This is a genomic window from Burkholderia sp. BCC1208, assembly GCF_902833095.1.
Classification (GTDB): Bacteria; Pseudomonadota; Gammaproteobacteria; order Burkholderiales; family Burkholderiaceae; genus Burkholderia.
In genome coordinates this window covers 1-55,509 of sequence record NZ_CADFDY010000014.1, presented here as the reverse complement: position 1 = coordinate 55,509, position 55,509 = coordinate 1, and the positions used below count along the sequence as shown (strand labels likewise).

The following is a 55,509-nucleotide window of genomic DNA, read 5'->3' as shown; positions in this document are numbered from 1 at the left end:
AGCATCACGAGCCCGAACAGCGCGACGAACGAATGCTCGTCGCGCATCGTCGCGGTCATGTGACGGAACAGGTAATTGCACGAACGCGCGACAAGATACGCGACGATGAAGGAACCGGCGAGCAGGTAGAGCGGTTGCAGGATCGTCGCGAAAACGTTGCCGTACGCTTCCTGATGCAGCCAGCTCGTCACGAGCTTGGTCAGCACGATCGCGTACACGCTGTTGAGCGCGGTGAGCGTGATGAGACGCTGCGACACCTGCCCTTCCGCGCGCAGTTCGGTCTTGAGCTGGATCACCATCGACGGCGACGTCGCGATCGCAATCGCCGACAGCACCAGCGCGACCATCCCCGATACGCCGAGCGCGAGCATCACGAACAGCACGAGCACGAACGTGAGCGTGGCTTCCGCGAGACTCGACGCGACGAGCCACGGATTGCGCCGGATCCAGCGCAGGTCGAGGCGGCTGCCGAGCTCGAACAGCAGCAGGCCGAGCGCGACGTCCATCAGCAGTCGCGAGGTTTCGTCGGTGCTCGCGTCGATCACGCCGAATCCGAATGAACCGGCGATCAGGCCGATCACGGCATAGCCGGTGATGCGCGGCAGGCGCCACGCGCGATAGCACAGCTCGCCGCACAGGCCGGCTGCGAAGAGCGCGAGCCCGGCCCAGAACACGGCATCCGGCGCAAGCGGCCAGTTGGGCAGGAATGAGAACGCCGACTTCATCGTGGTGACTTCTCCTTTGGAAGCAACCGCCAGCGACGCGGGGTCAAGCGTCAGGAATGGATGCGCGCCGGCTGGGTATCGCCCCGAATGTGATTGTTGTGCTCGACGATGGCGGTACATGGGGTCCGCCTGTTCCGCCACAAGGCGGAACGTCGTTCAGGTTGCCGATCTGGATTGTCGGCCTGGTGTGTGAACGGACAGCGCTGTCTCGAAGATTCAGATTCGAAATCGTGCCGACCGTTCCATTGAAGCATGTCCGGCGCCTGGCCGAACGAACGCGAAGGAAACCGATTGTGCCACAGCTTTTTCGCTCTGGAACCGATTGAATCGACTCGCGGCGCTGTGCGGCACCACAGGTCTTTGGTTTCAAAGGTTTACTTGTATATATACATAGTAGAAGTTAACAAAGGGCGCACAGTTCTGTGGATAACTCCGGTTTACGCTGCCATATCAAGGCGTTGGCGAAACCATAACCGATTGCACAGGCTGTTCGTGCACAGACGTTTGAGTTGAGCAACTTTCGGGCCGCTTCACAGCTGTGCCGAGTTACCCAGTTTACGTCCACTGTGATTACACATGAAGTGCGTGCGGATTTCGCGCGGTTATCCACAGCATGGCGTGGATAACCTTGCACGGGAAAATCGGAAAACTGTGAGAAAGGCGCGGCCGATCAGCCCGTCCAACCGACGCGGCGTGCGCGCAGCGCGCGGATCAGGAAGCGGGCGGGGTCGACCGCGTCGGCGAGTTCGCGCTCGAGCGGCCACGGCTCGCCTTCGAGTTGCGACGCGATCAGCTCGGCGCCGAGCGCAGCCCACACGAGGCCGCGCGAACCGAAGCCGAATGCGCCGTAGAGGCCGGGCATGCGCGGCAGGTCGCGCGCCTGCGCACCGCCCAGCGCGCGTGCGTTCGCGGTGGCCTGCGCTTCGTCGGCGAGCGGGCCGACGAGCGGCAGGCGGTCGCCGACGACCCAGCGGAACGCCACGCGCCCGCGCAGCGCGGCGGGGTCCGGCAGGTCGCCGATCAGGCCCGGCAGCAGATGCCGCACGCGCTCGAGGTTTTCGACGTGGCCGGCCGTCCGCATCGCGGGATCGGTATCGTCGGGTTCGAACGTGGCGCCGATCAGCAGCGTGCCGTCGTCGAGCGGGACCGCGTAACCGTCGCCGATCGCCGGGCACGGCAGCGGCGCCGTGGTGCCCGGCGGCAACAGCGTGAGCTGGCCGCGCACCGGTTGCAGCGCGATATGCCGCAGCCCGGCAAGACGCGCGGCGTCGCCCGCGTTCGCGAGCACGACGACGGGCGCATCGGCCAGCGTGGCGCCGGTATCGTCGAGCGCATGCCAGGTGTCGCCCCGCCGTTCGAGCCGCGCGACGCAGGTGGACGCAAGCAGGCGCACGCGCTCGCCGGCCGCCGCAAATTGCGCGGCGCACAGCCCGGCCGGCCAGACGGCGCCGCCGTGCGGAAACAGCAGGCCGCCATGCGCGACCGGCAGATTCAGGTGCGCACGCGCGGCCTCGGCATCGAGCAGGGTGACGTAGTCGGACGGTGCGCCGAACGCATCGAACGCGTCGCGCATCCGCGCAAAGTCGTCGGCCGATTCGGCGAGATGGATCATCCCGTGCGTGCTGCGTGCGAACGCATGCCCCGCGCGTTCGAGGGCGTGCCAGCGTGCGATCGCGTGCAGGAAGCCGCCGCGCGTGAGCCGGCTCGCGACGTTGTCGTCGCGCGTCATCAACGGATGGAAAACCCCGGCCGGGTTGCCCGACGCTTCGCTCGCGATCCGTTCATGCCGCTCGATCAGCGTGACGTCCCAGCCGCGCGCAGCCAGGCGTTCGACCACCGCGCAGCCGGCGAGGCCCGCGCCGATCACGATCGCGCGGCGCGCTGCAACGGGCAGTGCACGCGGCGGCTCGTGCCGGCGCGCGCGCCAGCGCGGCGCATATTCGCCGACGAGACGATCGTCGACTTCGCGGAACGTGAAACCTGTTTCGCCGAGCGCGTGTTTTACGTCGTCGGACTTTGCATGCGTCGCAAACGTCGCGTGTTCGCCGGCGATTTTCGCGAATGCGCGGATCCCGTCGTTCGATGCCGCGGCGCCATCGAGAAAAAACGCATCGGCGCGCGCGACGAGCTTCTTAGACAGATCGATCGCATTGCCGAACGCGAGCGTGAGCACCACGCGTCCTTCGTCGAATTCGAGCCGATGCAGGCCCGGCACGAGGATCGGCCATGCATCGATCAATGCGCCGACGTCTGCCGATATGGTTGTGCCTGCAACCATATGGGAAACCGCGCGGCGCAGGTCGTCGCGCGAGAACGGGTGCGGCTCGAGCGCGACGACATGCAGCCGTTCGCAGCGCGCAGGATCGTCGCGCCACGCGGCCCAGGCCGCGAGGAAGCCGGCGCCCGCGCCGAACTCGGTCGTGACGATCGTGAACGTTCTGCGCCGCTGCCAGCGGGCGGGCAGCCCGTTGCCCGCGACGAACGCGCGATGCGCGTGCGCGAGCGTGCCGGATGCGCCGCGATGAAGCTCGCCGAACTCGGGCGAGACGAGCGTGCCGTCGTCGCGAAGCGCGAGCGTGGCGTAAACAAGTCGGTCGGGCATGCGAAACAAAAAACGTGGCGGCCAAGCCTGGCAAGGGATTGCGGGAGGCCGTCCGACCGGCCGTTGGAAAAGGGCAACGGGGTGACGTACGGGCGGACCACGCTGCGTATCCTGTCCGGTTGGCGCAGGTCAAAAAACGGTCAATCGACGATTCATTCGGCGAAATACCGATGAAAATCTTTGAAACCCTTGTCGTTATTGGGTTTGCGCTGCGCTATCATAGCAACGCCGTACCGCGGGGTGGCCGCCGGCAAGCCGGAGGGCGCGTCGCGCGGGCCAGGATTCGGCGCTGTGTCGTCGGAGTCTGACTCTCGACGGCACGGTTCGCGCACGTATAATCGGCGCGTTCGCGCTGTTCGTGTCAACCTAACCTGATAAAGGAACCTTAATGAACAAACAGGAACTGATCGACGCCGTCGCCGCCCAAACGGGCGCCAGCAAGGCTCAAACCGGCGAAACGCTGGACACGCTGCTCGAAGTCATCAAGAAGGCCGTGTCGAAGGGTGATGCGGTTCAGCTGATCGGCTTCGGCAGCTTCGGTTCGGGCAAGCGCGCAGCACGTACGGGCCGCAACCCGAAGACGGGCGAAACCATCAAGATCCCGGCAGCCAAGACGGTCAAGTTCACGGCTGGCAAGGCGTTCAAGGACGCCGTCAACAAGCGTTAAACCCGCGCCTGTTCCAGAAAAAAACCCGCCTCTCGGCGGGTTTTTTGTTGGGCGCGCGCGGCATTTTCGCCACAGTCCGCACCGCTCTTGCAAAAGTTAACGGTTACTTTTACGAGCCGTTACACGCGATCACGCATGCACGATCTGCGTGTCGCCGTGATCGTCGTCGTCGTGCGAATCGACGTCCCACGCCGGGAACGGATCGTCGAACGCCGCCCATCCCGTCGCGCCGAGTGCGAACTCCGCATCGGTCAGCAGGCACGCGTCGAGTTTCGTGCGCCACGCATCGGCGTCGAGTGCGATGCCGATGAGCACGAGTTCCTGCCGGCGATCGCCGACCGTGCGATCGTCGAGATCGCCCAGCCATTCGGCGCGGATTTCAGCGAGCAGCTCGTCGTCGTCCGGCCATTCCGCGCGATCCTGCGCCGCCCACCACGAACCCGCCGGCCCGTGCCGGCATACGCCGCCCGCCTGCGACAGCGAACCCGCGATGTCGTTGCGCGTCGCGAGCCAGAAGAAACCCTTGCTGCGCAGCACGCCCGGCCACTCCTGATGCAGCAGCGCCCAGAGCCGTGCCGGGTGAAACGGCCGGCGCGCGCGGTAAACAAAATTGCCGATCCCGAATTCGTCTGCTTCGCCGTGCACGTGCGCATGATGGTCGTCATGGCAGTCGGGGTCGTCGCAATGCGTGTGATCGTGGTCGAGCGACGCGAGCCAGCCCGGCGCATTCGCGGCTTCGTCGAAATCGAAGCGGCCGGTGTTCAGTACTTCGTCGAGCGGCACGTTGCCGAACGTCGACACGACCTGGTGCGCGCGCGGATTGAGGCGTGCGAGGATATGCTGCAGGCGCGCGAGATCGTCCGCGGCGACCAGGTCGGCCTTGTTGATCACCAGCACGTCGCAGAATTCGATCTGCTCGATCAGCAGCTCGACGAGCGTGCGGTCGTCGTCTTCCGACGCGGCGATGCCGCGCGTCGCGAGCGCGTCGTCGGAGCCGTAGTCGCGCAGGAAGTTGTACGCGTCGACCACGGTCACGAGCGTGTCGAGCCGCGCGACGGCCGACAGCGACGCGCCGTCGTCGTCGACGAACGTGAACGTTTCGGCGATCGGCATCGGCTCCGCGATACCGGTCGATTCGATCATGATCGCATCGAAGCGGCCCTCGGACGCGAGCTTGCGGATCTCGATGAGCAGATCGTCGCGCAGCGTGCAGCAGATGCAGCCGTTCGACATTTCGACGAGGCGTTCCTCGACGTGCGACAGCGCCTGCGCGTCGCGCACGAGCGAGGCGTCGATGTTGACCGCCGCGAGATCGTTGACGATCACCGCGACTTTCAGGCCCGCGCGGTTCGCGAGGACGTGGTTGAGCAGCGTGGTCTTGCCGGCGCCGAGGAAGCCGGACAGCACGGTGACGGGCAACGGCTGTTTCATTGCCGGATTCATGATGATATGCACCAACGGAAAAGATGAAAAAGCGGCCGCGGCGCCCTGCCGGGGCGCGTTCGGCCCGCACGCGGGCGAAACGGCGGCGTCAGCCCGCATTGTGCATCAAACGCGCGCCGGCCGACCCGGCGTCAGCCGGCGATGCGGCGCGGCATCACTGCGCGGCCTGAGAGGCCGGAGTGGTTTGAGCAGTTTGAGCAGTCTGCGTGGGCAGCAACTTCCATTGCGTCAGGATGCCGGCGATCTGCCGCGCGTACTTGTCGCGCAGCGACGGCGTTTCCGAATGATAGGCGCCGACCGCCTGCCACGTGTTGCCGTAGCGGTTCATCTTCTGTCGGAGATGCCACGCGGCGATGTACACGTTCTTGCACGGTTCCATCAGCGTGTCGCGGCCGATCCCGTAGCGCGACAGCGTCGGCAGGTGGATCGAATTGATCTGCATCAGGCCGTAGTCGACCGAGCCGTTCGTATTCTTGTTCAGCGCACCGGGCCGGTTGCGCGACTCCTGCCACGCGATCGCGCGCAGGATCAGCGGATTGACCTGCTGGTATTTGGCCGCTTCGTCGAAACAGTCCGCGCGCGCGTTGCCGCTGGCGAACCACGCGCCGGCGGCGATCAACGCGATCGAAGCGAACCGTCTGTTCATCGTGCGGAAACGAAAAGGAATTGCGCGAAGCTCCGGGAAAACCCGTGCCTGTTTATTAGTGCGACGAGAAACGCGCCGCCCGTATCATACCGGCAGACCGCCGGATTGCGACAGGCAGGAATACGACAGCCCGGTTATACCGCATTTCCGTGTCGGTTCATCGCGAAATTGGGACGGCGGCGGGAGGCGACGGCCGGCATGCGGAGTATGACATCGATCCTTACATATTGCATACGGCTCGCCGGATACATGTCGTATGTGAGACAGTCTTCGGATCAATGTGATATTTCGGACATGAAAAACTGCTAATGTCGCCTCTTTCGGACCTGGATCCCAGCACTACCGCCGGAAGTGGCCTGAGCCGGCATCGACCCATTCATCCATGACAAGAAATCGCTTCGTTATGCGGCGTATCGCCACGACCCTGCTCGTGGCCGGCATCATCGTCTCGCAGGCCGCCTACGCTCAGGTCACGCTCAACTTCGTGAATGCGGATATCGACCAGGTCGCGAAGGCGATCGGCGCCGCGACCGGCAAGACCATCATCGTCGACCCCCGCGTGAAGGGGCAGCTCAATCTCGTGGCCGAACGGCCGGTGCCGGAAGACCAGGCGTTGAAGACGCTGCAGTCCGCGCTGCGCATGCAGGGCTTCGCGCTCGTGCAGGATCACGGCGTGCTGAAGGTCGTGCCGGAAGCCGACGCGAAGCTGCAGGGCGTGCCGACCTATGTCGGCAATGCGCCGCAGGCGCGCGGCGACCAGGTGATCACGCAGGTGTTCGAACTGCACAGCGAATCGGCGAACAACCTGCTGCCCGTGCTGCGGCCGCTGATCTCGCCGAACAACACGGTGACGGCCTACCCGGCGAACAACACGATCGTCGTGACCGACTATGCGGACAACGTGCGCCGCATCGCGCAGATCATCTCGGGCATCGACAGCGCCGCGGGCTCGCAGGTGCAGGTCGTGACGCTGCGCAACGCGAACGCGATCGACCTCGCCGCGCAGATGCAGAAGATGCTCGACCCGGGCGCGATCGGCAACAGCGACGCGACGCTGAAGGTATCGGTCACGGCCGACCCGCGCACCAACTCGCTGCTGCTGCGTGCGTCGAACGCGTCGCGCCTCGCGGCCGCGAAACGCCTCGCGCAGCAGCTCGATGCGCCGAGCGCGGTGCCCGGCAACATGCACGTCGTGCCGCTGCGCAACGCCGATGCGGTGAAGCTCGCGAAGACGCTGCGCGGGATGCTCGGCAAGGGCGGCAACGACAGCGGCTCGTCGGCGTCGTCCAACGATGCGAACAGCTTCAACCAGAGCGGCGGCTCGTCGTCGAGCGGCAACTTCTCGACCGGCACGTCGGGCACCCCGCCGCTGCCATCGGGCGGCCTTGGCGGTTCGTCGTCTTCGTCGGCGTACGGCAGCGGCTCGTCCAACGGTGGCGGCCTCGGCAGCGGCGGCCTGCTCGGCGGCGACAAGGAGAAGAACGACGACAACCAGCCGGGCGGGATGATCCAAGCCGACTCGGCGACCAACTCGCTGATCATCACCGCGTCCGATCCGGTTTACCGGAACCTGCGCTCGGTGATCGACCAGCTCGACGCGCGGCGCGCGCAGGTCTACATCGAAGCGCTGATCGTCGAGCTGAATTCGAATACGTCCGGCAACCTTGGCATCCAGTGGCAGGTGGCGAGTGGCCAGTTCCTCGGCGGCACGAACCTGAATCCGTCGGGCGGCCTGGGCAACAGCATCGTCAACCTGACGGCGGGCGGCTTGACCAACGCAGCCGGCGGGGTCACCGGTGGCGGGCTGGCCTCCAATCTCGGCCAGTTGGCCCAAGGGCTCAACATCGGCTGGCTGCACAACATGTTCGGCGTGCAAGGGCTCGGCGCGCTGCTGCAGTACTTTGCGGGCGTGAACGACGCGAACGTGCTGTCGACGCCGAACCTGATCACGCTCGACAACGAGGAAGCGAAGATCGTCGTCGGCCAGAACGTGCCGATCGCGACCGGCTCGTATTCGAACCTGACGAGCGGCACCACGAGCAATGCATTCAATACCTACGATCGTCGCGACGTCGGCCTGACGCTGCACGTGAAGCCGCAGATCACCGACGGCGGGATCCTGAAGCTGCAGCTCTATACCGAGGATTCCGCGGTCGTCGCCGGCACGACCAGCTCGCAGACCGGCCCGACCTTCACGAAGCGCTCGATCCAGTCGACGATCCTGGCCGACAACGGCGAGATCATCGTGCTCGGCGGCTTGATGCAGGACAACTACCAGGTATCGAACAGCAAGGTGCCGCTGCTCGGCGACATCCCGTGGATCGGCCAGCTGTTCCGTTCGGAATCGAAGGTGCGCGCGAAAACCAACCTGATGGTATTCCTGCGCCCGGTGATCATCTCCGATCGCAGTACCGCGCAGGAAGTGACGGCCAACCGCTACGACTACATCCAGGGCGTGACGGGCGCATACAAGTCGGACAACAACGTGATGCGCGACAAGGACGACCCGATCGTCCCGCCGATGCCGATCGGTCCGAGCCAGGGCGGCACGCCGGCCGGCAACCTGTTCGATCTCGACAAGATGCGTCGCCAGCAGTTGCAGCGCCAGGTGGCGCCGGTGCCGGCCCAGCCGTTGCCGGAGGCGACGCCCGCGCAGCCGCAGGGCGTGCCACAGCAGGCGGTGCCGCAACAGCCGCTGACCACCGCGCCGGGAGCCTCGCAGTGAGCGATGTGCTCGCGTCTTCCACTCACGACGGCGCGCCGGGCGAACGCCAGCCGCCGTCGCCGCTCGCCGCTCGCCTGCTGCCGTACGGCTTCGCGAAGAACGGCCAGGTGCTGATCGCGCATCAGCTCGACGACACGCTCGAGGTGTGGATCAGCGAACGCACGAGCGACGCCGCGCTCGCGGAAATCGCGCGCAACTTCGGCTCGATCGCCGTGCATCGCGTGCCGGCCGACGAGCTCGCGCAGGCGATCAACCAGGCCTACGCGCGCCAGGACGGCAGCGCCGCGCAGGTGGTCGGCGAGGTCGAAGGCGAAGTCGACCTGTCGCGGCTGATGCAGGACATCCCCGAGGTCGAGGATCTGCTCGAATCGGAAGACGACGCGCCGATCATCCGGATGATCAACGCGCTGCTCACGCAAGCGGCGCGCGAACAGGCGTCGGACATTCACATCGAGCCGTTCGAGAATGCGTCGGTCGTGCGCTTTCGCGTCGACGGCACGCTGCGCGACGTCGTGCGCCCGAAGAAGGCGCTGCATGGCGCGCTGATCTCGCGGATCAAGATCATGGCGCAGCTCGACATCGCGGAGAAGCGCCTGCCGCAGGACGGCCGTATCACGCTGCGCGTCGGCGGCCGGCCGGTCGACGTGCGCGTGTCGACGCTGCCGACCGGGCACGGCGAACGCGCGGTGCTGCGTCTGCTGGAAAAGGATGCGGCGCGCCTGAACCTCGAGGCGCTCGGGATGGGTCGCGACACGCTCGTCCAGTTCGACAAGCTGATCGCGCGCCCGCACGGCATCGTGCTCGTCACGGGCCCGACCGGTTCGGGCAAGACGACCACGCTGTACGCGTCGATGTCGCGGCTCGAAACCGCGACGACCAACATCATGACCGTCGAGGACCCGATCGAATACGACCTGTCCGGCATCGGCCAGACGCAGGTGAACGAGCGGATCGGGATGACCTTCGCCCGCGCGCTGCGCTCGATCCTGCGCCAGGACCCGGACGTGATCATGATCGGCGAAATCCGCGACCTCGAAACCGCGCAGATCGCGGTGCAGGCATCGCTGACGGGCCACCTCGTGCTCGCGACGCTGCACACGAACGATGCGGCGTCCGCCGTCACGCGTCTGACCGACATGGGCGTCGAGCCGTACCTGCTCGCGTCGTCGCTGCTCGGCGTGCTCGCGCAGCGCCTCGTGCGCCAGCTCTGCCCGGTCTGCAAGGAAGAGCGGCACGAGGAAGGCCGCACCGTGTGGCATCCGGTCGGCTGCGACAAGTGCGGGCATTCGGGCTACTCGGGCCGGCGCGGCGTCTACGAATTGCTGCTGGTCGACGATTCGATCCGCGCGCTGATTCACCGCAATGCGGCCGATGCCGAGATTCTGGCCGCCGGCCGCGCGGAAGGGATGCGCACGCTGCGCGACGACGCCGAGCGCTGGCTCGCGTCGGGGGCGACGTCGCTCGAGGAAGTGCTGCGCGTGACGGGAGGCGCATAGCGCGATGCCGGCATTCCGTTTCGAAGCCATCGATTCGGCGGGACGCGCGCAGAAAGGCGTGATCGATGCCGACAGCGCGCGCGCCGCGCGCGGCCAGCTGCGCACGCAGGGGCTCACCCCGCTCGCCGTCGAGCCGGCCGCGAGCGCGAAGCGCGGCGCGCGTTCGCAGCGGCTCGCGTTCGGCCGCAAGCTGTCGCAGCGCGAACAGGCGATCCTCACGCGCCAGCTCGCGAGCCTGCTGATCGCGGGGCTGCCGCTCGACGAGGCGCTCGGCGTGCTGACCGAGCAGGCCGAGCGCGACTACATCCGCGAACTGATGGCCGCGATCCGCGCGGAAGTGCTCGGCGGCCATTCGCTCGCGAATGCGCTGGGTCAGCATCCGCGCGATTTTCCGGAAATCTATCGCGCGCTGGTCGCGGCCGGCGAGCATACCGGCAAGCTCGGCATCGTGCTGTCGCGCCTCGCCGACTACATCGAGCAGAGCAATGCGCTGAAGCAGAAGATCCTGCTGGCGTTCACGTATCCGGGCATCGTCACGCTGATCGCGTTCGGCATCGTCACGTTCCTGCTGAGCTATGTCGTGCCGCAGGTCGTCAACGTGTTCGCGAGCACGAAGCAGCAGTTGCCGATCCTCACGGTCGTGATGATGGCGCTGTCGGAATTCGTGCGGCACTGGTGGTGGGCGATCCTGATCGCGGTCGCGCTCGTCGTGTGGTTCGTGAAGGCGACGCTGTCGCGCGCCGGGCCGCGGCTCGCATTCGATCGCTGGGTGCTGACCGCGCCGCTCGCGGGCAAGCTCGTGCGCGGCTACAACACGGTGCGCTTCGCGAGCACGCTCGGCATTCTCACCGCGGCCGGCGTGCCGATCCTGCGCGCGTTGCAGGCGGCCGGCGAGACGCTGTCGAACCGCGCGATGCGCGCGAACATCGACGACGCGATCGTGCGCGTGCGCGAGGGCTCCGCGCTGTCGCGCGCGCTGAACAACGTGAAGACGTTTCCGCCGGTGCTCGTGCACCTGATTCGTTCGGGCGAAGCGACGGGCGACGTGACGACGATGCTGGATCGCGCGGCTGAAGGCGAAGCGCGCGAGCTCGAACGCCGCACGATGTTCCTGACGAGCCTGCTGGAGCCGCTGTTGATCCTCGCGATGGGCGGCATCGTGCTCGTGATCGTGCTGGCCGTGATGCTGCCGATCATCGAGCTGAACAACATGGTGCAGTGACGCGACGGCCCGCGTGCCGGGCCGCCGCCGTTCAGCGCATGTAGATCGCGGGGGACGGCGTGTTGGCCGGGAGCTGGACTTCGGCGCGGGCGCCGTTGCGGTCGACGATGATCGAGCGCGGGCGTACTTCGGCGAGCTTCGCGCCGGGCGTGACGTCCGCGCCGAGCGACACGGCGCGCGGCGGTTCGCCGCCGACGCCGACGATCGCCGCGCCGCCGTGATCGAGCGCGAGAATGCCGAACAGGTGGATGTCCTGGACGGGACTCTTGTCGAGCTGACCGCCGAAGAGCGCGGCGGCGTCCTCGGTGCGGATCGGCAGCCGCGCGGCGGCGGCGGGCAGCGGCGCTTCGCGGGCCGACAGCGTGACGACCCAGTAGGTGGCCGTCGCGCACAAACCCGCGAAGAGGGCGAGGGAAAGGATCCGGATCGAGAGCGCGTTCATGCGCGCTATTGTACGGATGTATATGAAATTTGCGTTGGGTGAAAGCCCTCGGCGATGCGCGCCTTACAATGCGTGCTCCGCGCCCGCCGGTCCGGAAGGTTGCTGTCAGGCAATCGTCCGGTGCGCCGGGTGCGTCACTCAATCGACGACATTTTTTGGAAAGAGGTAGTCAGTCATGCAAACGTGGATCACTCGCCGCAACGCGGCCGTGCGTCGTCAGCGCGGTTTCACGCTGATCGAGATCATGGTGGTGGTCGCAATCCTCGGGATCCTGGCGGCGCTGATCGTGCCGAAGATCATGAGCCGCCCGGACGAGGCGCGCCGCATCGCCGCGAAGCAGGACATCGGCACGATCATGCAGGCGCTCAAGCTGTACCGTCTGGACAACGGCCGCTATCCGACCCAGGAGCAGGGCCTGAATGCGCTGATCCAGAAGCCGACCACCGACCCGATCCCGAACAACTGGAAGGATGGCGGCTATCTCGAGCGCCTGCCGAACGACCCGTGGGGCAACGGGTACAAGTACCTGAACCCGGGCGTGCACGGCGAGATCGACGTGTTCAGCTACGGCGCCGACGGCAAGGAAGGCGGAGAGAGCAACGACTCCGACATCGGCTCGTGGCAATAAGCCGACGCTGATCGCCCCGACGTTTCATTGCCGCTCTTCATGCTCGCCATGCGCACGACTTTCCGCTGCGGCCGCGACTGCCGTGTGCGTCGCGGTGCGGTGCCGTCCGTACCGGCCGGTGCCGATGGCGGCTTGACGAAGCGCGGCGCGGCGCGGCGTCGCGCGCGCGGCTTCACGCTGCTCGAAATGCTGGTCGTGCTCGTGATCGCGGGGCTGCTCGTGTCGCTCGCGTCGCTGTCGCTGACGCGCAATCCGCGCACCGACCTGCGCGAGGAAGCGCAGCGCATCGCGCTGCTGTTCGAGACGGCCGGCGACGAAGCGCAGGTGCGCGCGCGGCCGATCGCGTGGCAGCCGACCGCGCACGGTTTCCGTTTCGACGTGAGTTCGCCCGACGGCTGGCGCACGCTGCGCGACGACCTGCTGCGCCCGCGCGACTGGGACGGCGGCGTCACCGGCGCCGACATCGATTACCCGAGGTCGGACACGCACGCGAACCGCGTCGTGTTCGGCACCGAGAGCATCGACACGCCGGTGCGCGTGACGCTGCATTCGGCCGCCGGCAGCGCGACGATCGTCGGCACCGGCAACGGCCGCTACGAGGTGCAATGACGATGCGTCGTCGCCTGCCCTTCCCCGTTTCTTCATCCCGCGGCTTCACGATGATCGAGGTGCTGGTCGCGCTCGCGATCATCGCGGTTGCGCTCGCCGCGTCGATCCGCGCGGTCGGCACGATGGCGACCAACGCGTCCGACCTGCATCGCCGGCTGCTCGCCGGCTGGAGCGCCGACAACGCGCTCGCGCAGTTGCGCCTCACGCATGCGTGGCCGGAGGTCGGCGAGCAGAGTTTCGACTGCCCGCAAGGCAACGTGCAGCTCGTCTGCACGCAGCGCGTGAGCACGACACCGAACCCGGTGTTCCGGCGCGTGCGGATTTCGGTGAGCATGCCCGGCCACGCCGGCGTGCTCGCGCAGATGGTGACGGTGGTCGCGAATGAAACCAGCCGTCCGCTCTGACGCGCCGATGCGCCGCCCATCCGCCCCCCCGGCCCCCCCGGCCCGCCCGGCCCGCGGCTTCACGCTGATCGAGCTGATGATCGCGATCGCGATTCTCGCGGTGGTCGCGATCCTCGCGTGGCGCGGGCTCGACCAGATCATGCGCGGTCGCGACAAGGTCGCGTCCGCCATGGAAGACGAGCGCGTGTTCGCGCAGATGTTCGACCAGATGCGCATCGACGCGCGGCTCGCCGCGACCGACGACGAGGCCGGCCAGCCGGCGATCGGCGTCGCCGGCAATACGCTGCAGATCGTGCGCGAACTCGACGTGCCGGGCGTCGCGCCGCGGCTGCAGGTGGTCCGCTACCGGATCGCCGGCGGCCGCGTCGTGCGCTATGCATCGCCGCCGATCGACGACACGAACCGGCTGCGCACCCTGCTGAAGGACAGCAGCGTCGAAGGCTGGAGCTGGGTCGCGCTGATGGGCGGTGTCGGCGCGATCGACGCGAAGCTGTACGTGCCGCGCGTGGGCTGGACCACCAACCTGCAGACGGCCGACGAAGCGCTCGCGCAGAACAACGACGCGCTCAAGGTGCCGCAGATCGGCAACGCGCCGCCCGCGCGCGCGGTGACCGGGCTGCAGGTCAGCATCGGCGCGACGTCGCTGCGCGTGCCGGTCACGCGCATCTTCCTCGTCGGGGAATGACGATGCGTGCGCGCCCTGCCCGCCGAATGCCTGCACGCCGCCAGCGCGGCGCCGCGATCATCACCGCGCTGCTCGTGGTCGCGCTGTCGGCGATCCTGGTATCGGGGATGCTGTGGCGCCAGCAGGTGCAGATCCGCCGCATCGAGAACCAGCGCACGATCGCGCAGGCGCAGTGGGTTGCGCGCGGCGCGCTCGACTGGACCCGGATGATCCTGCGCTCCGAAGGCGACACGGCGCCCGGCATCACGTATCTCGGCGGGATCTGGGGCGTACCGATCGCGAAGACGAAACTGTCGGATTTCCTCGGCCGGATCGGCGCGCCCAACGACAGCGGCGGCGAAGACACCTATATCTCCGGCTCGATCGAGGACGCGCAGGCGAAGTTCAACCTGCGCAACCTCGTGTCGTCGCCGGCGCCCGGCGTGCTGCAGTTGAACGTCACGCAGATGCAGGCGTTCCAGCGCCTGCTGACGACGCTCGGCTACGACAGCGCGTTCGCGAAGCGCATCGCGCTGCAGGTGCGGGCGGGCCTGCTGCATTCGGCCACGCGGTTCCAGATGCCGAACCTGCCCGGCGGCGGCGGGACCGCCGCGAACGCCGCGACCGCCCCGGTGACGAGCGGCGACATGCAGGGCAGCGGCTTCACCGACGATCCCGGGATGTCCGGCGGGGACCGCGGGCCCGCGCCGCTGATGATGACGCGCGTCGACAGCCTGCTCGACGTCGACGGCGTGACGCCCGAGATGGTCGCGCGGCTGCGCCCGTTCGTCACCGTGCTGCCGACCACGACGCCCGTGAACATGAACACCGCGCCGGCCGAAGTGATCGCGGCGCTGGTGCCGGGGATGAGCGTGTCGTCCGCGCAGGCGCTCGTGTCGCGCCGCGAGACCGTGTTTTTCCGGAACGTCGGCGACGTGCAGCTCGCGCTGCGCGGCGCCGGCGCGCCGCCGAACGTGACGATCGACTCGAGCCTCGTCGACGTCAATTCGAGCTATTTCATCGTGCATGGCCGGATCCAGCACGAACGCGCGGAGGTCGACCGCACCTCGCTCGTGTATCGTGATCCGACCACGCACTCGACGCGGGTCGTGCGTATCCGCGACCAGCTATAACGACGCCAATCGGGAGAGGAGCTCTTGTGAGCACGTTGATTGTTTCTTTGCCGCCGCGCGAGCCTGCCGTGCCGTTGCAGGAATGGCAGTGGCCCGAGCTGCCGTTCACGCTCGTCGACAAGGCCGGCCAGGTGCAGCGCGCGGGCCGCGCGGCGCTGGCGCTGCTGCCGCGGGCGAGCGCGACGGTGCTGATCGTCGCCGCGCGCGACGTGCTGCTGCTGGCCGCGACCGTGCCGCCGCTGAAGGGGCCGAAGCTGCGCCAGGCGCTGCCCAACATCGTCGAGGATCAGCTGATCCAGGATCCGCTCGGCTGCCACATCGCGCTCGACCCGGCCGCGCTGCCCGACGGGCGCCGCGTGCTGGCCGTCGTCGATCGCGCGTGGTTCCGCACGATCTGCGATGCGTTCGCGGCGGCCGGCCACCGGCACCTGAGCGCGGTGCCCGCGACCCGCTGCCTGCCGGCGCCGCGCGCGCCGGCCGAAGCGGCATCCGCCGTGCTGGCCGACGGCGAGGCCATCGACGCCGCCCCGCTTGCCGCGGTCGCGGCCGTGGCCGCGCCGCCTGCCCGCCCGGCGACGGTCGCCGCGGTGCTCGGGCTTGCGACGGCGGTCGAACCGGTGCTCGTCGAAGCCGGCGCGCTGCCGGCGGCGGCCGGTGCGCCGCGCCTCGAGCTGGCGGTCGCGCGCGGCGCGCTCGGCGAAGGTTTCGCGGCGCCCGCGTCGCGCGCGGCCGGCACGCTGGCCGCGCTCGCCGGCGGCGGCGACATCGAACTGTACGAACTCGGCGAACCGGGCGCGGAGCCGCGGCTCGCGTCGGTCAGCCGCACCGACGGTCCGCTGCTGCCGGGCGCCGCGCCGCTGTCGTTCGACACGTTCGCGCGCCGGGCGCTGACCGAGCCATTCGATCTGTGCCAGTTCGAATTCGAATCGCAGCCGTGGCGCTTCGACCGCGCGACGGTGAAGCGTCTGCGCGTGCCGATCGCGCTTGCCGCGGCGACGCTCGGCGTCGCGGTGATCGGGATGAACCTGCACTGGTGGAAGCTGTCGCGCGAGCGCGATGCGCTGTCCGCGCAGATCACCGAGACGCTGCTGTCCGCGTTCCCGAAGACGACCACCGTGCTCGACCCGCCCGCGCAGATGCAGCGTCAGCTCGACCAGTTGCGCCTCGCGGCCGGCGAGCTGTCGCCGAACGATTTCCTCGCGCTGTCGAGCGGCTTGTCGCGCTCGATGGGCGCGCTGCCGCTGAACGGCATCGCATCGCTCGACTATCACGACCGGCGGCTCGACGTCGGCTTCAAGCCGGAGGTCAAGGTCGATCCCGATTTCACGCAGCGCCTCGCGCGTAACGGACTGTCCGGCGAAGTCGACAGCAACACGGGCAAATGGACGATCCGGAGCCGCTCATGAAAACCGAACAACTGAACCAGACGCTGGCCCAGTTCTGGGGCGAGCGCTCGCCGCGCGAGAAGACGCTGCTCGGCTGGGGCGGCGCCGTGCTGGCGGTCACGATCGCGTATTCGGTGCTGTGGTCGCCCGCTCAGGAAGGCCGCGCGCGGATCCAGCGCGAACTGCCGACGATGCGTCACGAACTCGCGCAGATGACCGCGCAGGCGAACGAGGCGAAGTCGCTGACGGCCGCCGCGCAGGGTGTCGCGCCGACCGGTCTCGCGCTGAAGGACGCGCTCACCGCGTCGCTGTCCGATCACGGGTTGCAGGGCGCGCAGGTGCAGATCGTCGGCAACGGCGTGCAGATCCAGATGAAGAACGTGTCGTTCCCGGCATGGACCCAGTGGCTCGACGATGCGCGCCGGCAGTTCAAGGTGCAGGTCGGCGAAGCGCACGCCACGGCGCTGAAGGACGACGGCCAGGTGGACCTGACGGCCGTGATGCAACCTTCCGTCCAGAAATAGATGACGGCAGTGGATGACGCAAACGAAGGCCGGCCGATGCGGCCGTGGGCAAGGTGGCTCGTCGCCGTGTTGCCGTGGGTGCTGGCGGGCGGCCTGGCGACGGCGGTGACGCTCGTCGCGCTCGCGCCGGCCGCATGGATCGCGCCGCAGTTCGCGCGGGCGACCGGCGGCCACGTGAACCTCGTCGATCCGGACGGGTCGCTGTGGCACGGCTCGGGCACGCTGATGCTCGCGCCCGGCGCCGATCAGAGCGCGGCGACGCTGCTGCCGGGCCGGGTCGAATGGACCACGCGCTTCTGGCCGCTGCTGACCGGACGCGTGCAGATGCGCATGCGGCAGACGGAAGCGATGCCCGATGCGGTCACGCTCGATGCGACGTGGCGCGGCGCGGTGCTGTCGGCGGGCACGATGGCCGTGCCCGCATCGCTGCTCGCGGGGCTCGGCACGCCGTTCAACACGCTCGACCTGCAGGGCGACGTGCGGCTCGGCTGGAGCGACTGGCGGCTGTTCGGCAACAACGCGTTCGGCCAGTTGACGGTGACGATCGATTCGATGAGTTCGCGCGTGTCGCGCGTGAAACCGCTCGGTTCGTACCGGGCGGTATTGCAGGCGAAGGGTGTGGGCGCCGATCTCGATCTATCGACGACGCAGGGCCCGCTGTTCCTCGACGGGCACGGCAGCTTCGGCCCTGGCCAGGGCGCATTCCGCGGGACCGCGCATGCGGCGCCCGAGCAGCAGGCGAACCTCGCCGGGCTGCTGAACCTGCTTGGGCACCCGATCGGCAACAACCAGGTGTCGCTGATCTTCGGCGACGCGCAGCGCTGAACGCGCGCGTCGCCCGCTTCCCTTCCTACTTCTGCGCGAGCTGCGCGGCGGCCGACGGTACGGTGGCCGCGGGCGCGGCCGCACCGGACGCCGGCAAAGGCGCCGGCGCGGCCATGTCGCCGTTCTCGCGCGCCATCTCCGATACGTTCCAGCCGCCGCCGAGTGCCTTCACGAGCCCGACCGACGACACCATCCGCTGGCCGGCGATCGTCGCGAGCTTCTGCTGGGCGGTGAACGCGGTGGTCTGCGCGGTCAGCACGTTCAGGTAGGCGACCGTGCCGGCCTTGTACTGGTTCGTGACGATCGCGAGCGAGTGCTCGGCGCTGTCGACGGCCTGCCGCTGCACGTCGATTTCCTGCGCGAGAATGCGCTGCGACGCGAGGTTGTCCTCGACGTCCTGGAACGCGGTGAGCACCGCGAGGCGATAGGCGGCGACGTCCTGATCGTAGGTCGCGCGCGCGGCGTCGGTCTGCGCGGCGCGCAGACCCGCGTCGAACAGCGTGGCCGCGAGCTGCGGGCCGACCGTCCAGAAGCGCGCCGGCAACGTGAACAGCTGCGACCACACCGAACTCTGGAAGCCGCCGGTGGCCGACAGCGTGAGCGTGGGGAAGAACGCGGCGATCGCGACGCCGATCTGCTCGTTCGCGGCCGCCGCGCGGCGCTCGGCCGCCGCGATGTCGGGCCGGCGCTCGAGGATCGCGGACGGCACGTCGACCGGCGTGATCGGCGGCTCGGCCGCGAGCGGGTTCGGCGGCAGCGAGAAGGTCGACGCCGGTTCGCCGATCAGCGTCGCGATCGCATGCTCGTACTGCGCGCGGGCGACGCCATTGTCGATCTGCGCGGCCTGCGCGCTCTGCAACTGCGTCTGCGCCTGGATCACGTCCGCACGCGCGGCGACGCCCTGCGCGTACTGGTTCTGCGTGAGCTGCAGCGACCGTTCGTACGACTTCACGGTGTCGTCGAGCAGCTTTTGCAGCGCATCGGACGTGCGCAACTGGAAATAGGTTTGCGCGAGCAGCGCCTGCTGCGACAGCCGCGCGTTCGCGAGATCGGCCGCGGCGGCCGCTTCGCCGGCGCGCTGCGCGCTGACGGTGCGGCTCACCTTGCCCCACAGATCGGGTTCCCAACTGGCGTCGAGGCCGACGCTGTAGCTGTTGTTGATCGACCCCGTCGACCCGCTGCCGAAATTCGACGACGAGCCCGACGACAGCGAGGTGCGCGGCGTCCGCGCGCGCGAGCCCGATGCGGTCAGCCCGACGGTCGGGAAATACGCGGCGCGCGCCTCGGTGACGAGCGCGCGCGCCTGCCGGTAGGCGGCCGCCGATTGCGCGATGGTCTGGTTCGACGCGTTGAGTTTGCCGATCAGCGCATCGAGCTGCGGGTCGCCGTAGACCGTCCACCACGCGCCGCGGTCGGCGCGATCGGCGGGCTGCGCGACTTTCCAGCCGGCCGGCGCTTCCTTGAAGGCGGCGGGGATCGACGTGTCGGGCCGGTGATAGTCGGGCCCGACGGCGCAGCCGGCGAGCAGCACGGCCGTCGCAATGGCGACGGCGGCGCTCAGCGGGCGAACGGCGCGCGGGAGTGAGGTGTACGGCATGGTGGTTTTCCTGTCTGGGCGCGGCGACCGGCGGGCGGCGCCGCGCGGTGCGGTCGTCATGCCGCTGGCGGACAAATGGTAACTGACGGCGGGAAAGCTGCGCAGCCCTAAGGGTACGGTGCGCGGCGGGCCGGATGTGTTACCGGCGCGACCGGCCGGTTTACCGGCCATTACGGCTTGCTTGCGGGAAAACGGGCGTGCGAACGGGTGGATGACGCCGGCCGCGCGTGACGCGGCCGGCGATCAGGCCGGATAGTGTGGTGCGCGCAGGCGGTGCGGCGTCAGTGGCAGCGCACGGGCGCCGCGACGGGTTCGGCGGCCCGCCATGTCGACGGCTCCGTCGCGGCCGGCTGGCTCGTGCGGCGGACGCCGCCCTTCGCGTTGCGCTGCCGGCGATGATCGAACCACGCGAACCCGAGCGCCGCGAGCGAGCCGCCAGGCACGACCAGCATCGTCACGTACAGCGCGATTTTCCAGCCGCGGTGCGGCCCGGAAAACATATGATGAGCGGTATCGGTCAGGTTGCGGCGCAGCGCGCCGGCGGCATTTTTCAGGAACAGCATCGCGAACATCCTCGGGTGCCCGGCAGCGCGGGCCAATCGGTCAGAACATAGTCTCCGGCAGTGCAACATGCACGTCGTAACTGGTTGACTCAAATAATATTGACTAAGCAATCATTTTTCAAGATACTGGACGCGTTTTAACCCGAAACGCACTATTGCTGCGCGCGCAATCGTATGACCGGCGGCCTCTACGATCCCGAGAACATCGCGCTGGAAACGAGCCTCGGCTATTACCTGTCGAAGGCGAAGCAGGCGCTCGTCGAGCGGATGGATCGCGCGCTCGAGCCGCTCGACCTCACCGCGCAGCAGATCGGCGTGATCCTGCTGCTGTCGCGCGGCTACGCACGCACGCCGTTCGAACTGTCGCGCAAGATGTCGTACGACAGCGGTTCGATGACGCGCATGCTTGACCGGCTCGAACGCAAGGGGCTGATCGCGCGCACGCGCAGCGAGCAGGATCGCCGGATGATCGAGCTGACGTTGACCGAACGCGGCGTCGACGCCGCCCGCGCGTTGCCGTCGCTGGTCGCGACCGTGCTCAATGCGCAGCTCGAAGGCTTCTCGGCCGACGAACTCGCGACGCTCACCGGCCTGCTGCAACGCTTCATCGCCAACGGACTCGGCTCGACCGGCTGTCCGAAGCCCGACGAACCCGACTGCTGATGCGCGCGGAGCCCTCATGTCCAAGTTAAACGTTCGCTTATTTCTCTGTCTGGGCAGAAAATGACGAGGCACGCGCTCCGCTTTTTCCCTTTTTCATTCCACCCGGCCGGGCCGCGCTGCATCGCGCGTCCGTGCGTTGTGCCGGCGCGTCGCGCGCGCCGCGTCTAGGAGATTCCGATGTCCGCCACCACGGCATCCGCCCCCTCCCCCGCTGCCGAACCCGCGCCGCTGACCGGCGGCGCGCTCGCGCTGCTGACCGTCGGGCTTGCGCTCGGCACCTTCATGGAAGTGCTCGACACGTCGATCGCGAACGTCGCGGTGCCGACCATCTCGGGCAGCCTCGGCGTCGCGACGAGCGAAGGCACGTGGGTGATTTCGTCGTACTCGGTCGCGTCCGCGATCGCGGTGCCGCTGACCGGCTGGCTCGCGCGCCGGGTCGGCGAGGTGCGGCTGTTCACGATGTCGGTGCTCGCGTTCACGATCGCGTCGGCGCTGTGCGGCCTCGCGACCAATTTCGAGACGCTGATCGCGTTCCGGCTGCTGCAGGGCCTCGTGTCGGGGCCGATGGTGCCGCTGTCGCAGACGATCCTGATGCGCAGCTACCCGCCCGCGAAACGCGGGCTCGCGCTCGGGCTATGGGCGATGACGGTGATCGTCGCGCCGATCTTCGGTCCGTTACTGGGCGGCTGGATCAGCGACAACTACACGTGGCCGTGGATCTTCTACATCAACCTGCCGATCGGCGTGTTCTCGGCGACCTGCGCGTACTTCCTGCTGCGCGGTCGCGAAACGAAGACGTCGAAACAGCGGATCGACGCAATCGGCCTCGCGCTGCTCGTGATCGGCGTGTCGTGCCTGCAGATGATGCTCGACCTCGGCAAGGACCGAGACTGGTTCAACTCGTCGTTCATCGTCGCGCTCGCGCTGATCGCGGTCGTGTCGCTCGCATTCATGCTCGTGTGGGAGGCGACCGAGAAGGAGCCGGTGGTCGACCTCACGCTCTTCAAGGACCGCAACTTCGCGCTCGGCGCGCTGATCATCTCGTTCGGCTTCATGGCGTTCTTCGGCTCGGTCGTGATCTTCCCGCTGTGGCTGCAGACCGTGATGGGCTACACGGCCGGCAAGGCCGGCCTCGCGACCGCGCCGGTCGGGCTGCTCGCGCTCGTGCTGTCGCCGCTGATCGGCCGCAACATGCACCGGCTCGACCTGCGGATGGTCGCGAGCTTCGCGTTCATCGTGTTCGCGGGCGTGTCGCTGTGGAACGCGACGTTCACGCTCGACGTGCCGTTCAACCACGTGATCCTGCCGCGGCTCGTGCAGGGCATCGGCGTCGCGTGCTTCTTCGTGCCGATGACGACGATCACGCTGTCGAGCATCTCCGACGAGCGGCTCGCGAGCGCGTCGGGGCTGTCGAATTTCCTGCGCACGCTGTCCGGCGCGATCGGCACCGCGGCCAGCTCGACGTTCTGGGAGAACGACGCGATCTACCATCATGCGCGGCTGTCGGAGTCGGTGAGCGTCTACGCGCAGAACACGACCGACTACCAGGGCGCGCTCGCGCAGCTCGGCATCGTCGGGCAGACGGCCAATGCGCAACTCAATCAGCTCGTCACGCAGCAGGGCTTCATGATGGCGACCAACGACTTCTTCCACCTGTCGGCGGTGATGTTCATCGCGCTCGCGGCGCTCGTGTGGATCACGAAGCCGAAGAAGGGCGCGGGACCGGCGATGGGGCATTGACGGTCGGGCGCGGCCAGGCCTGTCGGCAGGCGACCGCGGTGTTGCGGACATGCACCATATGAACTAAGCTAAGGTTGTACTAAACTTAGTTTATTTGAGGGATGGCCATGCAGACCTACAACATGCATGACGCGAAGACGAACCTGTCGCGTCTGATCGACGAGGCAGTTCACGCGGGTGAACCCTTCGTGATCGCGAAGGCCGGCAAGCCGCTCGTCAAGGTTGTGCCGATCGATGCGCCCGAGGCGACCCGGCCGCCCAGGATCGGCTTCATGAAGGGGCAGATCGTGGTGCCGGCCGACTTCGACACGATGGGTGACGAGGCCATCCGGAAGCTGTTCGAGGGCGACGCGTGAAACTGCTGCTCGACACGCACCTGATTCTTTGGGCGGCGGCGGACGCGGCCGAATTGCCGGATCGTGCCCGTACGCTCATCGAGGATCCCGCCCATGCCCTGTTGTTCAGCGTCGCCAGTCTCTGGGAGATCGTGATCAAGCGCGGGCTCGACCGCGACGATTTTCAGGTCGATCCGCACGCGCTGCGTCGCAATCTGCTCGACGCCGGCTACGTCGAATTGCCGATCACGAGCACGCATGTTCTCGCAGTCGAACAACTGCCGGCAGTGCATCGCGATCCGTTCGATCGACTCCTGATTGCTCAGGCGATTTCGGAAGGCGTCACGTTGCTCACGCACGACCATACGGTGGCCCGGTATCCGGGCCCGATTCAGCACGTCTGATTTACGCCGAGCCAGGGCGCCACCCTTCATTCCCGCGCCCGCAATCCGCCAAACGCGAGATCGTCGCCCGGCGCGAGCGGCAGCGTCGCCCGCGCGACGTCGAGCCATGCCCGCGCCGCGTGCGACAGGTAGCCTTTCTTCAGCCAGCCGAGCGCGATCGCCCACGTGATTTCCGGCTCGACGATCGGCCGGCACGTGAACTGGCCCGCGTCGAGCCGCCGGCAATACGGCTCGGGCAGCAACGCGATGCCGACGCCCGCATGCACGAGCGCGGCCATGAAATCCCAGTGGCCGCTGCGGCTCACGATCGACGGCGTGAAGCCGGCCTGCCGGCACGCATCGAGCACCGCATCGTGCAGCGCGAGGCTTTCCGCATAGAACACGAACGATTCGCGCGCGAGATCCGCGAGCGGTACGGTCGCGTGCTCCTCCCAGCGCGACTCGCGCGGCGCGACAAGCCACAGCGGCGCACGCACCATCGGCAGCCGCTCGAACGTGCCGGGATCGACCGGCTCGAGCAGCCCGCCGAGCTCCAGCTCGCCCGACGTCAGCGCGGCCTCGATCATCCGCGCGCCCTGCTCGAACAGCTTCAGCTCGATGTTCGGATAGCGCTGCTTGTAGGCGGCGATGATCGGCGTGAACAGTGAACCGCCGAGCGGGGGAACGCCGATGGTCAGCTCGCCGCGTCCGAGCGTGCCGAGATCGTTCAGCTCCGATTGCAGCTGCGCCTGCGCGGCGAGCACGTCCTGGCCGCGCTGGAACACGATCCGCCCGGCGTCGGTCAGCACCATCTGCCGGCCGTCGCGCAGCAGGAGCGGCGAACCGATCTCGTCTTCCAGCGCCTTCACCATCTTGCTGATGGTCGGCTGCGTGACGAACAGCTTGTCGGCCGCCGCGGTGAAGCTCTGCTGGCGAACCACCTCGACGAAGTACCGCAGCGCGCGCAATTCCATCGATCACTCCCCAGATTGGTGCGGCAACATCAAAACGAATTCCGAATTGGAATGACAAGGATAGAGACAAGTCATTTTATTTATGGTTAGGGGAAACCCTATACTGACGCCATCGACCGAAACATCTGGATGGAGCCCGTCATGAACAAGCCGACCGCCACTGCCGCCGCCCGCCCTGCCGCATCGGGCAACCTCGCGCACACGGGCCGGATCGTGCTGCAGGCCGCCGCGCTCGGCGTGCTATGGATGGCGGTCGACTGGGCCGTGCGCAAGGTCGGGCTGCCGATTCCGTCCGGCGTGATCGGCCTCGCGGTGCTGCTCGTGCTGCTGTTCTCGGGCCGCGTCGCACCGGCATGGGTGAAGGACGGCGCGAACTGGCTGCTGTCCGACATGCTGCTGTTCTTCGTGCCGGCCGCCGTCGCGGCCGTGCAGTACGGCGGGCTGTTCCGCGAGGACGGCTGGCGCATCGCGCTGGTGATGCTCGCCGGCACCGCGTTCGTGATGGTCGCGGTGGCCGTGGCGGTCGATCTGGCCGCGAAGCTCGAACGTCGGCTCGCCGCGCAGCGCGTCTTCGCCGAGCGCCGCCGTACGCGCCTGAGCGCCGTCGCTCACTGAGCCGGAGCCGCCCATGCTCGCCGCGCTTTCGACCCTGCCCGCCGACCGCGTGAATACCGCGATCTCCGTCGGCTGCTTCGTGCTGACGGTCGTGCTCTATTTCGCGTCGAAGCGGCTCTATGCGTACAAGAAGACGCTGCTGTTCTCGCCGCTCGTGTTCGTGCCGGGCGTGCTGGTGCTGCTCGTGCTGCTGACCGGCATCCCGTATTCGGTCTATTTCCGCGACACGCGCTGGCTGATGTGGCTGCTCGGCCCGGCGACGATCGCGTTCGCGGTGCCGATCTACGAGTATCGCGAGCTGATCCGCCGCCACTGGCTGTCGCTGTCGGTCGGCGTCGCGGTCGGGATCTCCGCGGGCGTATGCGGGTCGCTGCTGCTCGCGAAGCTGCTGCATCTGTCGCCCGAGCTGCAGCGCTCGCTGATGACGCGCTCGGTGTCGACGCCGTTCGCGCTCGCCGTGTCGGACAAGATCCACGCGCCGAAGGATCTCACGGCGCTCTTCGTGATCGCGACCGGCATCTGCGGGATGCTGCTCGGCGAACTGGTGCTGGCGCTCGTGCCGATGCGCACGCGGCTCGCGCGCGGCGCGCTGTTCGGCGCGGCCGCCCACGGCGTGGGCACGGCGAAGGCGCGCGAGATCGGCAGCGAGGAAGGCGTCGTGTCGAGCCTGACGATGATGATCGCGGGCGTCGCGATGGTGCTGATCGCGCCGCTGCTGTCGCTATTGCCGATCTGACGATGCACCGGGCGGCGGCAACCGCCCGCCCAGCCGTTCTGCCCGCTCGCTCCGTCTGACGGCCCGACTCCCGCCCCCGCTCCGCCCCCACCTCTCGTTTTCCTCGCCGTTGCTGCCCGGCATCGAGCCGACACCCGGCCGAGCATCGGGACAATCGGCTGAGATAGCTGCAATTCCCCCCTCTTTTCCGCCCATCGGCCTCGGCCCGGATGCCGAACAATGCATGCTACGAGACATCACGCACGCATTCACATGGCCACGACCGCAACCCCGACCGCCGACAAGCCGGCTTCATCCGGCAAGTTCAAGCGCATCGCGCTCATCGCCGTCATCGCGCTGGGCGCGGCCGCCGCCGCCGCCGGCGGCATGTACGTGTTCCTGGGCAAGGCAGGCGTCGGCCATGCGAGCGCGCCCGCCGAGCCGGCGCCGCTTGCCGCGCCGGCGTTTTTCGCGCTCGACCCGCTGACCGTGAACCTGCAGTCCGACGACGGCGCGCAGCACTACCTGCGCGTCGGCCTGTCGCTGAAGCTCACCGACCCGAAGGCGCAGGAGCAACTGACCGCGCGGATGCCGGAAATCCGCAGCCGGATCCTGCTCGCGCTGTCGAACAAGCATCCCGAGGAACTCGCGACGCCGGACGGCAAACGTTCGCTCGCGAACGAGCTGCGGGACCTGATCGAGCAGCCGACGCAGCCGGGCAATCAGCGCGCGAAGGTCGACGACGTCCTGTTCACCGAGTTCGTCGTCCAGTAACGCGGCCGAGAAAGGAGCGCGTATGGGTCACCAGGAGTTCATGTCCCAGGAGGAGGTCGATGCCCTCCTCAAGGGCGTCACGGGCGAAACCGATGCGGTCGACGAGCAGCGCGACACATCGGGCGTCCGCCCCTACAACATCGCGACGCAGGAGCGAATCGTCCGCGGCCGGATGCCCGGCCTCGAGATCATCAACGACCGCTTCGCGCGCCTGTTGCGGATCGGCATCTTCAACTTCATGCGGCGCACGGCGGAAATCTCCGTGAGCCAGGTGAAGGTGCAGAAGTACAGCGAATTCACCCGCAACCTGCCGATCCCGACGAACCTGAACCTCGTGCACGTGAAGCCGCTGCGCGGCACGTCGCTGTTCGTGTTCGACCCGAACCTCGTGTTCTTCGTCGTCGACAACCTGTTCGGCGGCGACGGACGCTTCCACACGCGCGTCGAGGGCCGCGATTTCACGGCCACCGAGCAGCGGATCATCGGCAAGCTGCTGAACCTCGTGTTCGAGCACTACGCGAGCGCGTGGAAGAGCGTGCGGCCGCTGCAGTTCGAATTCGTGCGCTCGGAAATGCACACGCAGTTCGCGAACGTCGCGACGCCGAACGAGATCGTGATCGTCACGCAGTTCTCGATCGAATTCGGACCGACGGGCGGCACCCTGCACATCTGCATGCCGTACTCGATGATCGAGCCGATCCGCGACGTGCTCAGCTCGCCGATCCAGGGCGAGGCACTCGAAGTCGATCGCCGCTGGGTGCGCGTGCTGTCGCAGCAGGTGCAGGCCGCCGAGGTCGAGCTGACCGCGAATCTGGCCGAGATCTCGTCGACGTTCGAGAAGATCCTGAACCTGCGCGCGGGCGACGTGCTGCCGCTGGAGATCGAGGACACGATCACCGCGAAGGTCGACGGCGTGCCGGTGATGGAATGCGGCTACGGAATTTTCAATGGTCAATATGCGTTGCGCGTGCAGAAGATGATCGGCGCGAGCGATTCGATGAAGGAAGGTGGATATGAGTGAGCTGAACCAGACGCCCGACGACGACATGCAAGCGATGGCCGATGCAGCCCTCGCGGCATCGGCCGCCGACGCGCAGGCGCCGGCCGCGGCAGAGGAAGATCCGGGCATGGACGACTGGGCGGCCGCGCTCGCCGAGCAGAACGAGCAGCCGGTGCAGGTGGGTGCGACGGGCGCCGGCGTGTTCCAGCCGCTGTCGAAGGCCGCAGCGAGCTCGACGCACAACGACATCGAGATGATCCTCGACATCCCGGTCAAGATGACCGTGGAGCTCGGCCGCACGAAGATCGCGATCCGCAACCTGCTGCAGCTCGCGCAGGGGTCGGTCGTCGAACTCGACGGCATGGCCGGCGAGCCGATGGACGTGCTCGTGAACGGCTGCCTGATCGCGCAGGGCGAGGTCGTGGTGGTCAACGACAAGTTCGGGATTCGCCTGACCGACATCATCACGCCGGCCGAACGCATCCGGAAGCTGAATCGTTGAACATCGTGATGCCCGTCCAGCGCGCATGCGGCGCGATCTCCGCGACGGCGCTTGCCGTCGCCGCGGCGATCGCGTGCGCGCCGGCAAGCGCCGCCGACATGAACGCCGTCAACCACGCCGGTTCGATCGCGTCGAGCGTGACGGTCGGTTCGGCCGCACCGTCGCTCGGCATCGGCGCGGTGCTGCAGACGCTCGTCGGGCTCGCGGTCGTGATCGGCCTCGTGTTCGCGTGCGCATGGCTCGCGCGCCGCTTCGGCTTCCAGCCGGCGCGGCGCGGCGGCCCGCTGAAGGTCGTGTCGAGCGTCGGGCTCGGCGCGAAGGAAAGCGCGACGATCGTCGAGATCGGCGACACCTGGCTCGTGCTCGGCGTCGCGCCGGGCAACGTGCGCCTGCTGCATACGCTGCCGGCCGGTTCGGCGGCGGCCGCCGCGACCGCGGGTTCGACCTCGGCCGACGCGTCCGCCGGCGGCAATGCGTCCGACGCCGGCTTGCCCGGCACGTTCGGCTCGCGGTTTCGCGACGCGCTCGCGAGCGAAGCCGCGAAACGCCTCGGTCGCGGCAAGGACCGCTGACATGGCGCCGCGCCCTTTTTCCGACCTCGCATTCCGATGAAACACGCAATCCTGCGGCGCGCGGCGCGCATCGCGCCCGTGCTGATCCTCTGTCTCGCCCCGGCGCTTGTCTACGCGCAGGCGAACGGCCTGCCCGCGTTCAACGCGAGCCCGGGCCCGCACGGCGGCACCACCTATTCGCTGAGCGTGCAGACGATGCTGCTGCTCACGATGCTGTCGTTCCTGCCCGCGATGCTGCTGATGATGACGAGCTTCACGCGCATCATCATCGTGCTGTCGCTGCTGCGCCAGGCGCTCGGCACCGCGACGACGCCGCCGAACCAGGTGCTCGTCGGCCTCGCGATGTTCCTCACCTTCTTCGTGATGTCGCCGGTGCTCGACCGTGCGTACAACGACGGCTACAAGCCGTTCTCCGACGGCTCGATGCCGATGGAGCAGGCCGTGCAGCGCGGCGTCGCGCCGTTCAAGACCTTCATGCTGAAGCAGACCCGCGAGACCGATCTCGCGCTGTTCGCGAAGATCTCGAAGGCCGCACCGATGCAGGGCCCCGAGGACGTGCCGCTGTCGCTGCTGGTGCCCGCGTTCGTCACGAGCGAGCTGAAGACCGGCTTCCAGATCGGCTTCACGGTGTTCATCCCGTTCCTGATCATCGACATGGTTGTCGCGAGCGTGCTGATGTCGATGGGGATGATGATGGTGTCGCCGTCCACCGTGTCGCTGCCGTTCAAGCTGATGCTGTTCGTGCTGGTCGACGGCTGGCAGCTGCTGATCGGCTCGCTCGCGCAGAGCTTCACGTAAGCGGAGGAACACGCGCGATGACGCCCGAACAAGTGATGACGCTGGCGCACCAGGCGATGATGGTCGGCCTGCTGCTCGCGGCCCCGCTGCTGCTGGTCGCGCTCGCAGTCGGCCTCGTCGTGAGCCTGTTCCAGGCCGCGACGCAGATCAACGAAGCGACACTGTCGTTCATCCCGAAGCTGCTCGCGGTTGCCGCGACGCTCGTGATCGCCGGCCCGTGGATGCTGACGACGATGCTCGACTACCTGCGGCAGACGCTGCTGCACGTCGCGACGCTCGGCGCCGGTTGAGCGGCGCGCACGGCTCGGCCCGCCGGCGATGTTCTCGGTTACCTACGCGCAGCTCAACGGCTGGCTCACGGCGTTCCTGTGGCCGTTCGTGCGGATGCTCGCGCTCGTCGCGACCGCGCCCGTGGTCGGCCACGCGGCGGTGCCCGTGCGCGTGAAGATCGGCCTGGCCGCGTTCATGGCGCTGGTCGTCGCGCCGACGCTCGGCGCGATGCCGGACGTCACCGTGTTCTCCGCACCGGGGATCTGGATCCTCGTCACGCAGTTCCTGATCGGTGTCGCGATGGGCTTCACGATGCAGCTCGTGTTCGCGGCCGTCGAGGCGGCCGGCGACTTCATCGGGCTGTCGATGGGCCTCGGCTTCGCGACCTTCTTCGATCCGCACACGAGCGGCGCGACGCCGGTGATGGGCCGCTTCCTGAACGCGGTCGCGATGCTCGCGTTCCTCGCGGTGGACGGCCACCTGCAAGTGTTCGCGGCGCTCGCCGCGTCGTTCCAGTCGCTGCCGGTGTCGGGCGACCTGCTGCACGCGCCCGGCTGGCGCATGCTCGCCGCGTTCGGCGCGACCGTGTTCGAGATGGGGCTGCTGCTCGCGCTGCCGGTGGTGGCGGCGCTGCTGATCGCGAACCTCGCGCTCGGCATCCTGAACCGCGCGGCGCCGCAGATCGGCGTGTTCCAGGTCGGTTTTCCGGTAACGATGCTGGTCGGGCTGCTGCTCGTGCAGCTGATGGTGCCGAACCTGGTGCCGTTCGTGTCGCATCTGTTCGACATGGGGCTCGATGCGATGGGAAGAGTCACGACCGGATGGCGATAAAAGGGCATTCGTACCGGACGCGTCGCCATCGTATTTCGAGCGTCGATGAGCATCGCGTCGCGCATCGGCTGCTGACGGCGACGTGAAATCACGTCACCCTGCGCCGTAATTTTCGAACCTGTCTGATTGCCAGGGGTTCGAGCAAAAAATACCCTGACCGGCTCATTCCACATAGCGCGCTTCATCGAGTGCCCGGTCGTTCAATATGCTCTACACCGGCACAGAAGCAGCACACGCATGGCATGGCCGTTCGCCAATTTCCTCTGCATTGTTCGATATCAACTCGATGTCGTCGTTCGCGAAAGCGATTACACCGTGCTGCATTTCATATACAAGCGTTAGCCAATATGACCGGGATCATCGTTCGCGTCACGCCGCTCGCTACGCCGGCAATCGCCGACGTCCGTTGGGACGAGGACAGTTTCACGCTCTCGTGCGGAATTCGCTATGCGCCGGATAATCAGCCGGCTCGGCCGACAATGCTTCGCGACCGACTGGACGGGCAATTCGGCATTCCATCAGACGCTCCTCGCATCATCATTGCCGGCACCTTGACCCTCACGCTCGACCGCGCGAGCCGTTTGTCATCGCTCGATTTCTACACCAACGTCGATTACTGGCGAAAGGTCGATACGTTGCCGCCCATACCGGTCTCGCCACGTACGCCGAGCTTCTGGGCCGAATTCGACGCGTTCGGACGCGCGAGTGCCCCGGAGCCGGCCGTCGGGCTTGACCGCGCGTCGCAATGCATATATTTGATCTGGCGCGACGATGCGTCGGTCCGATACACGATCGGGCCGAATGTCTCGGTCGCTGCCGCGTCGGATGGCAGTCTGGCTCGAATCGAACTCGCCGGCATTTCCCCGTTTTGACGGCCCGACCAGATCAGCCCGTCATTTTTCCCCTCACCGTCGCAAATTCTTGCGGATTGCTGGAAAACCCCTAAAGGTTCAAACAACCCGCGAAAGGTTGCAGAAGGTTTCTCCTCCCTATACTCGTCGTGACGATGCAGCAAGCATCGCGCCATGAATACAACGAACGGAGACGACCCCATGCGACCCATCCTGCGCACCCTCGCCGTTGCAGCCAGCCTGAGCTGCGCGCTCGCCGCTCACCCTGCTCTCGCCGACGACGGCGGCAAGATCACGATCATGGTCGGCGGGATCGCGAAGCTGATCTATCTGCCCGCGCGGCTCACGCAGGAGCTCGGCAACTTCAAGGCCGAAGGGCTCGACGTCGAGCTGCTGTCGCAGCCGGCCGGCGTCGACGCCGAGAACGAACTGCTTGCGGGCGCCGTGCAAGGCGTCGTCGGCTTCTACGACCACACGGTCGACCTGCAGAGCAAGGGCAAGGATGTGAAGGCGATCGCCGTGTTGTGCCAGGTGCCGGGCGAAGTCGAGATGGTGTCGACCAAGGCCGCGCCGACGTTCAAGTCGATGGGCGACGCGAAAGGCAAGACGCTCGGCGTGACGGGCCTCGGCTCGTCGACGAGCTTCCTCACCCAATACCTCGCGCTGGCGCACGGCGTGCCGTCGACGCAGTACACGATGCTGCCGGTCGGCGCCGACGCGAGCTTCATCGCAGCGATCAAGCAGAGCCGCATCGACGCCGGGATGACGACCGAGCCGACGGTGTCCGCGCTCGAGAAGATGGGCGATGCGAAGGTGCTGGTCGACATGCGCACCGTCGACGGCACGCGCGCCGCGCTCGGCGGCACCTACCCGGCCGCGAGCCTGTACGTGCAGTCGGCCTGGGCCGATGCGCACAAGGCGGAGGCGACCAAGCTCGCGCACGCGTTCGCGAAGACGATGCAGTTCATCCACACGCACAGCGCCGAGGAAATCGCCGCGAAGATGCCGGCCGACTACCAGAAGGACAAGGCGCTGTACGTGGCCGCGCTGAAGGCGTCGCTGCCGATGTACACCGCCGACGCGAAGATGCCGGCCGACGGCCCGGCGACGGTGCTGAAGGTGCTGTCGGCGTTCAATCCGTCGGTGAAGGGCAAGCACATCGATCTGGCGCGCACGTACACGAACGACTTCGTGAACGCGAAGTAAGCAGCGACGCCGGCGGCGGCGATCCCGCCGCCGTGCGTTCCCCGTTCCGGCCCGGTTGACCGGCCCGGCGCCGCCGCAGCACGCGGCGCTCTCCTCACCCGCAGGACGAATGCGATGAATCAGGCAGTTTCTCCGAGCACACCGGCGATCGAATTTCGCAATGTGTCGTGCCGCTTCATTTCGCCGGAAGGCAAGGCCACCGTCGCGTTGCGCGACTTCAGCATGAGCGTCGCGCGCGGCGAATTCGTCGCGATCGTCGGCCCGACCGGCTGCGGCAAGTCGACGACGCTGAACCTGATCACCGGGCTGCTCAAGCCCGTGTCGGGCGACGTCCGCGTGATGGGCCGCCCGGTCGACGGGATCGACCCGCGCATCGGCTTCGTGTTCCAGGCCGACGCGGTGTTCCCGTGGCGCAACGTGATCGACAACGTCGCGGCCGGCCCGCTGTTCCGCGGCCGCTCGAAGGACGTCGCGTATGCGCAGGCCGAGGAATGGATCCGCAAGGTCGGCCTCGACAAGTTCACGAAGCACTACCCGCACCAGCTCTCCGGCGGGATGAGAAAGCGCGTCGCGCTCGCGCAGACCTTCATCAATCAGCCGGAAATCCTGCTGATGGACGAGCCGTTCTCCGCGCTCGACATGCAGACGCGCACGCTGATGCAGGACGAGCTGCTGCAGCTGTGGTCGGCGAACAAGGGCTCGGTCGTGTTCGTCACGCACGATCTCGAGGAAGCGATCGCGCTCGCCGACCGCGTATTCGTGCTGACCGCACGCCCCGCGACGCTCAAGCGCGTGTACGAAATCGATCTGCCGCGCCCGCGCGTCATGTCGGAAGTGCGCTACGACGCGCGCTTCATCGAAATTTCCAAGGACATCTGGCACGACCTGCGCGAAGAAGTGCAGATCGGCTGACGCATACGCCGCACGGCAAGAACAGCAAGGACAGGAGCATGACCGACATGACGATTCCCACCACCGCCCTTCCGGCGACGACGCTCGAGGACGACGAGCGCGCCGCGCAACGCCGGTTGCGCCGCCGGCGCAATCTGATCGTCACGCTGCGGATCGCCGTGCTCGTGATCGTGCTGGGCGGGTGGGAACTCGCCGCACGGCTGAAGTGGATCGATCCGTTCTTCTTCTCGATGCCGTCGCTGATCTTCGAGCAGATCCAGGACTGGTTCGTGAACGGCACGTCGCAGGGCCCGCTGCTCACGCAGGTGTGGGTCACGCTCGAGGAAACCGCGATCGGCTTCCTGATCGGCTCGGTCGCCGGCGTGATTTGCGGGATCGTGCTCGGCCGCAACAAGCTGATGGCCGACGTGTTCGGCCTGTACATCCAGATCGCGAACTCCATTCCGCGCGTCGTGCTCGGCTCGGTGTTCGTGATCGCGCTCGGCCTCGGGATGGCGTCGAAGATCGCGCTGGCCGTCGTGATGGTGTTCTTCGTCGTGTTCGGCAACGCGTTCCAGGGCGTGCGCGAAGCCGACCGCTACCTGATCGCGAACGCGCAGATCCTCGGCGCGTCGCGCCGGCAGATCACCACGTCGGTCGTGATCCCGTCCGCGCTGAGCTGGATCCTCGCGAGCCTGCACGTGAGCTTCGGCTTCGCGCTGGTCGGTGCGGTGGTCGGCGAATTCCTGGGTTCCAAGCAAGGGATCGGGCTGTTAATCTCCACGGCCCAGGGCGCGTTCAACGCGAGCGGCGTGTTCGCGGCGATGATCGTGCTGGCCGTGGTCGCGCTGGCCGCCGACTACCTGCTGACGCGAATCGAGAAGCGGCTGCTGAAGTGGCGCCCCGCGGCGTTCTGAACGCTGGCGGCCGACGCCTGACATGACACCTCCGACCGCGCCGGCGACCCCGGCGCGGTTCGGCATTTCCGAGAAGGAGCGCAACAGGATGGCGCACAGCCTGCGCGGGCGGTTGCTGTGGTGGCTGCTGCTGCCGCTCGCGGTGTTCGTGCTGATCGCGGGCGCGATGTCGTACGACACCGCGCGGACCACGGCCGGGCTCGTGCAGGACAGCGCGCTCGTCGCGTCCGCACGCACGATCGGCGAGGACGTCGAATGGCGCAACGGGCGGCCGGCGGCCGACGTGCCGCCGGCTGCGCTGGAGATTTTCGAATCGCCGTCGGGCGACTCGGTGTTCTACAAGGTGATCGACGGCCACGGCCGCCTGCTCGCCGGCAATCCCATGCTCGACGTGCCCGCGCGGCACGGCATCGAACCGACGACGTACGACACGTCGTTCGACGGCGTGCCGCTGCGCGCGGTGGCCTACGACCGCCAGCTGTACGACGAGGGGCAGGTCGAGACGGTCACCGTGGTCGTCGCGAAGACGACGCGTTCGTACGGCGCGATGGTCGCCACGATCTGGCGGCCGCAACTCGTGCGCCTGTCGCTGATGCTGGTGCTCGCGGTGGTGCTCGTCTATCTCGGCCTCACCCTTGAGCTGCGCCCGCTGATGAAGCTGAAGGACGACGTGGCCGATCGCGGACCGATGGAGCTGGAGCCGATCCGCCCTGAGCGGCTGCAGCACGAACTGCGGCCGATCGTCGACGCGATCAACCAGTGCATCGCGCGGCTCAACACGCATACGGCCACGCAGCGCCGCTTCATCGCGGATGCCGCGCACCAGTTGCGCACGCCGATCGCGGTGCTCGATACGCAGATCCAGTACGCGCAGCAGCGCGGCAACGACGATCGTGAACTCGCGTCGGTGCTCGACAGCATGCAGCGCAGCAGCCGCAAGATGGCCGACGTGACCGACAAGCTGCTGCTGCTCGCGCACGCGGAAGCGACGCCGCCGACGCTGCTGACCCACCGCGTCGACCTCGCTGCGGTGGTGTCGAGCGTGCTGGAAGAGACGATCGTGCTCGCGCAGCGGCGCGACATCGACCTCGGCGCCGATCTCGGCGAGCGGCTCGACGTCGCGGGCAGCGACAGCCTGCTCACCGCGCTGGTGATGAACCTCGTCGACAACGCGGTGCGCTACACGCAGCCGGGCGGCTGCGTGACGGTCGCCGCGCGGCGCGACGGCGACGCGATCGTGCTCGACGTGGTCGACGACGGCCCCGGCATCCCGGCCGAAGCGCGGCCGCACGTGTTCAAGCGGTTCTACCGCGTATCGGCCGATACCGAAGGCTCGGGCCTCGGGCTCGCGATCGTGCGCGAGATCGCGCAGGCGCACGGCGGCAGCGCGTCGCTCGCGCCGGGGCCCGGCAATCGCGGTATCGTCGTGACCGTGCGGTTGCCCGCTTTCGATTGAAGAGAACGCCGTCATGAAACTTTTGCTGGTCGAAGACAACGCCGAGCTCGCGCACTGGATCGTGAACCTGCTGCGCGGCGAGGATTTCGCGGTCGACTGCGTCGGCGACGGCGAACGGGCCGACACGGTGCTCAAGACCGAACGCTACGACGCGGTGTTGCTCGACATGCGCCTGCCCGGCATCAGCGGCAAGGAAGTGCTCGCGCGGCTGCGGCGCCGCAACGACAACGTGCCGGTGCTGATGCTGACCGCGCACGGCTCGGTCGACGACAAGGTCGACTGCTTCGGTGCGGGTGCCGACGATTACGTCGTGAAGCCGTTCGAGTCGCGCGAGCTGGTGGCGCGCATCCGCGCGCTGATCCGCCGGCAGGCCGGCGTCGGCACGACGCAGCTCGTGTGCGGCGATCTCGTCTATGCGTTCGGTACGCGCGAATTCCGCTGCGGCGACGCCGTGCTCGCACTGCGGCGCCGCGAGCACGCGATCCTCGAAACGCTGATGCTGCAGCAGAACAAGACGGTGTCGAAGTCGCGGCTGATGGACAGCGTGTTCGCGCTCGACGACGAGCCCAGCGCCGACGCGATCGACATCTACATCCACCGGCTGCGCAAGCATCTCGCGGGCAGCACGGCCGAGATCATCACGCTGCGCGGGCTCGGCTACATCCTGCGCATGAAGAGCGCGCACGATTGACGGGCCCGCTTGCGCGGCCCATCACATCGATTCGTATCACGAATCGTCATCGAAGCCGGCGAGGCGCCCGGCGCACTCGCTTCCGCACGCCTGCCCGATCCACGATTATTGCGCGTTCGGTGTTTTCACCGATCGGATTCTTGCGTCGGGGAAAGCGTCGTGAAGGATTGCACCCTCTACGATGCTACGCGTCGGCCCTCTCGCTGTGGCCGGCAAGAGTCGGCATACATTACGTACTGCCAACGACCAGATTTCAATGCGGCAGCTCGGAGGAGACGATCTTGAAACGAAAAACCCTAGCCCTTTCCATCGCGGCGGCAGGCCTGTGCGCCGGCCAGGCGCATGCGCAGTCGAGCGTGCAGCTCTACGGCCTGATGGACCTGAGCTTTCCGACCTACCGGACCCACGCCGACGCGAACGGCAAACACGTGATCGGCATGGGCAACGATGGCGAGCCGTGGTTCAGCGGCAGCCGCTGGGGCCTGAAAGGCGCCGAAGACATCGGCGGCGGCACGAAGATCATCTTCCGCCTCGAAAGCGAATTCGTGGTCGCGAACGGCCAGATGGAAGACGAAGGCCAGATCTTCGACCGCGACGCGTGGGTCGGCGTCGAGGACGAGCGCTTCGGCAAGCTGACGGCCGGCTTCCAGAACACGATCGCACGCGACGCGTCGGCGATCTACGGCGACGCGTACGGCTCCGCGAAGCTGTCGACCGAGGAAGGCGGCTGGACCAACTCGAACAACTTCAAGCAGATGATCTTCTACGCGGCCGGCCCGACCGGCACGCGTTACAACAACGGCATCGCGTGGAAGAAGCTGTTCAGCAACGGCATCTTCGCGAGCGCGGGCTATCAGTTCAGCAACTCGACGCAGTTCGCGACCGGCTCCGCGTACCAGGCGGCGCTCGGCTACAACGGCGGGCCGTTCAACGTGTCGGGTTTCTACAACCACGTGAACCACGGCGGCTTCCGGAACCAGACGTTCTCGGTCGGCGGCAACTACACGTTCGACATCGTGCGCCTGAATGCCGGCTATTTCCGCTACAACGGCGACCAGGGCGCGCTCGGCCAGCGTCACGACGATTCGTGGACGGTGTCGATGAAGATCGCGCCGAAGGGCGCGCTCGACTACGAGCTCGGCTACCAGCAGATGCGCATCAAGAACGCCGCGAACAACGCGGACGGCTTCACGCCGAATGCCAACCTCGGCGCGTTCAGCCTGACCAACGGCGTCGCCAACGGCTTCAAGGAGACGATCTACGGGTCGGTGTTCTACCACCTGAGCAAGCGCACCGAGGTGTACCTGGCCGGCGACTACATGAAGCTGCACGGCGGCTACACGGCGGCGTCGACGTTCGGCGCGAAGAACCAGCTCGAACTGACGTCGGGCATCCGGACGCGCTTCTGACCTGAGGCGGTTACCCGGGCGGGGCTCGTCGGGCCCCGCCGCACCCTCCATCCGGGATTCTCCATGCGGGCACGCCGGCGCTTTGCGCCGACCGTGCCCTTTTTTTCGTCCTTTTCGCGGCACCGTCCAATGCTCGCCGCGCGGCCCGCCGGCCGGCTTGCGCGGCAATCGGCCCGAACCCGCCTGCGGCCCGTCCGGCGGGCGATCGCGGCCGACGGGGGCACGCCCGCCCCACATCGGCGCTTGACCTGCGCCGACCGACTCGCTAGCGTTTCGGGTTTGCCCGGGCGGCCATTGCCGCCGGTGCCGTGAGCACGCCCGACGTCCTGGCGCGCGCGGCCGGGCTCCGATGGAAAAGACGATGCAGAAACTCGATGCGGCCAGCCCGCAGGCGATGTCGACGGATTTCACCGCCGACAACGTCGCGCGCCTGAAGGCGCTGTTCCCCGAACTCGTGACCGAAGGCCCCGACGGCGCGTCGGTCGACGTCGACGTGCTGAAGGCGCTGATCGGCGAGCGCACGGTCGGCGACGCCGACGAGCGCTACGGCTTCCACTGGCACGGCAAGCGCGGCGCGCGCCAGGCCGCGCTGACGCCGTCGACGGGCACGCTGCGCCCCTGCCCCGACGACAGCGTCGCATGGGACGACACGCGCCATCTCGTCATCGAGGGCGACAACCTCGACGTGATGAAGCTGCTGCACAAGAGCTACGCGGGCAAGGTGAAGCTCGTCTACATCGACCCGCCGTACAACACCGGCAGCGATTTCGTCTATCCGGACGACTTCAGCGACAGTATCCGCCACTACCTGGCGATGACCGGCCAGACCGACGGCGGTGTGAAGCGCACCACCAATACCGAGGCGAACGGCCGGTTCCACACCGACTGGCTGAACATGATGTATCCGCGCCTGAAGCTCGCGCACGCGCTGCTGTCCGACGAAGGGCTGATCGCCGTGCACATCGACGAGCACGAAGTGCATGCGCTCGTGCTGATGCTGCGCGAGATCTTCGGCGAGGAAAACGAGCTCGGCGTGGCCGTGTGGGACAAGCGCAACCCGAAGGGCGACGCGCGCGGCGTCGCGTACCAGCACGAATCGCTGGTGCTGTTCGCGCGCAACGCCGAGACGCTGCTCGAACGGGCGCCGCTCAAGCGCCCGAAGCGCAACGCGCAGCGCATGCTCGACGCCGCGCACGACGCGGTGTACCGAAGCGGCAACCCGAAGGATGCGCAGAAGGCGTACCGCGCGTGGATGAAGGCGCAGACCAACCTGTCCGGCGGCGAAGTGATGTACGACCGGCTGTCGGCGGAAGGCCGCGTGTACCGTCTCGTGTCGATGGCCTGGCCGAACAAGAAGAAGGCGCCGGACGAATATTTCACGCCGCTGATCCACCCGGTCACCGGCAAGCCGTGCGCGATGCCGGCGCGCGGCTGGCGCAACCCGCCCGCGACGATGCAGGCCTTGCTCGAGCGCGGCCAGATCGAATTCGGCCCGGATGAAACCACGCAGCCGCAACGGATCTACTACCTCGACGAGAACATGTACGAGAACGTGCCGTCGGTGCTGCCCTTCGCCGGCTCCGACGACGCGCTGCTGAAGACGCTCGGCATCCCGTTCGACCTGCCGAAGCCGGTCGACTTCGCGGCGGCCGTGATCGGCTGGTGCACGCGCGGCGACGACATCGTGCTCGACTGTTTCGCCGGCTCCGGCTCGACCGGCCACGCGGTGATGCAGGTGAATGCGACCGACGGCGGCGCGCGCCGCTACATCCTCGTGCAACTGCCCGAGACGCTCGACCGCCGCGACAAGACGCAGCAGGCGGCCGCCGATTTCTGCGCGAAGCTGAAGAAGCCGCCGACGCTCGCGGAAATCACGAAGGAACGCCTGCGCCGCGCCGCGCAGCAGGTTGCGCGCGACTATCCGGAAAGCTATGGCGACCTCGGCTTCCGCGTGTACCGGCTCGACACGACCAACGTGATCGAGTGGGACCCGCGCCGCGACGACTTCGACCATGCGCTGTTCGCGTCCGTCGAACACGTGAAGACCGGCCGCACCGAGGACGACCTGCTCGCCGAGCTGACGCTGAAGCTCGGCCTCGACCTGTGCACACCGGTCGAGCATCACCCGGTGGCCGGCAAGACGGTGCACCTGATCGGCCGCGCGATCGTCGCGTGCTTCGACGCGCGCATCTCGCGCGACGACGCCGGCCCGCTCGCCGACGGCATCGTCGATCTGCTCGATGCGACCGGCGCGTCGCACGACGTCACGTGCCTGTTCCGCGACAGCGGCTTCGTCGACGACGTCGCGAAGCTCAATCTCGCCGCGCTGCTCGAACAGCACGGCGTGAAGCGCGTGCGGAGCCTGTGATGCGGCTGCATTTCGAAGCGGATCTCGACTACCAGCGCGAGGCGATCGACGCCGTCTGCGACCTGTTTCGCGGGCAGGAATCGTATCGCGGAGACTTCAGCGTGCTCGCGAACGCCGCGCCCGGCACGACGGCCGCGGCGCAAGGCTCGCTCGGCTTCGCGGTATCGGAGCAGGGCGTCGGCAACCGGCTGTCGCTGACCGACGACGCGCTCGCGCGCAATCTCGCCGACGTGCAGCTGCGCGGCGGGCTGCCGCCGTCCGGCCAACCCGGCTCGCGCGACTTCACCGTCGAGATGGAGACGGGCACCGGCAAGACCTACGTGTACCTGCGCACGATCTTCGAGCTGAACCGCCGCTACGGCTTCACGAAATTCGTGATCGTCGTGCCGTCGATCGCGATCAAGGAAGGCGTCCACAAGACGCTGTCGATCACCGAGGATCACTTCCGCGCGCTGTACGCGGGCGTGCCGTACGACTACTTCCTGTACGACTCCGCGAAGCTCGGCCAGGTGCGCCACTTCGCGGCGAGCGCGGCGATCCAGATCATGGTGATGACCGTCGCCGCGATCAACAAGAAAGAGATCAACAATCTCTACAAGGACAGCGAGAAGACCGGCGGCGAGAAGCCGATCGACCTGATCCGCGCGACGCGCCCGATCGTGATCGTCGACGAGCCGCAAAGCGTCGACGGCGGCCTCGAGGGGCGCGGCCGCGAAGCGCTCGCCGCGATGGCGCCGCTCTGCACGCTGCGCTATTCGGCCACGCACGTCGACCGCCACCACATGGTGTACCGGCTCGACGCGGTCGACGCGTACGAGCGCAAGCTCGTCAAGCAGATCGAGATCGCGTCGGCGATCGTCGAGGATGCGCACAACAAGCCGTACGTGCGGCTCGTCGGCGTGTCGAACCGGCGCGGCGCGATCAGCGCACGCGTCGAGCTCGACGTCGCGACGGCCACGGGCGTGAAACGCCAGATCGTGTCGACCACCGACGGCGACGATCTCGAGCGCCTGACCAAGCGCGCGCTGTACGCGGGGCTGCGGATCGGCGAAGTGCATGCGGCCAAGGGCGCCGAGTACGTCGAGCTGCGCCATCCGGAGGGCGAGGCGTTCCTGTCGCTCGGCGAGGCGTTCGGCGACATCGACACGCTTGCCGTGCAGCGCGAGATGATCCGCCGCACGATCCGCGAGCATCTCGACAAGGAGTTGCGCCTCGCCGAGCGCGGCGTGAAGGTGCTGTCGCTGTTCTTCGTCGATTCGGTCGAGCGCTATCGCCGCTACGACGAGAACGGGATGCCGGTGAAGGGCGACTACGCGTTGATCTTCGAAGAGGAATATGCGCGCGCGGCCCGCGTGCCGGCTTACCGTGCGCTGTTCGACGGCGTCGACGTGGCCCTCGAAGTCGAGCGTGCGCACAACGGCTACTTCTCGATCGACCGCAAGGGCGGCTGGACCGACACGAGCGAGAGCAGCGCCGCGGCCCGCGAGAACGCGGAGCGCGCGTACGGCCTCATCATGCGCGAGAAGGAAGCGTTGCTGTCGTTCGACACGCCGCTGAAGTTCATCTTCTCGCACTCGGCGCTGAAGGAAGGCTGGGACAACCCGAACGTGTTCCAGATCTGCACGCTGCGCGACATCCAGACCGAGCGCGAGCGTCGCCAGACGCTCGGCCGCGGGCTGCGCCTCGCCGTCGACCAGGACGGCGAGCGCGTGCGCGACGCAGGCGTGAACACGCTCACCGTGATCGCGACCGAGCGCTACGAGTCGTTCGCGGAGAACCTGCAGAAGGAAATCGAGGCCGATACCGGCATTCGTTTCGGGATCGTCGAGGAGCACCAGTTCGCGGCGCTGCCGGTGCAGGAAGACGGCGGCCCCGCGCATGCGCTCGGCATCGAGCTCTCGCGCGTGCTGTGGAACCACCTGCACGAGCAGGGCTACGTCGACGCGCAAGGCAAGGTGCTCGACCGGCTGAAGGATGCGCTGCGCCAGAGCGCGCTCGTGCTGCCGGATGCGTTCGAGCGGCTGCGCGCGCCGATCGTCGCGACGCTGCGCAAGCTGTCGGGCCGCTTCGCGGTGCGCAACGCCGACGAGCGCCGCGCGATCGCGTTGCGGCGCGACGCGTCGGGCAAGGCCGTCGTGTTCGGCGAGGATTTCCGGGCGCTGTGGGATCGCATCCGCCATCGCACCGTGTACCGCGTCGAGTTCGACAACGCAAAGCTGGTGCGCGACTGTACGGCCGCATTGCGCGCCGCGCCGGACATCGCGCGTGCGCGGCTGCAGTGGCGCAAGGCCGAGATCGACATCGGCAAGGCCGGCATCGAGGCGATCGAGGTGGCCGGCGCCGGCACGGTACTGCTCGACGAAGGCGAGTTGCCGCTGCCCGACCTGCTCACCGAGTTGCAGGACCGTACGCAGCTCACGCGCCGTTCGCTCGCGACGATCCTGGCGGACAGCGGCCGGCTCGACGATTTCCGCGTGAATCCGCAGCAGTTCATTTCGGTGGCGGCCGACGCGATCAATCGCTGCAAGCGGCTCGCGCTCGTCGCGGGCATTGCGTACCGCAAGCTCGGCGAGCGCCACGTGCATGCGCTCGAATCGTTCGAGAGCGAAGCGCTGACCGGCTACCTGCGCAATCTGCGGCCGGACGCGCGCAAGTCGATCCACGAAGCAGTCGTGTGCGAGACGGACGCCGAGCGCGCGTTCGCCGATGCGCTCGAAGCGCACGACGGCGTGAAGCTGTACGCGAAGCTGCCGGCGTGGTTCCGCGTGCAGACGCCGCTCGGCAGCTACCATCCGGACTGGGCCGTGCTCGCGGAACAGGACGACGGCGAGCGGCTGTACTTCGTCGTCGATACGCCGAATGCCGACGGCCAGGTCCCGAGCGAGCACGAGCGCGCGAAGCTCGCGTGCGGCGAAGCGCATTTCCGTGCGCTGACCGATGGCGACGGCGCGGCGCGCTTCGTGCGCGTCAGGCAAGCGGAGGCGCTGTTCGAACCCGCGGCGGTGCCGGCGGGCGCGCGGCGGTGACACGAAGGGCGGCGACGAGCCGCCCTTTTTATCGGCGTGGCGCGGCCTTTGTCGATCGTGCCGGGACCGCTCGTTGCCCGTTCCGTCCTCCGCGTGAAAGCCATCCGCATTCTCGCGTGCGGGCGACGCCGTTACGGCTGGTTGCAAATCGGGTCGGCACGATGTTTTTGGTCGCCCGACACGTTGCGTTTTCACCATGAAAAAGGGCGCCGAAGCGCCCTTTCGTGCATTTACGGGCTGCTGCGCTTACAGCGTGCGGCCGAATGCGTTGCGCTGCGAATGATGCGTGGACGTCGACGCGTGCGCGGTATGGCCATGCGCGTGCGAGTGACCGCGGCCCGGCTGCGCGCCGGCGCGATCGGCAATCGTGTCGGAGCGGTCGGCCGCGCGCGACAGGCCCTTGTCGCGGTCGCCCGCGTGCATGCCGTTCGAGTTGCTCAGCGCCTGGCCGCTCATATGGCCGCCCGACATGCCGCCTGCATTGCCGCCCGAGCCGCCTGCGCCATGACCGCCACCGTTGCCCCCGCCATTGCCGCCGGCCGCCGCATAGGCAGACACCGAGCCGAGCGCGAGCAGCGCGGCCGTCAGGACGGACAGATATCGTTGCTGTTTCATCTTGTGCTCCCTTGAGCGCGTTTGCGTGACTGCATTTTATGAACGCGCAAAATTCGCGCAGTACAACGTTGTAAAGGATCGTAACGGCGCGTTCGGCACGCATTCGTCCGATCAATCCGGGGCGAGCATGAACGCGGGAGCGAAACACCGGGGCGGCGCCACGGCGTCGCCCCGGTGACGAGGCGCTTACTGCGCAGGCTGCATGCCCTGCGCGGCGGCCTTGTGCTGCGCGGCCTGCTCTTGCGCCTGCTTCTTCGCCATGTGATGGCCGACGATACAGCCGCCGACGGCGCCGACCACGGCGTGGTGCCCCGCATAGTGGCCGGCCACACCGCCGACCACCGCGCCTTTCATGCAGCCCGCCGCATGCGCGCTGCCAATCGTTGCGAGCGCAACGACAGCGGCGGCGGCACACAGCCTGATGGATCGAACGGGCATCATGTTTTCACTCTCCTCTTGGGTGATCGATCGGGCCGCTTAGTCCCAGCGACCGCCACGCCAGCCGCCGCGCTCGCGCCACTCGTGCTCGCGCCATTCATGGCGGCGCCACTCGTGTTCGCGCCATTCGCGCTGACGCCAGCCGTCGCCGCGCCAACCGTCGTCGCGATAGCCGACCGGCGCGTACATCACCGGCGGAGGCGGCGCCACGTAGACGGGCGCCGGCGCCGCATAGACGCCCGGCACGCCGATGCCGACCGACAGGTCGACGTGGGCCGATGCGACGCCCGAGGCTGCCAGCGCCGCTACACCGAGTACTGCACCGAGAATAAGTTTCTTGCTCATTTCGCGACTCCCTGCACGTGTCGTGCGTCGTGTGACTACGGTTCGGAGTCTAGGCACGGGGCGCTGACACAGGTGAAACGGGTATGCGAGACAGGTAACGGACGTTTACAGGTGCTCGCAAAGCCTTATGGAGCATGGGAGAGGCGGCATTCCAGACACCGTTGCAGGGAGGCATCGGGTCGGTAAAAAGGGGATTTTTCGGCACGAAACCCGCGATCGGATCGAATACGCCGGTGCACGGGGAAGCGAACCGCCCTCGCCCCGCGGCGCGAGCGGTTCGCGGCAGCGCGCGTCACGCGCGGATATCGTCGACGCTGCGCAGCCAGTGCACGCTGAACAGGTTGTCCGCGTCGGTCCACACGGTATCGGGTTCGAACCCGGCGCGGCGCGCGATCGCATGGAAGCCGTCGATCGTGAACTTGTGCGAGTTCTCCGTATGGATGCGCTCGCCGGCTTCGAAGCTGAACGCGTGGCCGCGCACGTGCACGGTCTGCGCGACGTCGCTGACGAGATGCATCTCGATGCGCTGCCGCTCGCGGTCGTAGAACGCGCAGTGCGAGAACGCATCGACGTCGAAATCCGCGCCGAGTTCGGCGTTCGCGCGCACCAGCAGGTTCAGGTTGAACTGCGCGGTCACGCCCTGCGCGTCGTTGTACGCGTGATGCAGCGTGCGCTCGTTCTTCACGAGATCCGCGCCGACCAGCAGGCCGCCGCCGCGCAGCAGCCGCGCCGCGTCGCGCAGGAACGTGTCGGCCTCTTCCGGCGAGAAGTTGCCGATCGTCGACCCGGGAAAGAAGCCGATGCGCCGCCGCGGCGTTTCGGTCAGCTCGGCCAGTTGCTCGGCCTTCGTGTAGTCGGCCGCGAGCGGCGCGACGTCGAGCCACGGATAGGCCGAGCGCAGCCGCGCGGCCGCGACGTGCAGGTAGTCGGCGGAGATGTCGACCGGCACGTAGCGCGCCGGCGCGTTCGCGTAGTTGCCCGCGAACGCGTCGAGCAGCACGCGGATCTTCTCGAGCGAACCCGCGCCGAATTCGACGATGTCCGCATGCGGGCCGACGCGCCGCACGATCTCGGCCGCACGGTCGCGCAGGATGCCGAGCTCGGTGCGCGTCGGGTAGTACTCCGGCAGTTCGCAGATGCGGTCGAACAGCGCGGAGCCGGCCGCATCGTAGAAGTATTTCGGCGAAATACTGCGCGGCGTGCGCGACAGTCCGTCGATCAGGTCGCGCTCGAACGCGCTCGGCCGCGAATCGCGGGCGGGTTGCAGGCCACCGCTCGTGGCCGTCAGGTCAGACGTCTCGCGCAAGTCGCACTCCCGTGAATTGCCAGCGTGCCGCCGGCGGAAAGAAATTGCGGTACGTCGGCCGTTCGTGCCCGGGCGGCGTCGCGATGCTGCTGCCGCGCAGGACCTGCTGGCCGACCATGAACTTGCCGTTGTATTCGGCCGCCACACCCGCGAGCGGCCGAAAGCCCGGATACGGCTCGTAGGACGAACGCGTCCACTGCCATACATGCCCGAGCATCTGCTGGATGCCGTCGGCCGCGAACGCCGTTTCCCATTCGAATTCGGTCGGCAGCCGCGCGCCGGCCCATTCCGCATACGCGGCCGCCTCGTAGAAGCTCACGTGGCACACCGGGGCGTCGGGCGCGAGCGGTTCGACGCCGTGCAGGCCGAAGGTGCGCCGCACGCGCGTGGCGGCCGCATCGTCGTCGTCCGGCATCCAGTACGCGGGCCCGTGCCACCCTTCCCGCTGCACCGTGGCCCAGCCGTCGGACAGCCAGAATTCGGGACGCGTATAGCCGCCGTCCGCGACGAACGCCGCGAATTCCGCGTTCGTCACGAGGCGGTTCGCGATCTCGTACGGCCGCACGAGCGCCGTGTGACGCGGGTGTTCGTTGTCGAACGAGAACGTGTCGCCCTCGTGGCCGATCTCGACGAGCCCGCCCGCCTGAGGCAGCCAGCGCAGCGGGCCGGCGTCGCCGGCGGCGAGCGCGCATCCGGTCTCGGCGCCGGTGCGCGGCCGGAATGCCGGCCGCAACGGATTGCACGAGAACGCATGCAGCATGTCGGTGACGATCAGTTCCTGGTGCTGCTGTTCGTGATGCAGGCCGAGCACGAGCTCGGGCGCGATCGCATCGAGCCGCGCCGCATCGGCTTCGGCCAGCGCGCGCAGCATCGCTTCGTCGACGTATTGCCGGTACGCATGCACCTCGTCGAGCGACGGACGCGTGAGCAGCCCGCGCTGCGGTCGCGGATGGCGCGGGCCGAGCGCTTCGTAATAGGAATTGAAGAGGAACTGGAATGCGTCGTCGAACGGCGCGTAGCCGGGCACGCGGCGCATCAGCACGACGGTTTCGAAGAACCAGGTCGTATGCGCGAGGTGCCATTTCGTCGGGCTCGCATCGGGCATCGACTGCACGGCCTGATCTTCGGCGGACAGCGTCGCGGTCAACGCGAGGCTGTGGGCCCGCACGTCCTGGTAACGGCGCTGAAGCTGTGATGCAAGGAGGCTCATCGGTTTACCGTTCACGTCGCGATTCGCTGCGTTGCGTTGCCGGAAAAGGGAAAGCCTTGCGCTGGGATGCGCGCGGCTGACGTGCGATCTGCTGCTGCGTCGTCGGGCAGCCGGCGCGCGCGCCGGGCCGCAGATGCGGCTTCACTTCATCTGCCCGTGCAGAACAGTATGGGCCAGAAATGTGAACGTCGCGAATCGGATTTCGGATGAAACGAAGACGAAAGAAAAATGAAAGCATTCTCGATGGGGGTGTCGCACGCGTAACGAACCGTCGACGCCCGTTGTGTGGCCCGGTTTGGCCGATGTTGCAATACGCGTGCCCGCGATGGCGCACTGCTGACGTCCGGTGACAACCGCACGTTGTGCGTGAAAGGTCGGCCGCGCGCGTTCGTCGGAGGAACGGCGCCATGCGCCCCATTCGTACATCGATATCGCATCCTTCGGCGCCCTGCTCGACGGCTCCGCCCTTCGCTTGCCGCTGCCCGCTTCGACGGTTCCGAAAATTTTTTTGCATCGATGTCACACACGCGGGGGGCTCGCTCGTCATATCAGCGGAACCCACACGAAAGGAGAAGCCACCATGACTGCGAAACTCAATCCGTTTGCCGCCGCCCCCGCGCTGATGAAGAACTGGATGACCGTGTCGGTCGCCGCCGCCGGGAGCCTCGAGCCGACGCTGCTCGAGCTGGTCAAGATCCGCGCGTCGCAAGTCAACGCGTGCGCGAACTGCATTAACATGCACACGGCCGAGGCGCGCGAACAAGGCGAGACCGAGCAGCGCATCTACCTGCTGTCCGCGTGGCGCGAAGCGCCCTGCTACACCGACCGCGAACGCGCGGCGCTCGGCTGGACCGAGGCGCTCACGCGGCTGTCGGAGGGCCACGCCGCGCACGAAGCGGCCTATGCGGCGCTGAACGACCATTTCAGCGAGGAGGAACAGGTGAAACTCACGGTGATGATCAACGTGATCAACGGCTGGAACCGGCTCGCTGTCGGCTTCGGGCTGTGGGTCGACCCGGCCGAAGCGAAGGCCGCCGCCGCGAAGATGGTGGCCTGATGCCGAACCTCGACCCGGCCAACGGTAGCGCCGACGAACGGGCCGACGCGGCGGCGAGCTTCGATCCGCTGCGCCGCACGCTGATCCGCGTCGCGTACCGGATGCTCGGTTCCGTCGCGGATGCCGAGGACATGGTGCAGGAGGCGTTCATCCGCTGGATGGACGTCGACCGCAGCGACGTGCGCGTGCCGGAGGCATTCCTGCGCCGCATGGTGATGCGCATGTGCCTCGACCAGTTGAAGTCCGCGCGGCACCAGCGCGAGACCTATATCGGCCCGTGGCTGCCCGAGCCGGTCGTCGAGGAAGACCAGCAGGACGACGTCACGCTGCCGCTGCTGCTCGCGCTCGAACGGCTCTCGCCGCTCGAACGCGCGGCGTTCCTGCTGCACGACGTGTTCGGCCTCGAATTCGACGAAGTCGCCGCGACGATCCAGCGCGACCCGGCCGCGTGCCGCCAGCTCGCCGCGCGGGCCCGCACGCACGTGCGCGAAGCGCGGCCGCGTTTTCATGTCGAGAAGCAGCGCGGGATCGAGCTGGCCGAAGCGTTTTTCGCGGCGTCACGCAGCGGCGACATGCGCGCGCTCGGCGCGATGCTCGCCGAGGACGTGAGCCTGCATTCGGACGGCGGCGGCAAGCGTACCGCGGCCGGCAAGCCGGTGTTCGGCTTCGAACTCGTGATGCGGGTGCACGCGTACCTGGCCGAGCTGTTCGCGACGCATGCGTCGAAGCTCGTGCGGGCCGGGTTCATCAACGGGCTGCCGGGTTTCGTCACGCTGGAAGCCGACGGCGAGCTGCAGACGACTGCGCTCGAGATCGACGACGGAAAGATCGTCGCGATCTATGTCGTGCGTAATCCTGACAAATTGAAGCATCTGCATTGAGGGCGGCACGGGCATACGCCGTGTGCGATGTGCCATGTGGATGCATGTCGACGGCGCGGTCCGCCCGCCTCTTTCCGCCCTGCGTCGCAGATCACCGGCTACCGCGCTCAGTAGATCGCGCCTCCGTGGCCCATCATGAACATCAGTACGCCGAGCAGCGGCGTCGCGACGGCGAAACCGGCCGCCGCCAGCCAGTTCGTGCCGCCTTGCGCCTCGAGCAGCGCGAGAAACGATTCGCGGGACGTCGCGTTCGGGCGCAGTTTTTCGATCCTGCGTGCGATGTGTGTCCTGTACAGGCCGTTCCCGTACCAGCCGAGCGACACCGCGATCGCAATCGTGGCCGGGTCGAGCACGCTCGATTCGAAGTATCCGGGGAAGTACAGCAACTCGACCATCGTGATGCCGAGCGTGACGGCGAGTACGGCGGCCGCCTGCCAGTACATGCATCGATACGCCAACCAGACCGGGCCCAGGACGCACGCGGCCCAGTTCCACGACTGCCGGCTCTTGCGCGATTCGGCGATCGCCCACTTTCGTTGGTACCAGGCGGCTTTCGTGCCGACGTAAGCGGCGATTTCGTCGTTGCTCGCGGACGATTCGGCGGTCGTGACCTCGGACATGATGTGTGCTCTCGGTTGCGCGGATCGCGCGTCGTTGTTCTGATACGGTGGAAATCGGGCGACGGGCGAAGCCGCCGCGTCGATGCGCACACGATTCTACGCGCCGTGTGGCGGCAGTTGTGTGGCGGATCGGATGGTCGATGACGATGCGATGCCGGGCCGTGTATCACGCAACGCATCGGGGCTTCACGCGTTGTTTCGGACCGGAAAAGAAAAACGCCACGCGAAGTTGCCGCGTGGCGTTCGTATGTTTGGCGAGCCGCGTTGCCTGTAGGCAAGTTGTGCTGCCGGACCCCTTCATTTTGTTCGTTGGTAGGCTCGATTGGATTCGAACCAACGACCCCCACCATGTCAAGGTGGTGCTCTAACCAACTGAGCTACGAGCCTAAGAAGCCGCGAATTATAGAGAGGGTTTTGGGGGAGCACAAGCCCCTTCGTGAAAATTTTTTGAAACGGCTGCACGAGGGCTGACGATCGATGTTGCGTGGTGATGCCGGCAGCGTCGGCTTCGTGTGTTCGGATCACAGCAAAACGCGTCGATGTGCTGCGATGTTATCCACATTCCCCTCTGGATAACCCTCCGGCAAGCCTCTGGATTCACAGTGGAACGATTGAGGATATGTCGGCGCGGTTGTGAATCGACGAAAAGTTGTTCTGTGCTGCCGGGCGCTGTTCACGTCGCGCACCCAGGGTTATGCGTTTCGTTTCGCGCTGAGAATTCAGTGCGTTACGGAGGTTATCCACTGTGTGGCACAGCGCTTGTTAACTATCACTACGTATATATACGAACCCTGTTAACACCTTTGGATAAGCACAGTCAGTCGACTGTGATTCGCTCAAGATATGCACTGCGTGCAGCGGCCGGATGAACGAAGGGAAACGCTGTGAAGCGCTAGAGCGATCCACGAACCTTCGTGTCTGTAGAATCGCGGGCATCCAGAATGCAAAGCCTCGGCGAACGGGTTCGAGGCAAATGACCGATGCTTCATCGACACGTCTCCAGGCACGCGATATCGATACCGTCGTACACCGGATGCAGCAACTTCCGGGCGACATCGTGTTCGAGCAGCGCGTGTCGATACCGGAAGCCGAGGTCCTGTGTTGCCGCGACAGAGGCGAGCGATTCAACGTGAAGTTCGATCTCGACTACGGCGTGTGTGTCGATCGTGTCGCGCAACTCTCCAACGAAGACATCGCGGCGATCGTTCGATGGCTCACGAAGGAGGCAGCGTGATCACCGCAGACAATACGGGGCGAAGCGATCGATGAAGGCACCTCTCGACGAGATGCTGGTGACGGACATTGCCGGCCACGTTGCGGTTGTCGTGACCGATGTGGCGACTGCGGCCGATGCGCTGGTGCGATTGGGCTTCGTCCGGCAAGGCGAACGCTGGAAACGTGCGATCGCCGACGACGACGCCCGCCGGGCGCTCGTTGCCGCACTCATCGATCTCGATGCGCTGTTCTCCGCGGGCCGCGACTGGAGCCCGCAGGCGCTCGTCGCGTATTACCGGGAGATCGGCGTCGTGCGACGCGGGTACCGTTCAGTTGCATGGCGCGGGCCGGCGCAATACGTCATCGAACGGCATGACTGAATCACGCGAGGCAACGCGATGACGTACAAGGTCCTGATGGTGTCGCGCGGCGATGGCCGCATGTGGACAACCGGCACATCGATCCAGTCGAAATCCTGTGCATCCGACAGGTGAGCATCCCGGTTTTGATGGACTTGTCGGCCCGAATGCCTTGACCGGCAAGGATTTGGCGACGATGAAAGAGGGAAGCGGATACATCGTCGGCGACGTCCGGAAGTCGAATCCCTTGTGGATATCGTTGTCGCCGAGCCACTCGAAACCCTGTGCATTCAACGGGTGAGCGCAGTTGAACCTGGCGAAGACGGCCGGCCAATCGACCCGGTTGTGGATATCGACGCCCGAGGCAACACGAAACGCTGTGCAGATCAAAGATGAGCGAACCAACCGAGGTCGGCCTGAATCACCGCAATGATGGATGTGGATATCTCGTTCCGCGGCGACTCGAAACCCTGTGATTCTAAAGGTGAGGGCGCCGGCGCAGTCTCGATGTGAATAACAGCCGGGAAAAGTCAGTCTAAATGCTGTGCATCCGAGTGGTGAGCGTGAGCCGGTTCAAGCCCGCCGAGCCGCCCCGCACAAGGCGCTGACGGCCACCACCAACCGCCAACCGGGCGCGCATCCTACCATTTCAAGTCTGCTGATCGAGCGCCTGCGCGACTGCCTTCTCGCCAAGACTCCCCGCAGGCCCGACTACCGCATAGTTGAGCCCATTCACCGACCCATACCGCGCGAGCAGCGCGCCATCCACGCGTTGCCCGCTCGGCAGCAGCCGATGTTCCGATTCCGCCGGCCGGAGATAGAAGCTCAGCGTCCGTCCGGCCTCGTCCTCATAGAGCACCATCGCAGCAGTAGCCCCGCTGTCCGTCGTGAACAACCGACCACCGACCGGCGTGAACCCCGCCGAGCTCAAATCCGGCAGCTTCGCCGACGCACCGACGCGCCTGGTGAGCCACCCCTGCAAATCGCCCGCACCGTTCGGCCGATAGTCGACCTTGGCCGTCCGATCGACCACCATCATCCGGTATGCCTCGACCGCGTCGCTCATCGGCGCGATGGGCGGCGGCGCGTTCCACCCGCGCGCCTGCCATCCACCGAACGTCCCGAGTCCGACGCAGAACATGAACGAAGCCGCCATCGCGAACCGCATGCGCGCGCGCTCGGCCCGCCGGCCGCGAATCGCCCCCGGATCCAGCGCGGGGTTGTCCGCCGGCATCCGCACGCTCTCCAGCGCGGCCCGCAACCGCTGCGCGTCCTGTTGCCATTGCTTCACCTGTTCCGCGCGCGCCGGATGCAGCGCGAGATAGCGCTCGACCGCGGCACGCGCATCGTCGTCGAGCTGGCCGTCGACATAGGCCTGAAGGTCGTGTTCGTTCGGAGGCGTGTTCATTTTTTCATCAGCCGCAAGGAAGGAGCGGGAAGTTCGCCGTCGCCGAGCTGGCGCAGCGCCTGGCGCGCGCGGGACAGCCGCGACATCACGGTGCCGATCGGCACGTCGAGCAGGTCGGCGACTTCCTGATAGGTGAAGCCTTCGACCGCGACGAGCAGCAGCAGGCTGCGCTGTTCGTCGGGGAGCCGGCCGAATGCTTCGAGCGTCGCGCGCGCGGCGAATTCGCGTTCGGCGGACGGCCAGTGCGCTTCGTCGTCGTCGCGGATGCGGCCGAGCAGCCACGCGTAGCGCTTCGCGCTGCGTTTGCCGTCGAGAAACTGTCGGTACAGGATCGTGAAGAGCCAGCTGCGCAGCGATGCGTCGTCGCGACGGCTCGTCCAGCGCGACAGCGCGCGCTCGAGCGTCGACTGGACGAGATCGTCGGCCGCGTGGACGTCGCGCGCCAGCCAGAGCGCGAAGCGCCGCAGCCGGGGGATGAGTTCGCGCAATGCTTCGTCGTCGAGGGCGGTGGAGGGCATGGCCGGGCCGGTTGCCGAAAGAATCGTGGATGCCGCGTAGGACGCCGGTCGGCACCGATTATTCCCTCCAGCATACGAAAAAACTTTTCGTGGAATAAAGCGGCGCGGGCGGCGTCCTATGCGCGTTCGACAATGATCTGACGATCGGGAGCATTCATGAAGCAATCTTCCTCTTCTTCGCCGCAGCGTGAGCCCGGGCGCGGCTGGTGGCGCTGGGCCGTGATCGGCGGCGCGGTGGCCGGCGTGGCCGCGGCATTCGGCTATGCCGGCGGGTGGCTCGCGCCGGCGCGCCTGACCCCGCACCGGCTCGTCAACGCACTGCAGGCCAACAGCGGCGTCCATCCCGGCTTCCGGCGCAATCACGCGAAGGGCGTGTGCGTGACCGGCTACTTCGAAGGCAACGGCGCCGCGAGCGCGTATTCGGTCGCGCCGTTCTTCAAGGCGGTGCGCACGCCGGTGGTCGGGCGCTTCGCGTTGCCCGGCGGGAATCCTTATGCGCCCGACAGCAGCGTGCCGATCCGCAGCCTCGCGCTGAAGCTCACCGCGCCGGACGGCGAGCAATGGCGGACCGGGATGAACGCGATGCCGGTGTTTCCGGTGGCGACGCCGCAGGCGTTCTACCAGCAGACGCTCGCGACCCGGCCGGATCCGAAGACGGGCAAGCCGGACCCGGCGAAGGTGAAGGCGTTTTTCGGCGCGCATCCGGAGGCGGGCGCCTTCCTGCAATGGGTGAAGGGTGCGAAACCGAGCGCGAGTTACGTCACCGAAAGCTATTACGGGTTGAACGCGTTCTACTTCGTCGATGCGGCCGGCAAGCGCCAGGCGGTGCGGTGGCGCGTCGTGCCGGAGCAGACGGCCGGCGCGGGCGACGTTGCGACGGCTGCGGATCCGAACGTGCTGCAGCAGGACGTGACGCAGCGCATCGCGGCCGGTGCGCAGAAGTGGAAGTTGCTGGTCACGCTGGCGGAGCCCGGCGACCCGGTGGACGACGCGACGAAGATTTGGCCCGCGCAGCGCACGACGATCGATGCGGGCACGCTCGTGCTCGATCGCGTGGAGGCGCAGGACAGCGGCCCTTGTCGCGACGTGAATTACGACCCGACGGTGCTGCCGCAGGGGATCCAGGTGTCGGGCGATCCGTTGCTGGCGGCGCGCTCGGCCGCGTATGCGGATTCGTATCTGCGTCGCACGAGTGAAGAGGCCGGCGTGGCGGGCGTGGCGCGATTGAGTGGGGAGGGACGATGATGAAGGCTTCGACGACGTTTAGCTTGCCGGCGCGGGTGCTGCATTGGGTGATGGCCGCGATGATCCTCGCGATGCTGTTCATCGGGGTGGGGATGGTGGCGTCGGTTTCCGCGCGGCACGAGATCCTGGTGGCGATTCACAAGCCGCTGGGTGTGGCGGTGCTGGTGCTGGTGTGTGTGCGGATCGTGGTGCGGATTCTGTCGAAGCCGCCGGCGTTGCCCGACGATTTGCCGGGGTGGCAGAAGGTGGCCGCGCACGGGTCGCATCTCGTGCTGTATGCGCTGATGGTGGCGATGCCGCTGATCGGCTGGGCGATGCTGTCGGCGGGCGGATATCCGGTGACGTTGGGTGGCGGAGTACAGCTCCCGGCGCTGGTGTCGGCTGACCCGGTGACGTTTGCGTGGCTCAGGGTCGCCCATCGGGTGCTGGCGTATCTGTTCTTCCTGACGTTCCTCGCGCACTTTGCCGCGGCGCTGTATCACGGGCTGATTCGGCGGGACGGCGTGGTGAGGGCGATGGTGGGGCGGTAATCGACGGAAGATTGCGTTCGATACGGCGGGGCTGTTCAAGGGCGGCCGAGGCTGCGCCTGCCGTGTCGCCTATATATGAGCGCTTGGAAGGCTCAGCGGCCCCGGCACGGCACGTCAAAAATATTTCACAAAGGGGGTTGCGGAGACCGGGGCAGATGCATAGAATCACGCCTCTTTCGCGCTAACGGAAACGCGGCGCGGGGGAAGAAGGGAAGCGGTGCTGTTGAAGTCGGTTTTATCGATTCCAGTGCACACGAAATTAAACCGCAGTCGTCGCAACGAAGTAGTTAAAAAAGTTGTTGACGAGTTTTAAAAAACGGTTAATAATCTCGCTTCTCTGCTGCTGAAAACGCAGCGCTGCTGAGAAACTCCAGGTTTCTCGCAGAAATGCTCTTTAAAAATTAACAGCCGATAAGTGTGGGCGCTTGATGGAAGCGAGCTGATCCTCGGATCAGAAAGCGAAAGTATCAAGAGT

Annotated in this window: 57 protein-coding genes and 1 tRNA gene (1 of these 58 only partly in view); 40 read left to right on the top strand and 18 right to left on the bottom strand. The window is 67.2% G+C overall.

Annotation, left to right across the window (positions count from 1 at the left end; genetic code table 11):
- Positions 1–725 carry the 5' portion of a cation:proton antiporter gene (locus tag HWX09_RS30720; protein WP_027783134.1) on the bottom strand. 490 nt of this gene lie to the left of the window's left edge, so 725 of the gene's 1,215 nt are visible here — the first part of the coding sequence; the start codon lies at positions 723–725; the stop codon falls past the left edge of the window.
- A gap of 670 nt (positions 726–1,395) precedes the next feature.
- Positions 1,396–3,327: a bifunctional tRNA (5-methylaminomethyl-2-thiouridine)(34)-methyltransferase MnmD/FAD-dependent 5-carboxymethylaminomethyl-2-thiouridine(34) oxidoreductase MnmC gene (mnmC, locus tag HWX09_RS30715; RefSeq protein ID WP_027783133.1), complete on the bottom strand. Its 1,932-nt coding sequence runs from the start codon at positions 3,325–3,327 to the stop codon at positions 1,396–1,398.
- 388 nt (positions 3,328–3,715) lie between these two features.
- Between mnmC and HWX09_RS30710 the strand changes: the two genes are divergently transcribed.
- Positions 3,716–3,994, top strand: a complete 279-nt coding sequence (locus tag HWX09_RS30710) for an HU family DNA-binding protein (protein WP_006401505.1) — start codon at positions 3,716–3,718, stop codon at positions 3,992–3,994.
- Between the two features lie 129 nt (positions 3,995–4,123).
- On the opposite strand, the gene HWX09_RS30705 is transcribed toward HWX09_RS30710, so the two are convergent.
- Positions 4,124–5,437 (bottom strand): GTP-binding protein, encoded by a 1,314-nt coding sequence (locus HWX09_RS30705; RefSeq protein WP_027783132.1) that lies wholly within the window; start codon positions 5,435–5,437, stop codon positions 4,124–4,126.
- A gap of 154 nt (positions 5,438–5,591) precedes the next feature.
- A complete protein-coding gene (locus HWX09_RS30700; protein WP_027783131.1) occupies positions 5,592–6,083 on the bottom strand; it encodes a lytic transglycosylase domain-containing protein in 492 nt (163 codons plus the stop codon).
- A gap of 382 nt (positions 6,084–6,465) precedes the next feature.
- On the opposite strand from HWX09_RS30700, the gene gspD reads away from it, so the two are divergent.
- The 3 genes from gspD to gspF are packed head-to-tail and all read left to right on the top strand — an operon-like array spanning position 6,466 to position 11,526.
- Positions 6,466–8,808 carry a type II secretion system secretin GspD gene (gspD, locus tag HWX09_RS30695; RefSeq protein ID WP_027783130.1) on the top strand — a complete coding sequence of 781 codons (2,343 nt, stop codon included), beginning with the start codon at positions 6,466–6,468 and terminating at the stop codon, positions 8,806–8,808.
- A gap of 5 nt (positions 8,809–8,813) precedes the next feature.
- Complete coding sequence (gene gspE, locus HWX09_RS30690) at positions 8,814–10,304, top strand: type II secretion system ATPase GspE (protein WP_306427301.1); 1,491 nt, start codon at positions 8,814–8,816, stop codon at positions 10,302–10,304.
- Between the two features lie 4 nt (positions 10,305–10,308).
- The gene (gene gspF / locus HWX09_RS30685) at positions 10,309–11,526 is read left to right on the top strand and encodes a type II secretion system inner membrane protein GspF (RefSeq protein ID WP_027783128.1); all 1,218 of its coding nucleotides are present in this window, start codon (positions 10,309–10,311) and stop codon (positions 11,524–11,526) included.
- 31 nt (positions 11,527–11,557) lie between these two features.
- On the opposite strand, the gene HWX09_RS30680 is transcribed toward gspF, so the two are convergent.
- Entirely contained in the window at positions 11,558–11,968 is a 411-nt protein-coding gene (locus HWX09_RS30680) for a type II secretion system protein N (protein ID WP_027783127.1), read from the bottom strand.
- Between the two features lie 175 nt (positions 11,969–12,143).
- Between HWX09_RS30680 and gspG the strand changes: the two genes are divergently transcribed.
- The 8 genes from gspG to HWX09_RS30640 are packed head-to-tail and all read left to right on the top strand — an operon-like array spanning position 12,144 to position 18,140.
- The gene (gspG, locus tag HWX09_RS30675) at positions 12,144–12,596 is read left to right on the top strand and encodes a type II secretion system major pseudopilin GspG (RefSeq protein ID WP_027783126.1); all 453 of its coding nucleotides are present in this window, start codon (positions 12,144–12,146) and stop codon (positions 12,594–12,596) included.
- A 39-nt stretch (positions 12,597–12,635) separates the two neighbouring features.
- Entirely contained in the window at positions 12,636–13,205 is a 570-nt protein-coding gene (locus HWX09_RS30670; protein ID WP_027783125.1) for a GspH/FimT family pseudopilin, read from the top strand.
- Between the two features lie 2 nt (positions 13,206–13,207).
- Complete coding sequence (gene gspI / locus HWX09_RS30665) at positions 13,208–13,609, top strand: type II secretion system minor pseudopilin GspI (protein ID WP_027783124.1); 402 nt, start codon at positions 13,208–13,210, stop codon at positions 13,607–13,609.
- Between the two features lie 7 nt (positions 13,610–13,616).
- Complete coding sequence (locus HWX09_RS30660; RefSeq protein WP_027783123.1) at positions 13,617–14,294, top strand: prepilin-type N-terminal cleavage/methylation domain-containing protein; 678 nt, start codon at positions 13,617–13,619, stop codon at positions 14,292–14,294.
- 2 nt (positions 14,295–14,296) lie between these two features.
- Positions 14,297–15,406, top strand: coding sequence for a type II secretion system minor pseudopilin GspK (gspK, locus tag HWX09_RS30655; RefSeq protein ID WP_027783122.1), 1,110 nt, complete (start codon positions 14,297–14,299; stop codon positions 15,404–15,406).
- Between the two features lie 26 nt (positions 15,407–15,432).
- Complete coding sequence (gene gspL, locus HWX09_RS30650) at positions 15,433–16,812, top strand: type II secretion system protein GspL (protein WP_089499369.1); 1,380 nt, start codon at positions 15,433–15,435, stop codon at positions 16,810–16,812.
- A complete protein-coding gene (locus HWX09_RS30645) occupies positions 16,809–17,315 on the top strand; it encodes a type II secretion system protein M (protein WP_027783121.1) in 507 nt (168 codons plus the stop codon). The genes gspL and HWX09_RS30645 overlap by 4 nt, the downstream gene beginning before the upstream one ends.
- Before the next feature lie 36 nt (positions 17,316–17,351).
- Positions 17,352–18,140 (top strand): type II secretion system protein N, encoded by a 789-nt coding sequence (locus tag HWX09_RS30640; protein ID WP_027783120.1) that lies wholly within the window; start codon positions 17,352–17,354, stop codon positions 18,138–18,140.
- A 25-nt stretch (positions 18,141–18,165) separates the two neighbouring features.
- Here HWX09_RS30640 and HWX09_RS30635 read toward each other — a convergent pair whose 3' ends face one another.
- Positions 18,166–19,737 carry an efflux transporter outer membrane subunit gene (locus HWX09_RS30635; protein WP_027783119.1) on the bottom strand — a complete coding sequence of 524 codons (1,572 nt, stop codon included), beginning with the start codon at positions 19,735–19,737 and terminating at the stop codon, positions 18,166–18,168.
- 281 nt (positions 19,738–20,018) lie between these two features.
- Positions 20,019–20,300 carry a multidrug ABC transporter ATPase gene (locus HWX09_RS30630; RefSeq protein ID WP_080681375.1) on the bottom strand — a complete coding sequence of 94 codons (282 nt, stop codon included), beginning with the start codon at positions 20,298–20,300 and terminating at the stop codon, positions 20,019–20,021.
- A 174-nt stretch (positions 20,301–20,474) separates the two neighbouring features.
- Between HWX09_RS30630 and HWX09_RS30625 the strand changes: the two genes are divergently transcribed.
- From HWX09_RS30625 to HWX09_RS30610, 4 genes are all read left to right on the top strand, one after another.
- Positions 20,475–20,963: a MarR family transcriptional regulator gene (locus HWX09_RS30625; RefSeq protein ID WP_027783117.1), complete on the top strand. Its 489-nt coding sequence runs from the start codon at positions 20,475–20,477 to the stop codon at positions 20,961–20,963.
- Between the two features lie 177 nt (positions 20,964–21,140).
- Positions 21,141–22,703 (top strand): DHA2 family efflux MFS transporter permease subunit, encoded by a 1,563-nt coding sequence (locus tag HWX09_RS30620; RefSeq protein WP_027783116.1) that lies wholly within the window; start codon positions 21,141–21,143, stop codon positions 22,701–22,703.
- A 107-nt stretch (positions 22,704–22,810) separates the two neighbouring features.
- The gene (locus HWX09_RS30615; RefSeq protein WP_027783115.1) at positions 22,811–23,059 is read left to right on the top strand and encodes a type II toxin-antitoxin system prevent-host-death family antitoxin; all 249 of its coding nucleotides are present in this window, start codon (positions 22,811–22,813) and stop codon (positions 23,057–23,059) included.
- Entirely contained in the window at positions 23,056–23,442 is a 387-nt protein-coding gene (locus HWX09_RS30610; RefSeq protein WP_027783114.1) for a type II toxin-antitoxin system VapC family toxin, read from the top strand. Before HWX09_RS30615 ends, HWX09_RS30610 begins: the two co-directional genes overlap by 4 nt.
- A 26-nt stretch (positions 23,443–23,468) precedes the next feature.
- Here the strand turns inward: HWX09_RS30610 and HWX09_RS30605 are convergent, their stop codons facing one another.
- Positions 23,469–24,395, bottom strand: coding sequence for a LysR family transcriptional regulator (locus tag HWX09_RS30605; RefSeq protein WP_027783113.1), 927 nt, complete (start codon positions 24,393–24,395; stop codon positions 23,469–23,471).
- Between the two features lie 141 nt (positions 24,396–24,536).
- On the opposite strand from HWX09_RS30605, the gene HWX09_RS30600 reads away from it, so the two are divergent.
- The 18 genes from HWX09_RS30600 (at position 24,537) to HWX09_RS30515 (ending at position 43,287) form a co-directional block, all read left to right on the top strand.
- Positions 24,537–25,010 (top strand): CidA/LrgA family protein, encoded by a 474-nt coding sequence (locus HWX09_RS30600; RefSeq protein ID WP_027783112.1) that lies wholly within the window; start codon positions 24,537–24,539, stop codon positions 25,008–25,010.
- A gap of 13 nt (positions 25,011–25,023) precedes the next feature.
- Positions 25,024–25,746 carry an LrgB family protein gene (locus tag HWX09_RS30595; protein ID WP_027783111.1) on the top strand — a complete coding sequence of 241 codons (723 nt, stop codon included), beginning with the start codon at positions 25,024–25,026 and terminating at the stop codon, positions 25,744–25,746.
- A 252-nt stretch (positions 25,747–25,998) separates the two neighbouring features.
- Positions 25,999–26,499 carry a flagellar basal body-associated protein FliL gene (gene fliL / locus HWX09_RS30590; RefSeq protein ID WP_027783110.1) on the top strand — a complete coding sequence of 167 codons (501 nt, stop codon included), beginning with the start codon at positions 25,999–26,001 and terminating at the stop codon, positions 26,497–26,499.
- 22 nt (positions 26,500–26,521) lie between these two features.
- Positions 26,522–27,520 carry a flagellar motor switch protein FliM gene (gene fliM, locus HWX09_RS30585; protein WP_027783109.1) on the top strand — a complete coding sequence of 333 codons (999 nt, stop codon included), beginning with the start codon at positions 26,522–26,524 and terminating at the stop codon, positions 27,518–27,520.
- On the top strand, positions 27,513–28,001 hold the full coding sequence (gene fliN / locus HWX09_RS30580; RefSeq protein ID WP_027783108.1) for a flagellar motor switch protein FliN: 489 nt from the start codon (positions 27,513–27,515) through the stop codon (positions 27,999–28,001). The genes fliM and fliN overlap by 8 nt, the downstream gene beginning before the upstream one ends.
- Positions 27,998–28,573, top strand: a complete 576-nt coding sequence (gene fliO, locus HWX09_RS30575; RefSeq protein ID WP_027783107.1) for a flagellar biosynthetic protein FliO — start codon at positions 27,998–28,000, stop codon at positions 28,571–28,573. The genes fliN and fliO overlap by 4 nt, the downstream gene beginning before the upstream one ends.
- Before the next feature lie 36 nt (positions 28,574–28,609).
- Complete coding sequence (gene fliP, locus HWX09_RS30570; RefSeq protein ID WP_027783106.1) at positions 28,610–29,371, top strand: flagellar type III secretion system pore protein FliP; 762 nt, start codon at positions 28,610–28,612, stop codon at positions 29,369–29,371.
- Between the two features lie 17 nt (positions 29,372–29,388).
- Entirely contained in the window at positions 29,389–29,661 is a 273-nt protein-coding gene (fliQ, locus tag HWX09_RS30565) for a flagellar biosynthesis protein FliQ (RefSeq protein WP_006401718.1), read from the top strand.
- Between the two features lie 28 nt (positions 29,662–29,689).
- Positions 29,690–30,472 (top strand): flagellar biosynthetic protein FliR, encoded by a 783-nt coding sequence (gene fliR, locus HWX09_RS30560; protein ID WP_027783105.1) that lies wholly within the window; start codon positions 29,690–29,692, stop codon positions 30,470–30,472.
- Between the two features lie 347 nt (positions 30,473–30,819).
- The gene (locus tag HWX09_RS30555) at positions 30,820–31,344 is read left to right on the top strand and encodes a hypothetical protein (RefSeq protein WP_027783104.1); all 525 of its coding nucleotides are present in this window, start codon (positions 30,820–30,822) and stop codon (positions 31,342–31,344) included.
- Between the two features lie 180 nt (positions 31,345–31,524).
- Positions 31,525–32,529, top strand: a complete 1,005-nt coding sequence (locus HWX09_RS30550; protein WP_027783103.1) for an ABC transporter substrate-binding protein — start codon at positions 31,525–31,527, stop codon at positions 32,527–32,529.
- Between the two features lie 114 nt (positions 32,530–32,643).
- A complete protein-coding gene (locus HWX09_RS30545; protein WP_027783102.1) occupies positions 32,644–33,441 on the top strand; it encodes an ABC transporter ATP-binding protein in 798 nt (265 codons plus the stop codon).
- Between the two features lie 47 nt (positions 33,442–33,488).
- On the top strand, positions 33,489–34,337 hold the full coding sequence (locus tag HWX09_RS30540; protein ID WP_027783101.1) for an ABC transporter permease: 849 nt from the start codon (positions 33,489–33,491) through the stop codon (positions 34,335–34,337).
- Between the two features lie 88 nt (positions 34,338–34,425).
- On the top strand, positions 34,426–35,793 hold the full coding sequence (locus HWX09_RS30535; RefSeq protein WP_027783100.1) for a sensor histidine kinase: 1,368 nt from the start codon (positions 34,426–34,428) through the stop codon (positions 35,791–35,793).
- 13 nt (positions 35,794–35,806) lie between these two features.
- Positions 35,807–36,484, top strand: coding sequence for a response regulator (locus HWX09_RS30530; RefSeq protein WP_027783099.1), 678 nt, complete (start codon positions 35,807–35,809; stop codon positions 36,482–36,484).
- Between the two features lie 281 nt (positions 36,485–36,765).
- Positions 36,766–37,893, top strand: a complete 1,128-nt coding sequence (locus HWX09_RS30525) for a porin (RefSeq protein ID WP_027783098.1) — start codon at positions 36,766–36,768, stop codon at positions 37,891–37,893.
- Positions 37,894–38,242: 349 nt separating this feature from the next.
- Positions 38,243–40,261, top strand: coding sequence for a site-specific DNA-methyltransferase (locus HWX09_RS30520; RefSeq protein WP_034185385.1), 2,019 nt, complete (start codon positions 38,243–38,245; stop codon positions 40,259–40,261).
- The gene (locus HWX09_RS30515; protein ID WP_027783096.1) at positions 40,261–43,287 is read left to right on the top strand and encodes a DEAD/DEAH box helicase family protein; all 3,027 of its coding nucleotides are present in this window, start codon (positions 40,261–40,263) and stop codon (positions 43,285–43,287) included. The genes HWX09_RS30520 and HWX09_RS30515 overlap by 1 nt, the downstream gene beginning before the upstream one ends.
- Positions 43,288–43,533: 246 nt before the next feature.
- Here the strand turns inward: HWX09_RS30515 and HWX09_RS30510 are convergent, their stop codons facing one another.
- The 6 genes from HWX09_RS30510 to HWX09_RS30485 all read right to left on the bottom strand — a co-directional run bounded on the left by HWX09_RS30510 (position 43,534) and on the right by HWX09_RS30485 (position 47,627).
- Positions 43,534–43,902, bottom strand: coding sequence for a hypothetical protein (locus HWX09_RS30510; protein ID WP_027783095.1), 369 nt, complete (start codon positions 43,900–43,902; stop codon positions 43,534–43,536).
- A gap of 186 nt (positions 43,903–44,088) precedes the next feature.
- Positions 44,089–44,343, bottom strand: coding sequence for a hypothetical protein (locus HWX09_RS30505; protein WP_027783094.1), 255 nt, complete (start codon positions 44,341–44,343; stop codon positions 44,089–44,091).
- Between the two features lie 36 nt (positions 44,344–44,379).
- On the bottom strand, positions 44,380–44,685 hold the full coding sequence (locus tag HWX09_RS30500) for a hypothetical protein (RefSeq protein ID WP_027783093.1): 306 nt from the start codon (positions 44,683–44,685) through the stop codon (positions 44,380–44,382).
- A 292-nt stretch (positions 44,686–44,977) separates the two neighbouring features.
- Positions 44,978–45,991: an L-histidine N(alpha)-methyltransferase gene (egtD, locus tag HWX09_RS30495; RefSeq protein ID WP_027783092.1), complete on the bottom strand. Its 1,014-nt coding sequence runs from the start codon at positions 45,989–45,991 to the stop codon at positions 44,978–44,980.
- Complete coding sequence (gene egtB / locus HWX09_RS30490; RefSeq protein ID WP_027783091.1) at positions 45,975–47,201, bottom strand: ergothioneine biosynthesis protein EgtB; 1,227 nt, start codon at positions 47,199–47,201, stop codon at positions 45,975–45,977. The genes egtD and egtB overlap by 17 nt, the downstream gene beginning before the upstream one ends.
- A 141-nt stretch (positions 47,202–47,342) precedes the next feature.
- On the bottom strand, positions 47,343–47,627 hold the full coding sequence (locus tag HWX09_RS30485; RefSeq protein WP_155257336.1) for a hypothetical protein: 285 nt from the start codon (positions 47,625–47,627) through the stop codon (positions 47,343–47,345).
- Positions 47,628–47,781: 154 nt separating this feature from the next.
- Between HWX09_RS30485 and HWX09_RS30480 the strand changes: the two genes are divergently transcribed.
- Complete coding sequence (locus HWX09_RS30480; RefSeq protein ID WP_027783090.1) at positions 47,782–48,258, top strand: carboxymuconolactone decarboxylase family protein; 477 nt, start codon at positions 47,782–47,784, stop codon at positions 48,256–48,258.
- Positions 48,258–49,139: a sigma-70 family RNA polymerase sigma factor gene (locus HWX09_RS30475; protein ID WP_027783089.1), complete on the top strand. Its 882-nt coding sequence runs from the start codon at positions 48,258–48,260 to the stop codon at positions 49,137–49,139. The genes HWX09_RS30480 and HWX09_RS30475 overlap by 1 nt, the downstream gene beginning before the upstream one ends.
- A gap of 107 nt (positions 49,140–49,246) precedes the next feature.
- On the opposite strand, the gene HWX09_RS30470 is transcribed toward HWX09_RS30475, so the two are convergent.
- Both HWX09_RS30470 and HWX09_RS30465 read right to left on the bottom strand, forming a co-directional pair.
- Positions 49,247–49,759 carry a DUF2628 domain-containing protein gene (locus tag HWX09_RS30470; RefSeq protein WP_027783088.1) on the bottom strand — a complete coding sequence of 171 codons (513 nt, stop codon included), beginning with the start codon at positions 49,757–49,759 and terminating at the stop codon, positions 49,247–49,249.
- Between the two features lie 310 nt (positions 49,760–50,069).
- A tRNA-Val gene (locus HWX09_RS30465) sits at positions 50,070–50,146 on the bottom strand.
- A 586-nt stretch (positions 50,147–50,732) separates the two neighbouring features.
- On the opposite strand from HWX09_RS30465, the gene HWX09_RS30460 reads away from it, so the two are divergent.
- The gene (locus tag HWX09_RS30460; protein WP_034185384.1) at positions 50,733–50,993 is read left to right on the top strand and encodes a hypothetical protein; all 261 of its coding nucleotides are present in this window, start codon (positions 50,733–50,735) and stop codon (positions 50,991–50,993) included.
- 31 nt (positions 50,994–51,024) lie between these two features.
- A complete protein-coding gene (locus HWX09_RS30455; protein ID WP_027783086.1) occupies positions 51,025–51,354 on the top strand; it encodes a hypothetical protein in 330 nt (109 codons plus the stop codon).
- A 628-nt stretch (positions 51,355–51,982) separates the two neighbouring features.
- Here HWX09_RS30455 and HWX09_RS30450 read toward each other — a convergent pair.
- Positions 51,983–52,741 carry an anti-sigma factor gene (locus HWX09_RS30450; protein WP_027783085.1) on the bottom strand — a complete coding sequence of 253 codons (759 nt, stop codon included), beginning with the start codon at positions 52,739–52,741 and terminating at the stop codon, positions 51,983–51,985.
- Positions 52,738–53,259, bottom strand: coding sequence for a sigma-70 family RNA polymerase sigma factor (locus tag HWX09_RS30445; RefSeq protein ID WP_027783084.1), 522 nt, complete (start codon positions 53,257–53,259; stop codon positions 52,738–52,740). Before HWX09_RS30445 ends, HWX09_RS30450 begins: the two co-directional genes overlap by 4 nt.
- Positions 53,260–53,415: 156 nt before the next feature.
- Between HWX09_RS30445 and HWX09_RS30440 the strand changes: the two genes are divergently transcribed.
- Together HWX09_RS30440 and HWX09_RS30435 are read left to right on the top strand one after the other, a co-directional pair.
- A complete protein-coding gene (locus HWX09_RS30440) occupies positions 53,416–54,504 on the top strand; it encodes a catalase family peroxidase (RefSeq protein ID WP_027783083.1) in 1,089 nt (362 codons plus the stop codon).
- Positions 54,501–55,034, top strand: coding sequence for a cytochrome b (locus HWX09_RS30435; protein WP_027783082.1), 534 nt, complete (start codon positions 54,501–54,503; stop codon positions 55,032–55,034). Before HWX09_RS30440 ends, HWX09_RS30435 begins: the two co-directional genes overlap by 4 nt.
- Positions 55,035–55,509: the final 475 nt, after the last annotated feature.

Excerpts from the sequence above, each read along its gene's own strand:
- mnmC (WP_027783133.1), bottom strand. The coding sequence starts at position 3,327 with ATGCCCGACCGACTTGTTTACGCCACGCTCGCGCTTCGCGACGACGGC.
- HWX09_RS30710 (WP_006401505.1), top strand. The coding sequence starts at position 3,716 with ATGAACAAACAGGAACTGATCGACGCCGTCGCCGCCCAAACGGGCGCC.
- HWX09_RS30705 (WP_027783132.1), bottom strand. The coding sequence starts at position 5,437 with ATGAATCCGGCAATGAAACAGCCGTTGCCCGTCACCGTGCTGTCCGGC.
- HWX09_RS30700 (WP_027783131.1), bottom strand. The coding sequence starts at position 6,083 with ATGAACAGACGGTTCGCTTCGATCGCGTTGATCGCCGCCGGCGCGTGG.
- gspD (WP_027783130.1), top strand. The coding sequence starts at position 6,466 with ATGACAAGAAATCGCTTCGTTATGCGGCGTATCGCCACGACCCTGCTC.
- gspF (WP_027783128.1), top strand. The coding sequence starts at position 10,309 with ATGCCGGCATTCCGTTTCGAAGCCATCGATTCGGCGGGACGCGCGCAG.
- HWX09_RS30680 (WP_027783127.1), bottom strand. The coding sequence starts at position 11,968 with ATGAACGCGCTCTCGATCCGGATCCTTTCCCTCGCCCTCTTCGCGGGT.
- gspG (WP_027783126.1), top strand. The coding sequence starts at position 12,144 with ATGCAAACGTGGATCACTCGCCGCAACGCGGCCGTGCGTCGTCAGCGC.
- HWX09_RS30670 (WP_027783125.1), top strand. The coding sequence starts at position 12,636 with ATGCTCGCCATGCGCACGACTTTCCGCTGCGGCCGCGACTGCCGTGTG.
- gspI (WP_027783124.1), top strand. The coding sequence starts at position 13,208 with ATGCGTCGTCGCCTGCCCTTCCCCGTTTCTTCATCCCGCGGCTTCACG.
- HWX09_RS30660 (WP_027783123.1), top strand. The coding sequence starts at position 13,617 with ATGCGCCGCCCATCCGCCCCCCCGGCCCCCCCGGCCCGCCCGGCCCGC.
- gspK (WP_027783122.1), top strand. The coding sequence starts at position 14,297 with ATGCGTGCGCGCCCTGCCCGCCGAATGCCTGCACGCCGCCAGCGCGGC.
- HWX09_RS30645 (WP_027783121.1), top strand. The coding sequence starts at position 16,809 with ATGAAAACCGAACAACTGAACCAGACGCTGGCCCAGTTCTGGGGCGAG.
- HWX09_RS30640 (WP_027783120.1), top strand. The coding sequence starts at position 17,352 with ATGCGGCCGTGGGCAAGGTGGCTCGTCGCCGTGTTGCCGTGGGTGCTG.
- HWX09_RS30635 (WP_027783119.1), bottom strand. The coding sequence starts at position 19,737 with ATGCCGTACACCTCACTCCCGCGCGCCGTTCGCCCGCTGAGCGCCGCC.
- HWX09_RS30630 (WP_080681375.1), bottom strand. The coding sequence starts at position 20,300 with ATGCTGTTCCTGAAAAATGCCGCCGGCGCGCTGCGCCGCAACCTGACC.
- HWX09_RS30625 (WP_027783117.1), top strand. The coding sequence starts at position 20,475 with ATGACCGGCGGCCTCTACGATCCCGAGAACATCGCGCTGGAAACGAGC.
- HWX09_RS30620 (WP_027783116.1), top strand. The coding sequence starts at position 21,141 with ATGTCCGCCACCACGGCATCCGCCCCCTCCCCCGCTGCCGAACCCGCG.
- HWX09_RS30615 (WP_027783115.1), top strand. The coding sequence starts at position 22,811 with ATGCAGACCTACAACATGCATGACGCGAAGACGAACCTGTCGCGTCTG.
- HWX09_RS30605 (WP_027783113.1), bottom strand. The coding sequence starts at position 24,395 with ATGGAATTGCGCGCGCTGCGGTACTTCGTCGAGGTGGTTCGCCAGCAG.
- HWX09_RS30600 (WP_027783112.1), top strand. The coding sequence starts at position 24,537 with ATGAACAAGCCGACCGCCACTGCCGCCGCCCGCCCTGCCGCATCGGGC.
- HWX09_RS30595 (WP_027783111.1), top strand. The coding sequence starts at position 25,024 with ATGCTCGCCGCGCTTTCGACCCTGCCCGCCGACCGCGTGAATACCGCG.
- fliL (WP_027783110.1), top strand. The coding sequence starts at position 25,999 with ATGGCCACGACCGCAACCCCGACCGCCGACAAGCCGGCTTCATCCGGC.
- fliM (WP_027783109.1), top strand. The coding sequence starts at position 26,522 with ATGGGTCACCAGGAGTTCATGTCCCAGGAGGAGGTCGATGCCCTCCTC.
- fliN (WP_027783108.1), top strand. The coding sequence starts at position 27,513 with ATGAGTGAGCTGAACCAGACGCCCGACGACGACATGCAAGCGATGGCC.
- fliP (WP_027783106.1), top strand. The coding sequence starts at position 28,610 with ATGAAACACGCAATCCTGCGGCGCGCGGCGCGCATCGCGCCCGTGCTG.
- fliQ (WP_006401718.1), top strand. The coding sequence starts at position 29,389 with ATGACGCCCGAACAAGTGATGACGCTGGCGCACCAGGCGATGATGGTC.
- fliR (WP_027783105.1), top strand. The coding sequence starts at position 29,690 with ATGTTCTCGGTTACCTACGCGCAGCTCAACGGCTGGCTCACGGCGTTC.
- HWX09_RS30555 (WP_027783104.1), top strand. The coding sequence starts at position 30,820 with ATGACCGGGATCATCGTTCGCGTCACGCCGCTCGCTACGCCGGCAATC.
- HWX09_RS30550 (WP_027783103.1), top strand. The coding sequence starts at position 31,525 with ATGCGACCCATCCTGCGCACCCTCGCCGTTGCAGCCAGCCTGAGCTGC.
- HWX09_RS30545 (WP_027783102.1), top strand. The coding sequence starts at position 32,644 with ATGAATCAGGCAGTTTCTCCGAGCACACCGGCGATCGAATTTCGCAAT.
- HWX09_RS30540 (WP_027783101.1), top strand. The coding sequence starts at position 33,489 with ATGACGATTCCCACCACCGCCCTTCCGGCGACGACGCTCGAGGACGAC.
- HWX09_RS30535 (WP_027783100.1), top strand. The coding sequence starts at position 34,426 with ATGGCGCACAGCCTGCGCGGGCGGTTGCTGTGGTGGCTGCTGCTGCCG.
- HWX09_RS30530 (WP_027783099.1), top strand. The coding sequence starts at position 35,807 with ATGAAACTTTTGCTGGTCGAAGACAACGCCGAGCTCGCGCACTGGATC.
- HWX09_RS30520 (WP_034185385.1), top strand. The coding sequence starts at position 38,243 with ATGGAAAAGACGATGCAGAAACTCGATGCGGCCAGCCCGCAGGCGATG.
- HWX09_RS30515 (WP_027783096.1), top strand. The coding sequence starts at position 40,261 with ATGCGGCTGCATTTCGAAGCGGATCTCGACTACCAGCGCGAGGCGATC.
- HWX09_RS30510 (WP_027783095.1), bottom strand. The coding sequence starts at position 43,902 with ATGAAACAGCAACGATATCTGTCCGTCCTGACGGCCGCGCTGCTCGCG.
- HWX09_RS30505 (WP_027783094.1), bottom strand. The coding sequence starts at position 44,343 with ATGATGCCCGTTCGATCCATCAGGCTGTGTGCCGCCGCCGCTGTCGTT.
- HWX09_RS30500 (WP_027783093.1), bottom strand. The coding sequence starts at position 44,685 with ATGAGCAAGAAACTTATTCTCGGTGCAGTACTCGGTGTAGCGGCGCTG.
- egtB (WP_027783091.1), bottom strand. The coding sequence starts at position 47,201 with ATGAGCCTCCTTGCATCACAGCTTCAGCGCCGTTACCAGGACGTGCGG.
- HWX09_RS30485 (WP_155257336.1), bottom strand. The coding sequence starts at position 47,627 with ATGTACGAATGGGGCGCATGGCGCCGTTCCTCCGACGAACGCGCGCGG.
- HWX09_RS30480 (WP_027783090.1), top strand. The coding sequence starts at position 47,782 with ATGACTGCGAAACTCAATCCGTTTGCCGCCGCCCCCGCGCTGATGAAG.
- HWX09_RS30475 (WP_027783089.1), top strand. The coding sequence starts at position 48,258 with ATGCCGAACCTCGACCCGGCCAACGGTAGCGCCGACGAACGGGCCGAC.
- HWX09_RS30470 (WP_027783088.1), bottom strand. The coding sequence starts at position 49,759 with ATGTCCGAGGTCACGACCGCCGAATCGTCCGCGAGCAACGACGAAATC.
- HWX09_RS30460 (WP_034185384.1), top strand. The coding sequence starts at position 50,733 with ATGACCGATGCTTCATCGACACGTCTCCAGGCACGCGATATCGATACC.
- HWX09_RS30455 (WP_027783086.1), top strand. The coding sequence starts at position 51,025 with ATGAAGGCACCTCTCGACGAGATGCTGGTGACGGACATTGCCGGCCAC.
- HWX09_RS30450 (WP_027783085.1), bottom strand. The coding sequence starts at position 52,741 with ATGAACACGCCTCCGAACGAACACGACCTTCAGGCCTATGTCGACGGC.
- HWX09_RS30445 (WP_027783084.1), bottom strand. The coding sequence starts at position 53,259 with ATGCCCTCCACCGCCCTCGACGACGAAGCATTGCGCGAACTCATCCCC.
- HWX09_RS30440 (WP_027783083.1), top strand. The coding sequence starts at position 53,416 with ATGAAGCAATCTTCCTCTTCTTCGCCGCAGCGTGAGCCCGGGCGCGGC.
- HWX09_RS30435 (WP_027783082.1), top strand. The coding sequence starts at position 54,501 with ATGATGAAGGCTTCGACGACGTTTAGCTTGCCGGCGCGGGTGCTGCAT.